This is a genomic window from Curtobacterium guangdongense, assembly GCF_049341845.1.
In the GTDB taxonomy this organism is placed as follows: Bacteria; Actinomycetota; Actinomycetes; order Actinomycetales; family Microbacteriaceae; genus Curtobacterium; species Curtobacterium guangdongense.
Window position 1 is genome coordinate 57,423 of sequence record NZ_JBMPIT010000008.1, and the last position, 57,671, is coordinate 115,093.

Here is a 57,671-nt window from a genome sequence, read left to right on the forward strand (position 1 = left end):
CCGGACTGACGTGACCACGAACCACAACTACCTCGCCGTCATCAAGGTCGTCGGTGTCGGCGGCGGCGGCGTCAACGCCGTCAACCGCATGATCGAGCTGGGCCTCCGTGGGGTCGAGTTCATCGCGATCAACACCGACGCCCAGGCCCTGCTGCTCAGCGACGCCGACGTCAAGCTCGACGTCGGTCGCGAGATCACCCGCGGCCTCGGCGCCGGCGCGGACCCCGAGGTCGGCCGTCGTGCCGCCGAGGACCACGCCGAGGAGATCGAAGAGGCCCTCGCGGGTGCCGACATGGTGTTCGTGACCGCCGGCGAGGGTGGTGGCACCGGGACCGGTGGCGCGCCCGTCGTCGCCCGCATCGCGAAGTCGATCGGTGCGCTCACCATCGGCGTCGTCACGAAGCCGTTCAGCTTCGAGGGCAAGCGCCGGCAGTCGCAGGCCGAGAACGGTGTGGCCGGGCTCAAGGACGAGGTCGACACGCTCATCGTCGTGCCGAACGACCGCCTGCTCGAGATCTCCGACCGTGGCATCTCCATGGTCGAGGCGTTCGCGACCGCCGACCAGGTGCTCCTCGCCGGTGTCCAGGGCATCACCGACCTGATCACGACCCCGGGTCTGATCAACCTCGACTTCGCCGACGTCAAGAGCGTCATGCAGGGTGCCGGTTCGGCGCTCATGGGCATCGGGTCCTCGCGGGGAGCCGACCGTGCCATCAAGGCCGCCGAGCTCGCCGTCGCGTCTCCGCTGCTCGAAGCCTCGATCGACGGTGCGCACGGCGTGCTGCTCTCGATCCAGGGCGGCTCGAACCTCGGCATCTTCGAGATCAACGACGCCGCGCGTCTCGTGCAGGAAGCCGTGCACCCCGAGGCGAACATCATCTTCGGTGCCGTCATCGACGACACGCTCGGCGACGAGGTCCGCGTCACGGTCATCGCGGCGGGCTTCGACGGTGGCGAGCCGACGCAGCAGCTCAAGGAGCGTCGCTCGAGCTGGGTCGACCCCGAGGGCGGCTCGACCGTGCCGGTCGCCACCGGCTCGACCGGTTCCATCGAGGACTCGACCACCTCGTCGCCGTCCTGGGCGTCGCAGGAGCACGAGCCGCCGGCGCAGCGCGCTGCCGACCCGGCCTTCGACGGCGACGACGACGAGCTCGACGTCCCCGACTTCCTGAAGTAGTCCTCTTGTCGGACGCTCCCACGAGCCTCCAGGACCGGTTGGCCCGCGTCCGCGACGGCATCGCCGACGCGGCGCGGGCCGCTGGCCGTGATCCCGGCGAGCTCACGCTCGTCGTGGTGACCAAGTACCACCCGGCGTCGCTCGTCCGCGAACTCGCCGCACTCGGCGTCACCGACGTGGGGGAGAACCGCCACCAGGAGGCACAGGCCAAGGCGGCGGAGCTCGCCGACCTCGACCTGACGTGGCATTTCGTCGGACAGCTGCAGTCGAAGAAGGCGCGCCAGGTCCGCCGGTACGCGCACGTGGTGCAGTCGCTCGACCGCGGTTCGGTCGTCGACGCGTTCGCCCCGACCGAGTCCGAGCCCGAGCCTCCCGTGATCGACGGCTTCGTGCAGGTCAACCTCACCGACGACCCCGGTCGTGGTGGGGTGGCGCCCGACGACGTCGAGGCGATGGTGGAGCGAATCGTGGGCACCGGCACGATCGCCCTGCGGGGCGTGATGGCCGTCGCACCGCTCGACGAGGAGCCCCGTCCGGCCTTCGCCCGGCTGCGGTCGATCTCCGAGCGCGTGCAGCGGATCGTGCCGACCGCGACGGACATCTCCGCCGGCATGAGCGGCGACTTCCCCGACGCCGTGCTCGAGGGCGCGACACACCTACGGATCGGCACGGCAATCACCGGAAACCGCCCGGTCTCGCCCTAGCCTCGTCGCAGGGCATCCACGAGCACGAACACCACTGGAGGAACCATGGCCGGTCCGTTGAAGAAGACGATGGTGTACCTCGGCCTCGCCGACGAGGAACTCGAGTACGAGGACGAGCAGCAGCAGGCGTCGCCGGCCCAGGCGCGCGCACAGCAGCAGCAGCCGGCACCTCCCGCGGTGCAGCACGAGGCAGCACCGGCAACGGCCCCCGCCGCCGCACCGGCAGCCACGGCGACCGCCCCCGCTCCGGCCGAGCCGAAGCACACCCACCAGCGCGGCGCCCAGGTCACCCCGCTCCGCCGCTCGCACACGACCGCACAGAAGGCGACCCCGGTCCAGGAAATGAACGAGATCCTCACCGTCCACCCGCGCGAGTACAAGGACGCCCAGTCCATCGCCGAGAGCTTCCGCGACGGGATCCCCGTCATCATCAACCTCTCGCAGATGACCGAGGCCGACGCCCGCCGCATGATCGACTTCGCGAGCGGCCTGTCCCTCGGCCTCTACGGCAAGATCGAGCGCGTCACCAACAAGGTGTTCCTGCTCTCCCCGGCGCACGTCGCAGTGAGCGGTGAGGCGCCCGAGGTAGAGTCCGACATCGAGGCGTCCTTCTTCGCCCAGTCCTGAGTCGTCGCGTCGCTCGGTCCTCGTGACCGTGTGGCGCCGCCCAGGCCCACCCGCCCCGTACGCGGTGCTCTCCGGACACCACGTACCCGAGACGAGCGAGCCGCACCGTGTCCGTGATCTTCACGATCCTGTACTTCCTCCTCCTGCTGTACTTCTTCGTGCTCTGGGGGCGGTTCGCGCTCGACATGGTGCAGGCGTTCAACCGGTCGTGGCGTCCCCGCGGCGGGATGCTCGTCGTCGCCGAGTTCGTCTACACGTTCACGGACCCGCCGATCCGAACGGTGCGCCGCGCCCTCCCGCCACTGCGGATGGGCGCCGTCGCACTCGACTTCGGCTGGTCCATCGTGATGCTCGTCACGATCATCCTGATGAGCATCGTGCGGGTCATCTCGGTCACGGTCTGACCCGCAGCACCCGGTCCACGTCGTCCGCGACGCGCCACGCCCAGGTCATGATCACGGATCGGGCCCCGCGTCGGTGTACGGTGGTCGGGATCGATGCCCGCTCCGGTGGGCATCCGCACCGGGAGTCTCGCCTGGTACATTCGCAGCGAGACGTTTCGGTTCCACACGTTCAGCAGTTCTATTGAGGTGACGGCAATGGCTTTGACGCCGGAAGACGTAGTCAACAAGCGGTTCCAGCCGACCAAGTTCCGCGAGGGCTACGACCAGGACGAGGTCGACGACTTCCTCGACGAGGTCGTGGTCGAGCTGCGTCGCCTGACCCAGGAGAACGACGAGCTCCGTCAGCGCCTGCAGGCAGCCGAGTCCGCGCCGAAGTCGGCCGAGACCGAGCAGCCCGCCCCCGCGGCCGAGCCCGAGCCGGAGCCGGCCCCCGTCGCCGCCGCTCCCGAGCCCGCACCGGTGGCCGCTGCTGCAGCCCCGGCCGCCACGGTCAGCGCGGACGAGGACACCGAGGGCACCACGAACCTCCTGACGCTCGCGCGTCGTCTCCACGAGGAGCACGTCCGCGAAGGCATCGAGAAGCGCGACGCGCTCATCGCCGAGGGCCAGGCCCAGGCCGCGCGCCTCGTCTCCGATGCCGAGGCCAAGCAGCGCCAGATCATCGCCGACACCGAGAACACCAACCGTCAGCGTGTCGCGGTGCTCGAGCAGGAGCGCACGCAGCTCGAGGGCAAGATCGACGAGCTCCGCACGTTCGAGCGTGACTACCGCGCCCAGCTGAAGAGCTACATCCAGAGCCAGCTCAGCGAACTCGACTCCTCGTCGGGCACCGAGCAGTCTGGTCTCACCCCGGCGCCGGCATCGGCGCAGGGCTTCGGCAACTGATTTGTCCCAGCAAGACCAACGAGCGAAGGTCAGTGTCCGCGCGATCGCGGCACTGGCCTTCGCCGCTGTCGTGGTAGTGGCGTTCGACCAGGTCGTGAAGGCCCTCGTCGTCGCGAACCTGCCGTACGGTCAGGTCGTCCCCGTGCTCGGGAACGCCCTGCAGTTCCTCTACGTCAGGAACCCCGGTGCCGCGTTCTCGTTCGCGGTCAACATGACCTGGGTGTTCTCGATCGTCTCCGCGGCCGTCGTGGTCGCGATCATCGTCTTCGCGCGGCGCATCCGCTCGATGTGGTGGGCGATCGTGCTCGGCATGCTGCTCGGAGGCGCGCTCGGCAACCTGAGCGACCGGCTCTTCCGTGAACCCGGGTTCGGGCAGGGGCACGTCGTCGACTTCATCTCGACGCCGTGGATGATGCCGGCGATCTACAACATCGCGGACTCGTTCATCTGCATCAGCATGGTGATCTTCGTGCTGTTGGTCGTCTTCGGGGTGAACCTCGACGGCACCAGGACGGTCTCGTCCAAGAAGGGCGGCCAGGAGGCCCGTGGCGACGCCGCCACGGACGCTGCGGTCGTTCCTCCGGTTGCGTCCACCGACGTGGCGGAGCCGACCCGAGCCTCCCGTCATCCTTCTTCCGACTCGCTGGGGCACGACGCGACGTGACCGAGTCGCGTTCCCTGCCCGTCCCGGACGGGCTCGCCGGTGAGCGTGTCGACGCAGCCATCGCCAAGCTCCTCGGCTTCAGCCGGTCCTTCGCGGCGGACGTCGTCGCGGCCGGGGGCGTGCGCGTCGACGGCGCCGTCGTCGACAAGTCCGACCGGCTCCACGCGGATTCCTGGCTCGAGGTCGAATGGACCCCGAAGGAAGCGCCGCGGATCGTCCCCGCGGTCGTGCCCGGCATGACGATCGTCCACGACGACGAGGACATCGTCGTCGTGGACAAGCCCGTCGGCGTGGCCGCGCACCCGTCTCCAGGCTGGGACGGTCCGACGGTCCCCGGTGGCCTCGCCGCCGCCGGGTTCACGATCGCGACGTCCGGCGCCGCCGAGCGTGCGGGCATCGTGCACCGCCTCGACGTCGGCACCTCGGGGCTGATGGTCGTCGCGAAGACCGAACTCGCGTACACGCACCTCAAGCGTGCGTTCAAGGAGCGCACGGTCGAGAAGGTGTACCACGCCCTCGCGCAGGGGCACCCGGACCCGACGTCCGGCACGGTCGACGCGCCCATCGGACGGCACCCCTCCAGCGACTGGAAGTTCGCGGTCACCTCCGACGGCAAGCCGAGCGTGACGCACTACGAGACGCTCGAGGCGTTCCGGTCGGCGACCCTGCTCGAGGTGCACCTCGAGACCGGGCGGACGCACCAGATCCGCGTGCACATGGCCGCGACCAGGCACCCGCTGGTCGGCGACACGATGTACGGCGCGGACCCGGTGCTCGCCGAGTCGCTCGGGCTGACGCGGCAGTGGCTCGACGCCGTCCGGCTCGGGTTCGCGCACCCGCGGACCGGCGACTGGGTCGAGTTCCAGGCCGCGTACCCCGACGACCTGGCGGCCGCACTCGAGAAGATCCGCAGCGCGTCGGTCTGATCGCGCTGACGCGTCTGGCGGTCGTTCGGGCTGCCCGTCGAGTGCGCAGTCGTGGCGGCCCGCCACTCGGTCGAGCCGCCACTGCTGCTCACTCGACGGTGCTGGGTGCGGGCTGTCGGGCGGGCGCGGACGCGGGTGTCGGCGTCTCGCCACCGGCTGCCTGACGGCCGGGCAGCACCAGCGCGACCACCGTCGCGACCCCGGTGATCCCGATCGCCCACCAGAACGCCTGCTGGAAGGCTGCAGCCGCGTCGCCCCCGGCTGCGACGCCCGAGAGCACGACGGCGAGCACGGCAGTCCCGAACGCGCCGCCGAGCTGCTGGGCGAGTCGGGTGATGGTGCTGGCGTGCGGCATCTCCGGTCGGTCGAGCCCGACGAAGCCGACGGCCATGATCGGGATCATCACGGCGCCGAGGCCGAGTCCGCGGACCACGAGGACGAGTGCGATCCACCACTCGTTCGTGGAGCCGTCCGCGAACGCGAAGGGGATCGTCGCCGCGAGGACCACGGCGAACCCGACGACCGCGACCAGCCGTGCGCCGATCCGGTCCGTGAGGCGTCCGGCGAGCGACCGGCTGAGCAGCGAGCCGACGCCCTGCGGGATGAGCAGCAGCCCCGCGCCGAGCGCGTCCGTCCCGCGCAGCTCCTGGAACGACAGCGGCAGCAGGAGCATCCCGCCGTACAACGCCGCGCCCATCAGGAACATCAGCGTGGCCGCGGCGGCGAGCGGGCGGTGTCGGAGCAGGGCGAGGTCCACCAGGGCGGCGCCCCGGCGGCGTGTGGCCCAGAGGACGAACGCGGCGAGCAGGACGACGCCGGCGCCGAGGGGTGCCCACACGTCGAACCGGGCGAAGCCGTCCGGCCGGCTGGCGTTGCTCAGTCCGTAGAGGACGCCGACGACGGCGGGGGAGAGCAGCACGAGGCCCACGGCGTCCAGCCGCGCCGTGCCGACCGGTCCGTCCGCCGGCATGAACCGCCACGCGAGGACGAGTCCGGCGACCGCGAACGGCACGTTCACCCAGAACAGCCACGGCCAGCTGCCGGCACCGAGGATGAGCCCGCCGATGACCGGGCCGAGGATCGGCCCGAGCGCGGTGGGCAGCGACGCGACCGCCATGAGCTTGCCGACGTTCCGTCCACCGGCCGCCTGCATCAGGAGCGTGGTCAGCAGCGGCATCATCGCGCCGGCGCCGACGCCCTGGACGACGCGGAACACGATGAGGCTCGGCGCGTCCCACGCGAAGGAGCACAGGATGCTGCCGACCAGGAAGACCACGAGCGACGCCATCCAGAGGCGCCGCCCGCCGACGCGGTTCTGCAGCCACCCGACGAGGGGCACCGTGACGCCCATCGCGAGGAGGTAGCCGGTGCTGACCCACTGGATGGTGTCGACGCTGGTGTGCAGGTCGCGGCTGAGGGTGTGCAGCGCCACGCTCACGATCGTCGAGTCGAACAACGGTGCCATCGCACCGACGACCAGCGCGATGGCCAGTCTGCTGAGGTTCTTGTCCATTGGAGATACGCTCCCGTTTCTTGTTGGCGCCAAGCTACTGCGGCGCGTTAAGATACGCAAGTGGATCTTGCAAGGACACGGCGCCGCGGTGCCGAGCTCGAGTCGGCGCTGCTCGACGCCGCCTGGCAGGAGCTCGAGCAGGTGGGCTACGCCGGGCTGACCTACGAGGGCGTCGCCGCGCGCGCCGAGACCTCGAAGCCCGTGCTCTACCGCAGGTGGCCGACGAAGGTGGACCTCGTGCTCGCGGCGCTGCAGCACGCCGGGCTGTTCGAGCGTCGTCCCGTCGTGGACACCGGATCGCTCCGTGGGGACATCCTCGCCGCTCTGCGGGACTTCAACGCGGCGCGGTCCGACTTCATCACCGTGATCAGCCTGTACATGTCGAACATCAACGCCGACACCGGACTGTCCCCGGCAGACCTCCGGTCGCGGTTGCTGGGCGGCCGGACGACCATCGGCAGGGTGTTCCTCGAGCGCGCGGCGGACCGTGGCGAGATCCCGGCCAGGGACTGGCCGGAGGGACTGGTGTCGCTGCCGTCCGACCTGATGCGGCACGACCTCGTGATGACGCTGAAACGGGTGCCCGACGCGCGGATCCTCGAGATCGTCGACGACATCTGGTTGCCGCTTATCCGCTGAGTTCCGCGCCGGGAGCGGCGCCGTCCGGGCTGGGATCGGTGCCGTCGGGGCCGCGGTTGTCGCCCGTCGCGGTTAGGCTGTTCCCACCCCGCAGCAGCGTCACCAACCGGAGGTTCCGTGTCGGATTCCGACTCCTTCGTCCACCTGCACGTGCACAGCGAGTACTCGATGCTCGACGGTGCCGCGCGACTCAACGACCTCGTCGCCGAGACCGCGGCGCAGGGCATGCCGGCCGTGGCGGTGACCGACCACGGCAACATGTTCGGGGCGTTCGAGTTCTGGAAGGCCGCGAAGGCCGGTGGCGTCAAACCCATCATCGGGACAGAGGCGTACATCACGCCCCGCACGCACCGCACCGACAAGACCCGTGTGCGCTGGGGCGACGGCGGCGGGGACGACGTCTCCGGTGCCGGTTCGTACACGCACATGACGATGTTCGCCGAGAACACGACCGGCATGCACAACCTGTTCCGGCTGTCGTCGAAGGCCTCGATCGAGGGCTACTACTTCAAGCCGCGCATGGACATCGAGCTCCTGCAGGAGTACCACGAGGGCATCATCGCCACGACGGGTTGCCCGTCCGGCGAGATCCAGACGCGCCTGCGCCTCGGGCAGTACGACGAAGCGATCAAGGCGGCTGCGGACTACCGCGACATCTTCGGCAAGGAGAACTACTTCGCCGAGGTGATGGACCACGGGCTCGAGATCGAGCGCCGGGTGATGAGCGACGTCATCAAGATCGCGAAGGACCTCGGCATCCCGCTGGTCGGCACGAACGACCTGCACTACACGCACTCCCACGACGCCAAGTCGCACGCGGCACTGCTCTGCGTGCAGTCCGGCTCGACCCTCAACGACCCGAACCGCTTCAAGTTCGACGCCGACGAGTTCTACCTGAAGACCCCGCAGCAGATGCGGCACGTGTTCCGCGACAACCTCGACGCGTGCGACAACACCCTGCTGATCGCCGAACGGTGCAACGTCGAGTTCGACACCTCGGCGAACTACATGCCGAAGTTCCCGGTGCCGGAGGGCGAGACCGAGCACTCCTGGTTCGAGAAAGAGGTGGCGAAGGGTCTGCAGTACCGGTACCCGGACGGCATCTCCGACGAGGTCCAGGCCCGCGCCGACTACGAGGTCGGGATCATCAACCAGATGAACTTCCCCGGCTACTTCCTCGTGGTCGCCGACTTCATCAACTGGTCGAAGGACCACGGCATCCGCGTCGGCCCCGGGCGTGGTTCCGGTGCCGGCTCGATGGTGGCGTACGCGATGCGCATCACCGACCTCGACCCGATCCGGCACGGGCTGATCTTCGAGCGCTTCCTCAATCCCGACCGCGTCTCGATGCCCGACTTCGACGTCGACTTCGACGACCGGCGCCGCGGTGAGGCGATCAAGTACGTCACCGAGAAGTACGGTTCCGAACGCGTCGCGCAGATCGTCACCTACGGCACGATCAAGGCGAAGCAGGCGCTCAAGGACTCCTCGCGCGTCCTCGGGTTCCCGTTCGGGATGGGCGAGAAGCTCACCAAGGCGATGCCGCCGCCCGTGATGGGCAAGGACATCCCGCTGACCGGGATCTTCGACAAGAACCACCCGCGCTACAAGGAAGCCGTCGACGTCCGCACCGTGGTCGAGACCGACCCGGAAGCCAAGACGGTGTTCGACACCGCTCTCGGGCTCGAGGGGCTGAAGCGCCAGTGGGGCGTGCACGCGGCCGGCGTCATCATGTCGAGCGACCCGCTGATCGACATCATCCCGATCATGAAGCGGGAGCAGGACGGCCAGATCGTCACGCAGTTCGACTACCCGGCATCGGAGTCGCTCGGCCTGATCAAGATGGACTTCCTGGGCCTCCGGAACCTCACGATCATCAGTGACGCCCTCGACAACATCAAGGCGAACCGCGGCATCGAACTCGACCTCGAGACCATGGGGCTCGAGGACCCCGAGGCGTACGCGCTCCTGCAGCGCGGCGACACCCTCGGCGTCTTCCAGCTCGACGGCGGCCCGATGCGTGGCCTGCTGCGGCTGATGAAGCCCGACAACTTCGAGGACATCTCCGCGCTCATCGCCCTGTACCGTCCGGGCCCCATGGGTGCGAACTCGCACACGAACTACGCGCTCCGCAAGAACGGCGAGCAGGCGATCACGCCGATCCACCCGGAGCTCGAAGAGCCGCTCAAGGACATCATCGGCACGACCTACGGCCTGATCATCTACCAGGAGCAGGTCATGGCCATCGCGCAGAAGGTCGCGGGGTTCTCCCTCGGCCAGGCGGACATCCTCCGTCGCGCGATGGGCAAGAAGAAGAAGTCCGAGCTGGACAAGCAGTACGCGGGCTTCGAGAAGGGGATGCAGGACAACGGCTACTCGGCCGCTGCGATCAAGACGCTGTGGGACATCCTGCTGCCGTTCTCCGACTACGCGTTCAACAAGGCGCACTCCGCGGCGTACGGCGTGGTGTCGTTCTGGACCGCGTACCTCAAGGCCCACTACCCGGCCGAGTACATGGCGGCACTGCTGACGAGTGTCGGCGACGCCCGCGACAAGCTCGCGCTGTACCTCAACGAGTGCCGTCGCATGGGCATCAAGGTCATGCCGCCGGACGTCAACGAGTCGATCGGCTTCTTCGCGGCCGTCGGCGACGACATCCGCTTCGGCATGGGCGCGATCCGGAACGTCGGGTTCAACGTCGTCGACGACATCGTGAAGGCCCGCACCGAGAAGGGCGCGTTCGACTCGTTCCACGACTTCCTCCGCAAGATCCCGATCTCGTCCGCGAACAAGCGGACCGTCGAGTCGCTGATCAAGGCCGGCGCGTTCGATGAGTTCGGCGACACCCGACGGGCCCTCGTGGAGATCCACGAAGGCGCGGTCGAGGCGGCGGTGAAGGTCAAGCGCGACGAGGTGCACGGCAACGTCGGGTTCGACTTCGACTCGCTCTTCGCCGAGGTCGCCGAGGAACAGCCCTCGATGACCGTGGTGTCGCAGGTGCCCGACCGCCCGGAGTGGTCGAAGCGCGACAAGCTGGCGTTCGAGCGCGACATGCTCGGGCTCTACGTCTCCGACCACCCGCTCGCCGGGCTGGAGATCGAGCTCGCGAAGCACCAGTCGGTCACCATCGCGGACCTGATCGGCATGGACGACTCGGTCGAAGGCGAGACGGTCACCGTGGCCGGCCTGCTGACGAGCGTGCAGCACCGTGTCGCGAAGACGAGCGGCAACCCGTACGGCATCGTCCAGATCGAGGACTTCGGCGGCGAGATCGGCGTGATGTTCCTCGGCAAGACCTACCAGGAGTTCGGTCCGTCGCTCGTGGCCGACTCGATCGTCGTGCTGCGTGGTCGTGTCAACGTCCGCGACGACGGCAAGGCACTGCACGCGGTGAGCATGTTCCAGCCGAACCTCGGCGACGTCATGGGCTCCGGCCCGCTGACGCTGAGCGTGCCGGAGCGCCAGGCGACGACCGAGATCGTCACCGAGCTCGCCGCCGTGCTCGGTCGGCACAGCGGCGACACCGAGGTCCGGCTGAAGCTGCTCAAGGACGACGTCGCCCGGACGTTCGAGCTGCCGTTCCCGGTGAACCTCACCCCGGACCTGTTCGGCGAGCTGAAGAGCCTGCTCGGTCCGCGCTGTCTGGTGTAGGGGAGTCGACGTGCGTCGTGTTCCGGACTCCGACACGCTCCGGGCGTTCGGGGTCACGGGCGCGACGCTCCAGCGACTGGCTGGCGGCCGGGGGCTGACGTGGCGTGCCGGAGCCGTGGTGCTCCGTCCGCACGACGGTCCCACCGAGACGGACTGGCGAGCCGGGGTCCTCGCGTCGCTGCCGGACGGCGACGGCTTCCGGACCCCTCGACCCGTCCCGACGACCACAGGCGAGTGGCGGCACGGTGATTGGGAAGCGTGGGAGTGGCTCCCCGGACAGGCCGACGAGACCCGGGTCGCTGACGTCATCCGTGCGGGCACCGCGTTCCACCGGGCGATCGTCGGGCTCGAGCGGCCGGGCTTCCTCGCTGTGAAGGACAACCCGTGGTCGCGTGCGGACCGGGCCGTGTGGGACGACGACGAGCTGCCGCGGGACCCGTCGCTCGACCGGCTGGTCGCGGCGTTCCGTCCCGTCGAGGCACCGTCGCAGCTGGTCCACGGCGACCTCCTCGGCAACGTGCTGTTCGCCGACGGGCATCCTCCCGCGGTCATCGACTGGCCGCCGTACTGGCGACCGGCGGGGCTCGGTGCCGCGATCGCCGCGGTGGACGCGGGCTGCTGGCACGGGTATCCGCTCGACGGGCTCGAGCGACTCGGAGACGGGATTCCGGAGTGGTCACAGTTGCTCGTCCGCGCGCTCGCGTTCCGGATCGCCACGCTGCACTTCGTCGGTTCGTGGGGCAGCGACGACGTCGAGCGGCACGCGCCCGTCATCGACGCCGTGCTCGGACGTGCATCCGACGTCGGTACGCTGGACGCCTCATGATGCAGCGAATCGACCTCCGTGGCGGACTGCCCGTCCGCGCCGAACTCCTCCGCCTCATGCCGCGCGCCGTCGGTGACGTCGGGCACGCCGTGGACGCGGCCCGGGCGCTCGTGGACGACGTCCGCGAGCGTGGAGCCGAGGCGCTGCAGGAGCAGGCCGAGCGGTTCGACGGGGGAGCGCCGGCGGCCGTCCGGGTACCTGCCGCCGACATCGCCGCCGCGGTCGCCGGGCTCACGCCGGAGCTCCGCACGGCGCTCGACGAGGCGATCCGCCGCGTCCGGGCAGCGAGTGCCGCCCAGGTCCCCGCCGCGTCCGTCACGACGCTGGCCGACGGCGCCGAGGTCCACCAGCGCTGGCAGCCGATGCGCCGCGTCGGACTGTACGTCCCCGGCGGTAAGGCCGTGTACCCGTCGAGCGTCGTCATGAACGTCGTCCCGGCGCAGGTCGCCGGCGTCGGTTCGATCGCGCTCGTGTCCCCGCCGCAGCGCGACCACGGCGGTGCCGTGCACCCGACGATCCTCGCCGCGGCCGGGCTCCTCGGCATCGACGAGGTCTATGCGATGGGCGGAGCCGGAGCGATCGGTGCGCTGGCGTACGGCGTGCCGTCGATCGGCCTCGAGCCGGTCGATCTCGTCACCGGGCCCGGCAACAACTACGTCGCCGCAGCCAAGCGCCTGGTCCGTGGCGTGGTCGGGATCGACGCCGAGGCCGGCGCCACCGAGATCCTGGTCATCGCCGACGAGTCCGCCGACCCCGCGTACGTCGCGGCCGACCTCATCAGCCAGGCCGAGCACGACGAGCAGGCCGGCAGCGTCCTGGTGACGACGTCGGCGACGTTCGCCGATGCGGTGGAAGCCGCCATCCCGGGACAGACGGCGGTGCTCGGGACGGCCACGCGCCTCCAGGCCGCGCTCGACGGCCCGCAGTCCGCCGTCGTCCTGGTGGACTCGCTCGCGGACGCGGCGACCGTGAGCAACGCGTACGGGCCGGAGCACCTCGAGATCCAGACCGTGGACGACGACGCGGTCCTGGCGGACATCGACGCGGCGGGCGCGGTGTTCGTCGGCCCGAGCACGCCCGTGAGTCTCGGGGACTACCTGGCCGGCTCGAACCACGTGCTGCCCACCGGCGGCCAGGCCCGGTTCGGCTCCGGGCTGTCGGCGTCGACGTTCCTGCGGCCCCAGCAGGTGATCCGCTACACGGCCGACGCGCTGGCCGAGGTCGCGCCGCACATCGTGGCGCTCTCGACGGAGGAGCAGCTTCCCGCCCACGGTGCCGCGGTGACGGCCCGCACGGGTTCGCCCGTCCGCCCGTAGTGGGCGTGCCGAACCGATAGCCTGGGGCACGACATGTTCTGCCCCTTCTGCCGCCACCCGGACTCCCGCGTCGTCGACTCCCGCACGAGCGACGACGGTACCTCGATCCGCCGCCGTCGCCAGTGCCCGAACTGCGGGCGCCGCTTCTCCACGACGGAGACCGCATCGCTCAACGTCGTCAAGCGCAACGGGGTGCTCGAACCGTTCAGCAGGGAGAAGATCATCTCCGGCGTGCGGAAGGCCTGCCAGGGGCGTCCGGTGACGGACTCCGACCTCGCGGTGCTCGCGCAGCGGGTGGAGGAGATCGTGCGGTCCTCCGGCGCCAGCCAGATCGAGGCGAACGACATCGGTCTCGCGATCCTCGACCCGCTCCGCGAACTCGACGAGGTCGCCTACCTCCGGTACGCCAGCGTGTACCAGGCGTTCGACTCGCTCGAGGACTTCGAGTCCGCGATCGGGCAGCTTCGCATCGACCACCACGGTGAGCCGCAGTCGACGACCGGGGCCGACGCGTGAGCGGCATCGCGGAACGCATCGTCCGCGCCGGGTACGGGGCCGTCTTCCGCGGCGTCTTCGCGAACATGGACCCCGAGCGTGCGCACCACCTGGCGTTCGGCGTCATCAAGGTGCTCCCGAAGGTCCCGATCGTGCGGGGGCTCGTCGAGCGGTACTCTCGTCCGTCGGCGGACGACGGCGTCACGACGATGGGCATCCACTTCCCGTCCCGGTTCGGCCTCGCCGCCGGGTTCGACAAGGACGCCAGGGGGATCGGCGGCCTCGGCCTGCTCGGGTTCGGGCACGTCGAGGTCGGGACGATCACGGCGAAGCCCCAGCCGGGCAACGAGAAGCCACGGCTGTTCCGACTCATCGCCGATCGCGCCCTGATCAACCGCATGGGCTTCAACAACCAGGGCGCAGCGGCCGCGGCACGCCGGCTCGAGCGAGCTCGCCGGAACCCGGGTCGGCCCGTCATCGGCGTGAACATCGGCAAGAGCCGCGTGGTCGACGTCGCGGACGCGGTCGACGACTACCTCGAGTCGACGCGGCTCCTCGCGCCGTTCGCGGACTACCTCGCGGTCAACGTGAGCTCGCCGAACACGCCGGGTCTCCGTGGGCTGCAGGAGCTCGACCAGCTCCGTCCGCTGCTCTCCGCCGTGAACGACGCCGCCGGGCGGGTCCCCGTTCTGGTGAAGATCGCGCCGGACCTCACCGACGAGCAGATCGACGCGATCGCCGGGCTCGCGGTCGAGCTCGGGCTCGCCGGGGTCATCGCGAACAACACGACGATCTCCCGCTCCGGGCTCGCGACCCCGGTCGCCGAGGTCGAGGCGATGGGGGCCGGCGGACTCTCCGGGGCGCCGCTGTCCGCCCGGTCGCTCGACGTCCTGCGCCGCGTGCGCGCCGCCGTTCCCACCGACTTCTGCGTGATCGCAGTCGGGGGCGTCACCTCCGAGGCGGACGTGCAGGCCCGCGTCGACGCCGGGGCGACGCTCGTGCAGGGCTACACGGCGTTCCTCTACGAGGGGCCGACCTGGGCGACGCGGATCAACCGGTTGCGGCGGCGTCGGCTGAAGCGCGAGGCGCGCGCCGCGCGCTGAGCGCGCCGGACGGGACGTCACGCGACGTGTCGTGAGCATTCGCCGGACGGGAGGCCCGCTGCGGCCCGGCACCGAGCCTCCCGTCCGGCCCGTCACCGGCCACGCACCCTGGTGAGATCGCAATCCGTGTCGCCTGCTCAGAGGCGGAACCGACACGGAGTGCGATCTCACCGTGCCCGGGGCGCCGGGGGCCCCGGGGGCCCAGGGCGCGGCCCCCACGCGCCGCAACGACGAAGCGCCGCCGGCCAAGGGCCGGCGGCGCTTCGGGACGAACGGGTCAGGCGGAGGGGTACTGGCCGCGCTTGACCTGCGGCTTCGGCAGGCGCAGGAAGCGCAGTTGCCACGCCCGCGTCAGGATGTAGAGGAACGTGCCCTTCTGGAACACGCCGAACTTCGCGGTGAGCTTCTTGCGCAGCACGACCCAGAGCACGAGGCAGTCGAGGATGAACAGCGCCACGAACGCCCACACGAGCAGCAGCGCGTACGAGGCGGCAGCGGTCTGGGACGCGACGAACCCGACGATCAGGAAGACCACGAGGATCGGCATCATCACCTCGCCGACGTTCCAGCGCGCGTCGATGTAGTCGCGCACGAACTTGCGCTGCTCGCCCTTGTCCTTCGCGGGCAGGTAGCGCTCCTCGCCGTTCGCCATGCCGACGCGGGCCTTCTCGCGCTCGTTGTTGAGCCGGGCGCGCGCTGCCTTCTTGTCGACGGGCGTGTTGCCGACGAGCGGGCGGCGGTTCGCTGCCTCGCGCTCGCGGCGGGACGGCGTCGGACGACCCTTGCCCTGCTCGAGCAGTTCCTCTTCCGAGGGGTTGACTGTCGTGTTGGTCCTGGGTGCTGCCTTCGCCACGGTGATTCCTGCTGGTCGGTGAGCGGTGCGCCGGGGAACGCCCCGGCACCGGTTGTCCTCTAGATTACCGGGCATGACCGACCACGCACAGTCCGCACCCGCGACCGACCCCGCCCTGCTCGACGCCCTCCGCGAACAGGTGCAGGGCGACCTGCCGACGACGATCGCCGACCTCTCCGGCCTGGTGCGGATCCCGTCGGTGTCCTGGTCGGCGTTCGATCCCGCGCACGTGCGGCGGAACGCGGAGGCCGTGGCCGACCTGGCGCGCAGCACCGGTGTGTTCGACGAGGTCCGGATCATCAGGAGCGCCGTCGAGGGCGACACGCCCGCCGGTGCCTCGGATGCGACCGGGACGGACCTCGACGGCGTCGAGCTCGGGCAGCCCGCGGTCCTCGCCGTCCGCCCCGCCCGCAACGGCAAGCCGACCGTGATGCTCTACGCGCACCACGACGTCCAGCCGCAGGGCGACGACGCGCTGTGGGAGACCCCGCCGTTCGAGCCGACGCTCCGCGGGGACCGCCTGTACGGCCGGGGTGCCTCGGATGACAAGGCGGGCGTGATGACCCACGTCGCCGCACTCCGTGCCCTGCACGCGCGGTTCGGCGACGACCTGGACCTCGGCATCGTCCTCTTCGTGGAGGGCGAGGAGGAGTTCGGCTCCCGCTCGTTCCGCACGTTCCTCCGCGAGCAGAAGGAGCACCTCGCCGCCGACGTCATCGTGGTGGCCGACAGCGACAACTGGTCGACCGAGGTCCCCGCGATCACGGTCTCCCTCCGCGGCAACGTCACGTTCAAGCTGACCCTGACGACGCTCGAGCACGCGAGCCACAGCGGCATGTTCGGGGGAGCGGCGCCGGACGCGATGCTGCCGATGGTCCGGCTGCTCGCGTCGCTGCACGACGACGCGGGCTCGGTGGCGGTCGAGGGGCTGACCTCGTACGACGCGCCGGTGCCGGCCCGCAGCGAGGACGAACTCGCCGCCGATGCCGCCCTGGTCCAGGGTGCGAAGCCGGTCGGCACCGGCGACGTCCTGTCGCGCATGTGGTTCCAGCCCTCGATCACCGTGACCGGCATGGACGTCCCGAGCGTCGCGAACGCGTCGAACACGCTGCTGCCGACGGTCTCGGCGCGGGTCTCGGTGCGTGTCGCGCCCGGGCAGTCCGCACGGGACGCCTACGCCGCCGTCGAACGCCACATCCACGCGCACACGCCGTTTGGTGCCCGCGTGGAGATCAGTGAGCCCGACGCCGGGGACGGCTTCCTCGTGGACACCAGCGGATGGGCCGTCCGTGAGGCACGCACCGCCATGGCCGAGGGTTGGGGCGCAGAGCCCGTGGAACAGGGCATCGGGGGATCGATCCCGTTCGTGTCCGACCTGGCCGCCGAGTTCCCCGAGGCGCAGATCCTGGTGACGGGCGTCGAGGACCCCGACACGCGAGCGCACAGCCCGAACGAGTCCCAGCACCTCGGCGTGCTGCACCGTGCGATCGCGGCCGAGACGATCCTGCTGGCCCGCCTCGCGACGCGGGCCTGAGCGGCCGTCGTCGCCGGGTCCAGCCTGGAGGCTCGGTGCGCGTTCTCCACAGGGGCTGCGGTCCGTCGGTGGGCGTGCTTAGAATCGACCAGGCAGCGGTGACCGGCACCGCAGCAGAGGGAGGCGCCAGTGAGCGACACCATCACCACAGGGACCGAAGCGACCACCGTGACAACGGCCGCGACGGCACCGTCGTCGCACGGGGTCCTGCTCAGCGACGCCGCGGCGGGGAAGGTGGCGAGCCTCCTCGAGCAGGAAGGCCGCGACGATCTCCGTCTGCGCCTCGCCGTCCAGCCGGGCGGCTGCTCCGGGCTGATCTACCAGCTCTACTTCGACGAGCGTCTGCTCGACGGTGACGCCACCGCCGAGTTCGACGGGGTCGAGGTCGTCGTCGACAAGATGAGCGTCCCGTACCTCGACGGCGCGACGATCGACTTCGAGGACACCATCCAGAAGCAGGGCTTCACCATCGACAACCCCAACGCGCAGGGCAGCTGTGCGTGCGGTGACAGCTTCCACTGACCTGGAGCCGTTCCGACGACGCGAGCGGGGAGCGACCGACACGGTTGCTCCCCGCTCGCGTTTTCCGTGTTCCGAGGGCCGCGATGACCAGGGAAAAACCGAGTCGGACACGGTCGGATCGGGCCCGAGGGTGTGTCGGGCGTGCACGAGGCGTCACCAGCTGCGAGTAAGCTAGGAGTGTTCCAACCAAGCTGGGAGCCAGCCAAGAGACGCCTTCGTGCGCCTCGCGTCGGTCTTCGACGAAACTGCGCTCCGGGTTCACGTCATTCCGAGAGGTAACAGTGCGTTCGAATCGCCGTATACGTTGGGCGGCCGTCCCGGTGGCCGTCGGTCTGGTCATCGCACTGGCGGGTTGCTCGCAGCAGCAGCTCAACGGTTGGCTGCCGGGCACCGATGAGACGAAGGACGTCACGAACCACACCAGCCGCATCGTCGGCCTGTGGACCACCAGCTGGATCGTGCTCCTCGCCGTCGGTCTCATCGTGTGGGGCCTGATCATCTGGGCGGCGATCGTCTACCGCCGTCGGAAGGGCCAGACCGGCCTCCCGGTGCAGATGCGCTACAACATGCCGCTCGAGATCTTCTACACGATCGTGCCGCTCATCCTCGTACTGGGCTTCTTCGCCTTCACCGCCAAGGACCAGGCCGCGATCGAGGAGCCGTTCGCGCAGCCGGACACCACGGTGCACGTCTACGGCAAGCGCTGGGCGTGGGACTTCAACTACATCGACCAGAACGACCCGTCGAAGAGCGTCTACTACCAGGGCATCCAGGCCCAGGAAGAAGAGAACAAGAACGGCGCGATCGACGAGTCGCAGCTCCCGACCCTCTACCTGCCCGTCGGCAAGAAGGTCAAGATCGAGCTCGACTCCCGCGACGTCGACCACTCCTTCTGGATCATCGACTTCCTGTACAAGAAGGACATGCTCCCCGGGAAGACGAACTACGAGTACTTCATCCCGCAGAAGGAAGGCACGTACCAGGGCAAGTGCGCCGAGCTCTGCGGCGAGTACCACTCCCTCATGCTCTTCCAGGTGAAGGTCGTGTCGCCCGCCAAGTACGAGGCGTACCTCGACACCCTCAAGGACCAGGGCAAGGTGGGCCTGCTCGGCGACGAGTACAACACCAACACGAACCAGCCTGACAACAAGGCGCCCGTCACGGCGTCGGACGACAAGTAGGGGCTCGCCAGATGACCACGTCATTCGTCGGCCAACCGACCAGCACCTCGACGCCGGACTTCCAGGCGTCGAAGGTCGGTCGGAAGGGCAACATCATCGTCCGGTGGATCACCTCCACGGACCACAAGACGATCGGGTACATGTACCTGATCACGTCGTTCCTGTACTTCCTGCTCGCCGGCGTGATGGCACTCGTCATCCGTGCGCAGCTCTTCGAGCCCGGGCTGCAGCTCGTGGCGACGAAGGAGCAGTACAACCAGCTCTTCACGATGCACGGCACGATCATGCTGCTGCTGTTCGCGACGCCGCTGTTCTCGGGCTTCGCGAACGCCATCATGCCGCTGCAGATCGGTGCGCCGGACGTCGCGTTCCCGCGTCTGAACGGCTTCGCGTTCTGGCTCTACTTCTTCGGTGGCCTCATCGCCGTCGGCGGCTTCCTCACCCCGCAGGGTGCGGCATCGTTCGGCTGGTTCGCCTACGCGCCACTCAGTGACACCACGTTCACACCAGGGCTCGGTGGCACGTTGTGGGTCTTCGGGCTCGGCCTGACCGGCTTCTCGACGATCCTCGGTGCGGTGAACTTCATCACGACGATCATCACGATGCGCGCCCCCGGCATGACCATGTTCCGCATGTCGATCTTCACGTGGAACACCCTCGTGACGTCGCTCCTCGTGCTCATGGCCTTCCCGGTCCTCGCCGCTGCGCTGTTCGGACTCGGTCTCGACCGGGTGTTCGACGCCCAGGTGTTCAACCCCGCGAACGGTGGAGCCCTGCTCTGGCAGCACCTCTTCTGGTTCTTCGGCCACCCAGAGGTGTACATCATCGCGCTGCCGTTCTTCGGCATCGTCTCCGAGGTCTTCCCGGTCTTCAGCCGCAAGCCGATCTTCGGGTACAAGACCCTCGTCTACGCGACCATCTCCATCGCGGCCCTGTCGGTCACGGTCTGGGCGCACCACATGTACGTCACCGGTTCGGTGCTGCTGCCGTGGTTCTCGCTCATGACGATGCTCATCGCGGTCCCGACCGGCGTGAAGATCTTCAACTGGGTCGGCACGATGTGGCGTGGCTCGGTGACCTTCGAGACCCCGATCCTCTGGGCGATCGGCTTCCTGATCACCTTCACGTTCGGTGGCCTGACGGGTGTCATCCTGGCTTCTCCGCCGCTCGACTTCCACGTGTCGGACTCGTACTTCGTCGTCGCGCACTTCCACTACGTGGTCTTCGGCACCGTCGTGTTCGCGATGTTCTCCGGCTTCTACTTCTGGTGGCCGAAGTGGACGGGTCGCATGCTCAACGAGCGCCTCGGCAAGATCCACTTCTGGCTGCTGTTCATCGGCTTCCACACGACGTTCCTCATCCAGCACTGGCTGGGCGTCATCGGCATGCCGCGTCGGTACGCGACGTACCTGCCGAACGACGGCTTCACCTGGATGAACCAGCTGTCGACCATCGGCGCGATGATCCTCGGCATCTCGTTCCTGCCGTTCATCTTCAACGTCTACGTCACCGCGCGGAACGCCCCGAAGGTGGCCGTGAACGACCCGTGGGGCTACGGCCGCTCGCTCGAGTGGGCGACCAGCTGCCCGCCGCCGCGGCACAACTTCACGTCGATCCCGCGGATCCGTTCGGAGTCCCCGGCGTTCGACCTGAACCACCCCGAAGCGGGTGTGCCGATCGGTGTGGGTCCCGCGAAGGACGCTCCCGATGCCCCGACCTACGACGCCGCGAAGGGCGAGGTGAAGTAAGGCGATGCGCGCCAACGTCAACCTGTTCTGGATCCTCTTCGGGTTCTTCATCCTCGCGGACGCCGCGTACACGATCTGGTTCGCCCTCGCCCACAACGGCGGCTGGGAACCGGTCGGCACGGTCGGTATCGGCCTGGTCGGGCTCATGTCCGCGTTCATCGCGTTCTACCTCGGCCGCGTGCTCTCCGCCCAGGGCGGGGACCTGCCGGAAGACCGCCAGGACGCCAACATCGAGGACGGCGACGCCGAGCTCGGGCACTTCAGCCCGTGGTCGTGGTGGCCCATCCTCCTCGCCGCGTCGACGTCGATCTGCTTCCTCGGTGTCGCAGCCGGCCTCTGGATCGTCCCGATCGGTCTGGCGCTCGTCGCCGTGACGCTGGTCGGCTGGGTCTTCGAGTACTACCGCGGCAACTTCGGGCACTGACCCACGACAGACGCGCTTCGGGCGGCACCAACTGCGGTGCCGCCCGAACTGCGTCCGGACGACCTCCATGAGAGCGCGCGCAGCCCGCCGCTCATCAGGGAATCAACCGGCCCGTGTACGGCTTGCAGCCATGCGGACCCATCCACCACGCGAAAGGAGTCACCACCGGTGACCGACAAGCGCACACTCATCATCTTCGGTGCGACGGGCGACCTCGCCTCCCGCCTGCTCCTGCCGGGCCTCGGCACGTTCCTGCAGAGCGGCCGTGCCGTCCCCGTCCAGCTGATCGGCACGGGCCGCAGTGAGCGCACCCCGGAGAAGTGGAAGGACATCGTCACGAAGTCCTTCGCCTCGCAGGACGTCAAGGGACCCGAGGTCGACGCGACCATCGAGTCGACGATCTTCATCCAGGGCGACCCGACCGACCCGAAGCACCTCAAGGCGCTGCTCGACGCCGCCGAGAACGAGCCGATCCTGTACTTCGCGCTCCCGCCGCAGATCGCGTCGGACATCTGCGAGGCCCTGCAGTCGGTCGACCTCCCCGAGGGCACGACCCTGGCGTTCGAGAAGCCATTCGGGACCGACGTCGCCAGCGCCAAGGCCCTCAACGAGACGGTCCTCAAGATCGTCCCCGAAGAGCGCGTGCACCGCACCGATCACTTCCTCGGTCGCACCACGGTCCTGAACATCATCGGTCTGCGATTCGCGAACCGCCTGTTCGAGCCGATCTGGAACGCGGAGAACATCGAGAAGGTCGACATCTTCTACGACGAGACCCTCGGCCTCGAGAACCGTGCGCAGTACTACGACGAGGCCGGCGCGATGGTGGACATGATCCAGTCGCACCTGCTGCAGATCCTCGGCCTGGTGACGATGGACGCCCCGGCGGCCATCGACGCCGTCGAATTCCGCTCGTCCCTCGCCCGCGCGCTGCGCTCGACCCGGCTGAAGGGCGACGACGCGAAGATCGCCTCGCGCCGTGCCGTCTACACGGCCGGCACGATCGACGGCAAGGAGCTCCCGTCCTACCAGGACGAGCAGGGCGTCGAGCCGGGCCGTCAGACCGAGACGCTGGCCGAGATCTCGGTCGAGGTCGACACCGCCCGCTGGAAGGGCGTCCCCTTCACGCTGCGTTCCGGCAAGGCGCTCGGAGCGAGCCGCAAGGAGGTGCTGATCACCTTCAAGCCGGTTCCGCGCCTGCCCTCCGGCCTGACCGGTCGCCCGAAGACGGACACGCTGCGCATCGTCCTGAACCCGGACGAGATCGAGCTGACCGTGTCGGCGAACGGCGGGGGCAACCCGTTCGAGATGGGCCAGGTCACGCTGTCGTCGTCCTTCAGCGACGGCGAGCTGACGCCGTACGGCGAGGTGCTGAACGGCATCTTCCACGACGACCCGCTGCTCTCGATCCGCGGCGACGTCGCGGAGCGGTGCTGGGAGATCGTGGAGCCGGTCGTCGCCGCCTGGAAGGCGAACGAGGTCCCGCTCGAGGAGTACCGCGCGGGTTCGCGCGGTCCGGCGGACTGGGAGTCGTCGTCCTGACGCCCTGATCCGGACCACACACGGACGGGAGGCGCGGTGCCAGCTGGCACCGTGCCTCCCGTCCGTCGTCTGCGTGCGTGACGCGGGTGGCCGAATCGCGCGTGGGAGGTCGATTCGCGCGTAGGAGGTCGGAAATTCCGACCTCCTACGCGCGAATCCGCTTCCTACGCGCGAAACGACCCACGGCACGGCCCGGGGCAGATCAGGCGGGAGTGCCCGCGCGCTCGCCCTCGCCGGTCCACGAACGCGTGCCGCCGTCGTGCTGGGGGATCCGGGTGCGGTGCCCCGTCGCCTTGCCGCGGGCACGTTCGATCGCGTCCGCCGCGGCAACCAGCGTGAGGTGCGACAGCGCCTGCGGCGTGTTGCCGATGTGGTGCCTCGTCGCGACGTCGATCTCCTCCGAGAGCATGCCGACGTCGTTGGCGTACCCGACGAGCACGTCCATGAGCCGTTCGGCGTCCTCGATGCGCCCCGATGCCGCGTACTGCTCGACCAGCCAGAACGAGCACGCCAAGAACGGGTGTTCACTGCCGCTCAGCCCGTCGAACCCCGCAGTGGTGCGGTAGCGCAGGACGAGTCCGTCCGAACCGACGCGGAGGTCCTCCTCGATCGCGGCGACGGTCCCGAGCATCCGCGGGTCGGTGGCCTTGCAGTAGCCGATCTGGGGCAGGACGAGCAGGCTCGCGTCCACCTCGTCGGTGTCGTAGTGCTGCCGGAAGGACCCGCGTTCGGCGTTCCACCCGTGCTCGTCGATCTCCGCACGGACGGCGTCGCGGAGCTGTCGCCAGCGGTCGACGGGCCCTTCGAGCCCGAACTCCTCGACCGCGGCGACCCCTCGGTCGAACGCCGCCCAGATCATCGCCCGCGAATGCGTGAAGCTCCGTCGGGGACCGCGCATCTCCCAGATGCCGTTGTCGGGCTCCTGCCAGTGCTGCTCGACGTAGCCGAGCAGGGCCCGCTGCAGCGCCCACGAGTCGGCGTTCTCCTCGACGCCGAGCTCGCGGGCGTCGTGGAGCGCCGCGAGCACCTCACCGAACACGTCGCCCTGGTACTGCGTGTACGCGCCGTTCCCGACCCGCACGGGCTTCGATCCCGCGTACCCGGCGAGGTGGTCGAGCTCGCGCTCCGGGAGCTCGCGTTCGCCGGCGATGCCGTACATGATCTGCACATCGGCTGGGTCGCCCGCGATCGCGCGGAGCAGCCAGCCGCGCCAGTGCTTCGCCTCGTCCTGGTACCCGTGGGCGATCAGCGACGCGAGCGCCAGTGAGGCGTCGCGGAGCCAGACGTATCGGTAGTCCCAGTTGCGTTCGCCGCCCGGGTCCTCCGGCAAGCTCGTGGTGGCCGCGGCGACGACGCCGCCGGTCTCGGCGTGGGTCATCGCACGGAGGAAGAGCAGCGACCGGCGGGTGGCGTCGGCGTACCGGCCTCCGACACGGGCGGTGCCGGTCCAGTCGTGCCACCACTGCTTGGTCCGCTGCAGTGCCTCGTCGACGTCGAGTTCCTCCGGCGGCTCGCGGTGCGATGGGTACCAGGTCAGCACGGTGTCGAGCACGTCGCCGTCGTGCACCGTGCGGGTCGCGACGTGGCGGTGGTCGTCGGCGTGGAACCGGACGCCGCGGACGATGACCGACCCCGGGCCGGCCGTCGCGACGAGCGCGGGGTCGTCGTCGTCGCCGACCTGGCGGACCCAGGGGAGCGCCCGGGCGTAGTCGAACCGGATGCGCAGGGCCTGTCGGACCTCGACCTCGCCCCTGAGCCCCCTGACCCGCCGGACGACCGATGCCCGGTGCGCGCCGATCGGCATGAAGTCGGTGACCTCGACGATCCCGGTGGACGTGGTCCAGATCGTCGTCAGGACGAGGGTGTCCTCGTCGTACCGGCGTTCGGCGGTGGCGTCGGGGTCGGTCGGTCGGAGCGTCCAGTGCCCGTCGTGCTCGTTGCCCAGCAGGGACGCGAACGTCGAGGGGCTGTCGAAGCGGGGGAGACATGCCCAGTCGATCGAGCCGGCACGGTCCACCAGCGCGGCCGTGTAGCAGTCCCCGATGATCGCGTGGTCCTCGATGCGTTGCGCCATGCCCCTGATCGAACCACTGACCGCCGATGTTCCACCGGCGTCATGCGCCCCCGACTGAGAGTGCGCGCAGGTCTAGTCGAGCTCGGTGATCCCGACGCGGGCGAGCTCGGTCCAGAGCCCGGCGCCGTCCGGGGCGTAGACCCACGGCGCGGCGGACTCCCGGGACCGTTCCTGGGCCCGGGATCGTCCACCGGCGAGGACGGCTTCGCTCGTGGACAGCTGCCGGATCGCGACCCCGGCGACGTTGTCCGGATGCTCGCGGGCGAAGTCGCCGTACAGGGTCTCGTCATGCTGCCCGTCGTCCCCGACGAGGAGCCATTTGATGTCCGGGAAGTCGCGGGCGAGCCGCCGGAGGTTCTCGTGCTTGTGCAGCTGCCCGCTCCGGAAGAAGCGGTCGTGGGTGGGACCCCAGTCGGTGAGGAGCAGGGTGCCGGACGGGTACATGTTCCTGGTCAGGAAGCGCTGCAGCGTCGGCCCGACGTTCCACGCACCGGTGGACAGGTACACCGTCGGCGATCCGGGGTGCTGCGCGAGCACGCGCTCGTAGAGGACGGACATGCCGGGGACCGGGCGGCGCGCGTGCTCGGTGAGGACGAAGGAGTTCCACGCGGCCAGCATCGGGCGGGGGAGCGAGGTCACCATCACGGTGTCGTCGATGTCCGACAGCAGTCCGAACCGCGTGTCCGGGTGCACGACGAAGACGTCCGCCTCGGCGTCGCGCTGCCCACCGGCGGACAGTCGGATGGTCTGCCAGCCCGGTTCGAGGTCGATCGGGACGATGGTGTCCACCACGCCGCCGCGGTCGGACTGCACGGTGTGGGTGACCCCGCCGGCGGTGATGGTCACCTCGGCGTGGTCGACCGCCACGCTCGTGAACGTCCGCCAGCCGCGGACACCCGTGTACGCCGCGTCCGAGGCGAGACCTCGACGGGTCAGCAGCACCCGGCAGAGCACTCGGATCCACCCGGGCGCGCCGTACCCGGTGTACGGGATGACGGTCGGCACGAGGCCGCGCCGGCGGGCGCGCTGTTCACGGAACTCCTGCACGGCGTCCTCGATCCGGGCGGCACGATGCAGGATCGGCTCGGCCAGCGACGGTTCGTGGGACGTCGGGTCGGGCATCGGCCCATCATCCCACGGAGGGGTGGAGGATGGGCACGACGCACTCGACACCCGGAGAATCGCAGCGGGATTCCAGCCGGGCTCTGCGAGAGTTGCCCCGTCACACAATCAGCCCGCGGTCGCCGCGAGAAGGAGAACACGTGCTCGTCACCGAGGTTTCGAACGCACTGCCGGGGGGATCATCACTGCTCAGGAACGAGCCGGTCCAAGCCCGCAGTTCGGCGCGCCTCGCCGGGCTCCTCGACGCCGCAGCCGCGGTGATCGACGAGATCGGCTTCGAGCGGCTCACCACTGCCATGGTCGCCGAGCGGGCGGGGGCGTCCATCGGCACCGTCTACCGGTACTTCCCGGACCGCATCGCCGTCGTCGAGGCGCTCGCCATCCGCTGCACGCAGCGCCTGGCGTCCCGGTTCGTCGAGGCCCTCGACACCAGCGGCGCGACGACCTGGCAGGACGCCTGCGACGCGCTCATCGACATGACGAGCGAGATGTACCGGACCGAGCCGGGCTTCCGCGCGATCCGCTTCGGTGACGCCGCAGACTCCGGGGTCGGCGACGAAGAGGACCGCATGGGCGCCCTCGGCGGGGCCGTCGGCGCGATCATGCGCGAGCGGTTCGGTCTGCCGGAGAACGACGCCGTCGCGCGAGCGTGGGTCGTCCTCGCCGAGTCCGGACACGCCGTGCTCGCCCGGGCGCACCAGGACCGCCAGCACCCGGACACCGCGCTCATCGAGGCGTACCGCGTCATGAACAAGACGTACCTGGAATCGGTGATCGCCGCCTCCTGACCACCGGTCACCAATCCGAACGGCGCCCGCCCTCCGAACTGGAGGCGCGGGCGCTGTCGTGTCCGCGGCCTCCGCCGTGCGCGGGGTCGGCTCCAGAGCCGTGGCGGCGTCCGCAGGCCGGCCGCCGGCCGGGTGGCGCTGTCCGGGACACGCCCGGTCACGTCACGGATCGTCACCTGGACGTACCGGTGTCGGTGCCGACGGGTACTCTCACTCGGAGTCGGGCTACCTCCTACCAGAAGGGCACCCATGATCGAGTTCCGCCAGGTGCGCAAGACGTACCCGGACGGCACGGCCGCCGTCGAGCGGTTCGACCTCGTCATCCCATCACGCACCACGACGGTCTTCGTCGGTTCGAGTGGCTGTGGGAAGACGACGCTGCTCCGCATGATCAACCGGATGGTCGACCCCACTGCGGGGTCCGTCTCCATCGACGGCGAGGACGTCGCAGGCGTCGACCCCGTCAAGCTCCGCCGCAGCATCGGCTACGTGATGCAGAACGCCGGACTGCTGCCGCACCGCAAGGTCGCCGACAACATCGCGACCGTTCCGCTCCTCACCGGCGTGTCCAAGCAGGAAGCAAGGGCGCGGGCGCTCGAGCTCATGGACACGGTCGGGCTCGACCGCGCCTTCGCCGACCGCTACCCGTCGCAGTTGTCGGGTGGCCAGCAGCAGCGCGTCGGTGTCGCCCGCGGGCTCGCCGTCGACCCGAACATCCTGCTGATGGACGAGCCGTTCGGCGCGGTGGACCCGCTGGTCCGCAACGACCTGCAGGACGAGCTCATCCGGCTCCAGCGCGAGCTCGGCAAGACGGTCGTGTTCGTGACCCACGACATCGACGAGGCGTTCAAGCTCGGCGACCAGGTCGTCATCCTGAAGAAGGGCGGCGAGATCGCGCAGCTCGGCACGCCGGCCGAGATCCTCGCGGAGCCCGCGGACGACTTCGTCGCGAACTTCATCGGCGCCGGGCGCGGTCGTCGAGCACTCCGTGTCGAGCAGACGCCCACCGGGCCCATCGTGGTCGACGGGGACGGACGCGCCGCCGGTGTGCTCACCGGTCCGGTGCAGGTCGTGGACGCGGCGTCCGCGGTGCCGCAGCCGGCCGCGCAGGACGCCGCGCACCGGGACAGCGTGTGAACTGGGTCACCGGCAACCTCGACACGATCACGTCGAACCTGATCGCGCACATCTGGCTGTCGATCCCGCCGATCGTCATCAGCTTCGTGCTCTCGGTGCCGATCGGTCTGCTCGTGAACCGTCTGCGCCAGGGCCGCCGAGGTGCACGTGCGACGGGTTCGACGATCATCGTCGTGGCGAGCCTGCTCTACGCCATCCCGTCCTTCCCGCTCTTCCTCGCGTTGCCGCCGTTGCTCGGGACGAACATCCTCGACCCGGCGAACGTCGTCATCGCGCTCACGATCTACGGGGTCGCGTTGATGGCGCGCTCCGCGGCCGACGCGCTCGACGCCGTCGACCCCGCGGTGCTGAACGCCGCGGCGGCCATGGGGTACTCGCCCGTGCAGCGGTTCTTCCGCGTCGAACTGCCCCTCGCCGGCCCCGTGCTCCTCGCCGGCATCCGGGTCGTCGCGGTGAGCACGGTCAGCCTCGTCACGGTCGGTGCGCTCCTCGGGATCCCGAACCTCGGGTTCCTGCTCACCGACGGTCTCAAGCGCGGCATCAGCGTCGAGATCCTGACCGGCATCGTGCTGACGATCGTCCTGGCGCTCGTCATCGACGGTCTCCTGGTGCTCATCGGACGCATCGTGATGCCCTGGACCCGCGGTGGCGGCCGTGACGCCAAGCGCATCCGGCGTCGTGCAGCGGCGGACGTCCGGACCGGGGAGGTGTCCGCGTGAACCTCTTCGCCGGCGCCATCGCCTGGATCTTCGACCCCGCCAACTCCGTCGGGGCGAACGGCATCCCCGTCCGCCTGTGGGAGCACGTGTGGATCACGCTGCTCACCATCGTCATCGCCTGCGCCATCGCGGTGCCCCTCGGCCTCGTGATCGGGCACACCGGGCGCGGCAAGAGCCTCGCCGTGGGGTTCTCCGGCGGGGTCAGGGCGCTCCCCACGCTCGGCCTGCTGACGATCCTCGCCCTGTGGATCGGGCTCGGCATCGAAGCCCCGCTCATCTCGCTCGTCATCCTCGCGATCCCGTCGATCCTTGCCGGCACCTACTCCGGCCTCGAGGCGATCGACCGCGTGACCATCGACGCGGCCAGGGCGCAGGGCATGACCACGTGGCAGCTGCTGACGAAGGTGGAGATCCCGCTCGGGCTCCCGCTCATCGTCGGCGGCATCCGTGCCGCGGTGCTCCAGGTCATCGCGACCGCGACGCTCGCCGCCTACATCAACGCGGGCGGTCTCGGCGGGTACGCGTTCTCCGGGCTCGCCAACCAGGACTACGAAGAGGTCCTCGGCGGTTCGCTCCTGGTGATCGCACTCGCCATCGTCTTCGAGATCGTGTTCGCCGTCCTGCAGCGGCTCGCGGTGCCGGCGGGTATCACCGCCGCCTCCGCGGGTGATGGACGGCGCGACGCTGACCGCTCGGAAAGTCGAGCATCAACCCCCTTGGAAGGAACCCTCCAGTGACCACTGCACGCACCAAGCGCCTCGGCGCGACCATCGCGGTCGCGACCGCCGCCGCGATCGCCCTCGCGGGCTGCTCGTCAGGCGACCCGCTCTCCTCCGGCGGCGGCTCCGGCTCCTCGGACACCATCACCGTCGGCTCGCAGGCCTACCCGTCGAACGAGATCATCGCGGAGCTCTACGCGCAGGAGCTCGAGAAGGCCGGCTTCACCGTCACCAAGAAGCTCAACATCGGACAGCGCAAGGCCTACTGGCCCGAGGTCGCCAAGGGCAACATCGACGTGTTCCCGGAGTACAACGGCAACCTGCTGAACTACCTCCTGCAGTCCGACAAGAAGGACACGACGACGGAGACCACGACGGACGGCATCAACGCCGCCCTGAAGGACGAACTGCCCTCCGGCGTCAAGGCCCTGCCGTCCGCGGACGCGTCCGACTCGGACACCTACACGGTCACGCAGGAGCTCGCCGACAAGTACGACCTCAAGTCGATCGGCGACCTCGCCAAGATCGGCGGCACCATCTCGATCGCGGCGAACCCCGAGTTCGCCACGGCCGCGTACGGTCCGACCGGCCTGAAGGCGAAGTACGGCATCACCGGTGAGGTCAACCAGCAGAACGACTCCGGTGGTCCGCTCACGGTCAAGGCGATCAAGGACGGCGACTCGCAGGTCGCCGACATCTACTCGGCCAGCGCGTCGATCGCCACCGAGAAGCTCGTCACGCTCGAGGACCCGAAGCACCTCGTGCCGGTGAACAACGTCACGCCCATCGTGTCGTCGAAGCTGGACTCGAAGGCGACCGCAGCGATCGAGAAGGTCAACAAGGTGCTCACCACGGACGCGCTCATCGAGCTCGACCGGCAGAACTCCGTGGAGCAGAAGTCCGCGGCCTCGGTGGCCAAGGCCTTCCTGCAGGACAAGGGTCTGCTCTAGTCCTCGGACGAACACAAAAACGACAGGTGTCGGGCAGTGTGCCCGGCACCTGTCGTCGTGTCCGGGGCACATCCGTTCGGCACGATCGTGCGCGTTCATGACCTGTGCACGTTCGTGCAAGCGAGGGTTCTACAAGTTGTCGAATCGCGTTGTCTGCCGGTACCGTGGAGGTGTCCCAACGGTTGTGACACCCAGAAGTACCCCTTCCACAGGAAGCAACTGACGTGCACGAACAGCGCGCGGCGTTCCCGATCGGTACAGCCGCATGAACGACATCCTCGATCCGCTCATCCTGTCCCGGTGGCAGTTCGGGCTGACCACCATCTACCACTTCCTCTTCGTCCCGTTGACGATCGGCATGGCCGTGGTCGTCGCGACGTTCCAGACGGCGTGGTACCGAACCGGTCGGGCGCACTACCTGCAGCTCACCCGGTTCTTCGGCCGGATCTTCCTCATCAACTTCGCGATGGGCGTCGTGACGGGCATCGTGCAGGAGTTCCAGTTCGGCATGAACTGGTCGAACTACTCCCGGTTCGTCGGTGATGTGTTCGGCGCCCCGCTCGCGCTCGAGGGGATCCTCGCCTTCTTCTTCGAGGCGGCGTTCATCGGGGTCTGGATCTTCGGGTGGGACCGGTTGCCCAAGGGCCTGCACCTCGCGAGCATGTGGTGCGTCAGCGCGGGGACGATCATGTCGGCGTACTTCATCATCGCCGCGAACGCGTTCATGCAGCACCCCGTCGGCTACGTCATCAACGAGGCCAAGGGCCGCGCGGAACTCACCGACATCTGGGCGGTGCTGACGAACAAGGTCGCACTGGCCGCGTTCCCGCACACGCTCTTCGCGTGCTTCATGGTCGCCGCCGGCGTGATCATCTCGGTCGCGTCGTACCACCTGGCGCGCAACCAGAACCTCGAGACGATGATGCCGGCGCTGAAGTTCGGCCTCTGGACGATGGTCGCGGCCGGTGCCCTCACCGTCCTCACCGGCGACCAGCTCGGGCTGACGATGGTCGACACGCAGCCGATGAAGATGGCCGCGGCCGAGGCGCTGTACAACACGGCGACCGGCAAGGACGCCTCGTTCTCGATCTTCACGCTCGGCACACCGGACGGCGTGCACGAGCTGTTCTCGATCCGTGTGCCGTACCTGCTGTCGTTCCTCTCGACGCACACCTTCAACGGCACGGTCGAGGGCATCAACGACCTGCAGGCGCAGTACACGCAGGTGTACGGCCCCGGCGACTACAAGCCGATCATCTGGGTGACCTACTGGTCGTTCCGCTGGATGATCGCCCTCGGTGTCGGCGCGGTCCTCGTCGCCCTCGCCGGGCTGTGGCTGACCCGCAAGGGCCGCTTCCCGACGCAGCGCTGGGTGTGGCGGATCGCCACCTGGGCGGTGCCGCTGCCGATGGCCGCGATGATCGTCGGCTGGATCTTCACCGAGATGGGTCGGCAACCCTGGCTCGTGTTCGGGTTGTTGAAGACCGCTGACGGGGTGTCCCCGAACGTGACCGGCGTCGAGGTCCTGATCTCGTTGGTCGTCTTCACGCTGATCTACGGCGCGTTGGCGGTGGTCGAGTTCCGGCTCATCAAGAAGGTGGCACAAGAAGGTCCCGCTGCCCCGGCAGCGGTGGACGAGGAGACCGGCGAGGTCAAGCACGAAGTGACGGTGTACTGACTCATGGACCTCCCCGTTCTCTGGTTCGCCATCGTCGGCGTGTTCTTCGTCGGCTACTTCGTGCTCGACGGCTTCGACTTCGGTGTCGGCATGGCCCTGCCGTTCCTCGGCAAGGACGACACCGACCGTCGCGTGATGATCAACACGATCGGTCCCGTCTGGGACCTCAACGAGACCTGGGTGATCGTGGCCGGCGCCTGCCTGTTCGCGGCGTTCCCGGAGTGGTACGCCACGATGTTCTCCGGGTTCTACCTGGCGCTGCTGCTGATCCTCGCGGCGCTCATCGCCCGTGGCGTCTCGTTCGAGTACCGCCACCAGAACAAGCAGCTGCAGTGGAAGCGCTCGTTCGACCTGATGATCATCGTCGGCAGCGCCGTGCCGTCGTTCCTCTGGGGCGTGGCGTTCGGCAACGTGGTCCGCGGGATCCCGATGGACTCCGGGCACAACTACACGGGCACGCTGTTCGACCTGCTCAACCCGTTCGCGCTGCTGACCGGTCTCGCGACGCTGCTGGTGTTCTTCACGCACGGCGTCGTCTTCATCGCGCTGAAGACCGAGGGCGACATCCGCGAGCGTGCGAAGCGACTCGCCACCAGGGCCGGCATCGTGACGATCATCGTCGCCGCGGCGTTCCTCGTGTCGATGGCGTTCGTCCGGGCAACCCCGGCATCGCTGGTGCTCTCCGTCGTCGCGGCGCTCGCACTGGTCCTGGCGGTGCTCTGCAACGCATGGGGCAAGGAAGGTCGGGCGTTCACGCTGATGGCGGTCACGATCGCCGCGGTGGTGCTCGCGATGTTCACCGCGATCTTCCCGAACGTGATGCCCGCTTCGAACGACGTGGCACGGAGCCTCACGGTCTACAACGCATCGAGCGGCACGTACACGCTGACCGTCATGAGCTGGGTCGCACTGGTCTTCGTCCCGCTCGTGTTCGCCTACCAGGCGTGGACGTACTGGGTGTTCCGCAAGCGCGTCTCGCGGGCGCAGGTCACCGCGGCCGCCCACTAGGTGCCCCGCCGATGAAGCCGCTCGACCCGCGTCTGCTCCGCCTGTCCCGCTCGGCGCGCGGCTTCATCGTCGCCGCGGCCGGGACGGGGGTCCTCCGCACGCTCGCGACCATCGCGATCGCGTGGGGGATCGCCGCAGCCGTCACCGAGGTGGTCGACGCCGTGCACCACGGCGGCGTCGTCCCCACGGTGTTCGTGCCGACGCTGGCGCTGCTCGGCGGTGCGTTCGTCGTGCGTGCCGTGGCGGCGTGGGCGACGGACGACCTCGCCGCGCGGGCCGCAGCGACCGTGAAGAGCGAGCTGCGCCGCACCGTGCTGGCGCGCGCGGCCGAACGCGGACCCGGATGGCTCGCGGAACGCTCGAGCGCCGGCTTCGCGACGACGCTCGGTCCGGGGCTCGACGCCCTCGACGCCTACTTCGGGCGCTACCTGCCCCAGCTCGCGCTCACGGCGATCGCGACCCCGGTGCTGCTCGTCGCGATCGGCCTCGGCGACCTGACGAGCGGGCTCGTCGTCCTCTGCGCGCTGCCGATCATCCCGGTCTTCATGGTCCTCATCGGTCTCGCCACGCAGTCGTTGCAGCGGAAGCAGTCCGACGCGCTGGCGCGACTCGGCGGTGCCTTCCTCGAGGCCGTCGAAGGCCTCGCCACGCTGAAGGTGTTCGGTCGTGCGCGTCGGCAGGTCGGCCGCATCGGCACGGTCACGGACGAGTACCGACGCGGGACCCTCGGCGTGCTGCGGTTGTCGTTCGTGAGCGGCTTCGCGCTCGAGCTCGCCGCCAGCCTCTCGGTCGCTCTCGTCGCCGTGTCGATCGGCATCCGGCTCGTGGACGGCTCCCTCGGCCTCGGCGCCGCGATGTTCGTCCTGGTGCTGGCACCAGAGGCCTTCGCGCCGATCCGGCAGGTCGGTGCCGACTTCCACGCCGCGCAGGACGGCGTCGAGGCGTCGGCAGCCGTGCTCGACGTGCTCGACGACGACCGCACGCCTGCTGCTGCTCCGTCGACGCTGCCCGCCGCCACCGACCTCGTGCTCCGCGGCGTGACCGTCCGACGCCAGGACGCCGTGATCGGACCTGTCGACCTCGAGGCCCGCCCGGGCACCGTCCTCGCGCTCGTCGGTCCGAGCGGTGCCGGCAAGTCGAGCCTCATCGCCGCGATCCGCGGCGCCGTGCCGCACGACGGCACGGTCGTCGTCCCCGGTCCGGCCGGTTCCACCGTGGCCGAACGGATCGCGTGGGCCGACCAACGCGCGCGACTCGTCCGCGGCACCGTCGCCGAGAACGTGGCCCTCGGCCAGCAGCCCGACGTCGACGACGTGCTGACCGCGCTCGGTGACGCGGGGCTGGGACTCGACCCGAGCCTCCAGGTCGGCGCAGGCGGAGCCGGACTGTCCGGCGGACAGGCGCAACGCGTCGCCGTCGCCAGGGCGCTCTACCGGCACCGTCGATCCGGTACCCGCCTCGTGCTCCTCGACGAACCGACGTCCGCGCTCGACGCCGACGCGGAGGCGCACTTGGTCACGACGATGCGGCGGCTCGCCGCCGACGGCGCGGTGGTCGTCGTCGCGAGCCACCGACCGGCGGTCGTCGCCGCCGCCGACGTCCGCGTCGACGTCGCCGCGAGTGGAGCCGTCGCGGTCCTCGGGGCGCACGCGTGACCGGCCGGGAGGCTCGTGGCGGCTCCGTCCTGCGGCTCGCGATGCCGCGCGGTGCCGGATGGGGCAAGGCGGTCGCCGCCGGCTCGCTCAGCGCGCTGTGCGCGGTCGCCCTGCTCGCGGCGAGCGGGTACCTGATCACCCGGGCAGCGGAACACCCGCCGATCCTCTACCTGACGCTCGTCATGGTCGGGGTGCGGGCGTTCGCGCTCGGTCGGGCGGCGCTCCGGTACGTGGACCGGCTCGCCGGGCACGACGCGTCCTTCCGGCAGCTCGCCGTCGTCCGCACCGAGATGTACCGCCGGCTCGCCTCGGTCGCGCCGGCTGGCCTCGGGACCACCGGACGCGGTGACCTGATGACCCGCCTGGTCACCGACACCGATCGGCTGCAGGACCTGCCGATCCGCGTCGTCGGCCCGCTCGTGTCCGCCGGTGTGACCGCGCTGCTCTCCGTCGTCGCCGTCGCACTGGTGTCCGTCCCCGCCGCCCTCGTGCTGCTCGTGGCCCTCGTGCTCGCCGCCGTCCTCGGTTCCGTCGTCACCGCGTCGATCGCGCGCCGCAGCGACGAGGAGACCGCTGCGGACCGTGGGCGCGTCGCCGACCTGGTCCTGGACACGGTGCGGACGCTCGACGTGTTCGCGGCCTACGGCACCCTCGACGAACGGCTCGCGCACATCGCCGCGCTCGACGCCCGCGTCACCCGTGCGGTCCGCCGTCGGGCCACGGTCGAGTCGCTCGTCGGGGCGTCGGTCGGACTCATCGGCGGTGCCGCGGTGATCGGCATCCTCGCCGCCGGTGCACCCGCGGTCGTCACCGGTGCGCTCGACGGACCACTCTGGGCGCTCGCGGTCTTCGTCCCGCTCGCGCTGTTCGAGGTCGTCGGGGCCGTCCCGCTCGCGGTGCTGACGTACCGGCGGGTGCGTGCAGCGGCCGACCGGGTCGAGCGGGTGGTCCCCGCCGTCACGCCGGACGGGATCGTCCAGGAGCCCGCTGCCGATGCGGAGCCGGCGTCGCTCGTGGTCGACGGTCCCGTCGCGCTGTCCGTGTCCGGGCTGACCGTCCGGTGGCCGGGAGCAATCGACGCCGCTGTGGACGACGTCTCGTTCGACCTGCGCCCCGGTGAGGTCGTCGTGGTCCAGGGGCCGAGCGGCGCGGGCAAGTCGACACTGGTCGACGCGCTCGTGCGGTTCGTCGAGTACCGCGGCAGCTACACGATCGACGGGGTCGAGGCGCGGACGATGCACCCGGACGCCGTGCGTGCTCGGGTCGGACTCATCGAGCAGGACCCGTTCGTGTTCGACCAGTCGATCCGGCAGAACCTGCTCTTCGCGCGGGAGACCGCGACGGACGACGACCTGCTCGGCGTGCTCGACCGGGTCGGCCTCCGGGTCTGGGTGGAGCGCCGTGGTGGTCTCGATGCGTCCGTGGGGGAGCGCGGCGCCCTGGTCTCCGGTGGGCAGGCGCACCGGCTCGCGCTCGCCCGGGCACTCCTGCACGCGTTCCCCGTGCTCGTGCTCGACGAGCCGACGGCCGACATCGACCCGGATCTCGGCGACGCCGTGCTGCGCGATCTCGTGACCACCGCCCGGGCAGCAGGGCGGACCGTCGTGGTCGTGTCGCACGTGCCGGTGGCGCCGGACCTCGTCGACCGGACCATCCGGATGCGCGACGGCCGCATCGCGGCCTGACCCTCCCCGGGACGTTCGCTCCGGGCCGTCCGCGAGTGGGGCTCGTGCCTTGTAATCTTGAGGACCGGGACATGTCCGACGGACGTTCCACGCGCCTCCAGACCGGCGCCTTCCGACCGATTGAGAGTTCCGTGACCATCGAGCAGCACGTCGAGGACCCGCACACCTACGACTTCCGGCGCATCCAGGACAAGTGGCAGGGGCGATGGGAAGAGCTCGGCCTCTTCACCGTCGACCCCGACGACCGTCGTCCCCGGAAGTACATCCTCGAGATGTTCCCGTACCCGTCCGGCGACCTGCACATGGGGCACGCCGAGAACTGGGCGCTCGGTGACTTCGTCGCGCGCTACTGGCGGCAGCAGGGCTTCAACGTGCTCCACCCGATCGGCTGGGACTCCTTCGGGCTGCCGGCCGAGAACGCGGCGATCAAGCGCGGGGTGGACCCGAAGGACTGGACCTACGCCAACATCGAGCAGCAGAAGGCGTCGTTCAAGCGGTACGCGCCGTCCTTCGACTGGACGACGGAGATCCACACCTCGGACCCCGAGTACTACAAGTGGAACCAGTGGCTGTTCCTGAAGATGTACGAGAAGGGCCTGGCCTACCGCAAGGACAGCTGGGTCAACTGGGACCCGGTGGACCAGACCGTGCTCGCGAACGAGCAGGTCCTGCCGGACGGCACCTCGGACCGCTCCGGCGCTGTCGTGGTCAAGAAGAAGCTCACGCAGTGGTACTTCAAGATCACCGACTACGCGGACCGGCTGCTCGACGACCTCAACCAGCTCGAGGGTCGTTGGCCCGCGAAGGTCCTGGCGATGCAGCGCAACTGGATCGGTCGCTCGGTCGGCGCCGACGTCGACTTCGTGATCGAGGGGCGCGACGAGCCCGTGACGGTGTTCACCACGCGTCCGGACACGATCAACGGTGTGACGTTCCTCGTCGTGGCGCCGGACTCCGACCTCGCAGCATCGCTGGTCGCTGCTCCGACCGTCTCCGACGACGTCCGTGCTGCGTTCGAGTCGTACCTGGTGGCGACGCAGAAGACCTCCGAGATCGACCGGCAGAACGCCGACCGCCCGAAGACCGGCGTCCCGCTCGACCGCTTCGCGATCCACCCGCTGACGGGTGAGCGCCTGCCGATCTGGGCGGCGGACTACGTGCTCGCCGACTACGGCCACGGCGCCGTCATGGCCGTCCCCGCGCATGACCAGCGCGACCTCGACTTCGCACGGGCGTTCGACCTGCCCGTGAAGGTCGTCGTCGACACGAACCAGCCGGTCACCGGCGCGATCCCGGTGATCCCCGAGGGCGCGACCCTCGAGGACTTCGACCTGCCCGTCCTCGACCCGGCCGCCACGGGTGAGGCGCTGACCGGGCAGGGCCGGATGATCAACTCCGGGCCGCTCGACGGCATGTCGAAGCAGCACGCGATCACCGCGGCGATCAAGCTCCTCGACGAGCGCGGCACCGGCCGTGCGGCCAAGACGTACCGCCTGCGCGACTGGCTCATCTCGCGCCAGCGCTTCTGGGGTACCCCGATCCCGATCATCCACGGCGAGGACGGCACCGAGTACCCGGTGCCGGAGGACCAGCTGCCCGTCGTGCTGCCGTCGACCGAGGGGCTCGACCTCAAGCCGAAGGGCACGTCGCCGCTGGGTGGCGCAACCGACTGGGTGAACGTCCCGAACCCCGTGGACGGTTCCCCGGCGAAGCGTGACGCCGACACCATGGACACGTTCGTGGACTCGTCGTGGTACTTCCTGCGGTTCCTGTCGGCGAACGACGACACGCAGGCGTTCGACCCCTCGCTCGTCAACAAATGGGCGCCGGTCGATCAGTACATCGGCGGTGTCGAGCACGCGATCCTGCACCTGCTCTACGCACGCTTCGTCACGAAGGTCCTGTTCGACCTGGGCTACCTCGACTTCACCGAGCCGTTCTCGGCGCTGCTGAACCAGGGCATGGTGCTGTCCGGCGGCTCGAAGATGTCGAAGTCCAAGGGCGGAGTCTCGCTCGGTGACGAACTCGACGCGCACGGTGTCGACGCCATCCGCATGGTGATGGGCTTCGCCGGTCCGCCGGAGGACGACATCAACTGGGAGGACGTCTCGCCGGCCGCGTCCGCCCGCTTCCTGGCCCGCGCCTACCGCCTCGCGACCGACGTCACCTCGACGCCGGACGCGGTCTGGGCGGACGGTGACCGTGCCCTGCGGCAGGTCACCCACCGGTTCCTCGCCGACTCCCCGGGGCTGATGGAGTCGTTCAAGTTCAACGTCGTGATCGCGCGACTGATGGACCTGGTCAACGTGACCCGCAAGGCGATCGACAACGGTCCGGGCGCCGGTGACCCTGCCGTGCGCGAGGCCGTCGAGACCATCGCGCTCGGGCTGAGCGTCTTCGCGCCGTACGCCGGTGAGGAGATGTGGGAGAAGCTCGGCTACGAGGGCTCCGTCGCGACCTACGGGTGGCGGAAGGCCGACCCGACGCTGCTCGTGCAGGAGTCGTTGACGGCCGTCGTGCAGGTCAACGGCAAGGTGCGCGACTCGTTCGAGGTGTCGAAGTCGATCGACCCGGCGGAGCTCGAGGCCCTCGCGCGCGCGTCCGCGAACGTGCAGCGGTACATCGGGGACCGCGAGATCGTGAAGGTCATCGTGCGGGCGCCGAAGCTCGTGAACATCGCGATCAAGGGGTAGTTCCTCCACAGCGGTGCGCCGGCCTCGTCGGTGCACCGTTCACGCCTCGAGAGCCCGGCCGGTCGGCCGGGCTCTCTAGCGTTCCGGCATGTCCCGTTTCTCGCTCTCGCCGCGCGCCGCGCTCGTGCTGGCCGGCGTCGTCGTGGTGGTCGCGCTGGTCGTCATCCTGCTCGGGGCGCGGGGGAGCGGCGCCGGGGGTGTCGCCACGGTGACGGGTGCCCCGGTGGTGTCCGATCGGTCTTCAGACGGTGCACGGACCCCGGGTCCGACGTCGTCGCCGGCTCCGTCGGTTGTGATCCACGTGCTGGGCGCGGTCCACCGGGCGGGGGTCGTGACGTTGCCGGGGGCGAGTCGGGTGACGGACGCGCTGGCGGCGGCGGGTGGCGCGGCTGATGATGCCGACCTCGGGCGGTTGAACCTCGCGCGGCCGGTCCAGGACGGCGAACGGTTGTACGTGCCGCGGGTCGGCGAGGTCGAGGTGCCGCAGGCGCTTGACGGCAGTGCGGGTGGCGGCGCGGGGGCCGCGAGTGGCACCGGTCCGGGCGGGAGCGGTGGCGGTGGTGCTGGTGTGGCTGGCGTCGGCGACGTGGTCGACCTGAACACCGCGGACCAGGCGGCACTCGAGACACTTCCCGGTATCGGACCGGCCCTCGCGGGGCGCATCCTGGCGTGGCGCGACGAGCACGGTCGGTTCGCGAGCGTCGACGACCTGCTCGACGTCAGCGGGATCGGGGACGCGCGGTTGGCCGAGCTGCGCGACCGGGTGCGGGTGTGAACCCCGCGGCCGACCGGACGGACCTCCGGGCCGCGGTCCCGGTGGCGATCGGCTGGGTAATCGCGGCGGTGCTCGTCGGCAGACCGGACCTGGCGTGGTCCGTCGTGCTGGGCTCGAGCGCGATCGTCGTCGCCAGGGTCGTCCTCCTGCGCTGGCCACGCGCGTCAGAGGTCGTCCGGGCCGTCGTGACGGTGGTCTTCACGTCTGCCGTCGTGGTCGGCCTGATCGGGGTGGCGGTAGCCGTGGGGGACGTCGTACGCACGCCTGCTGTCCTCGACGACGTGGGCCATGCACCCGTACGGGTCGACGTGGTCCTGGACCGTGACCTCGCCGCCGGTGACCGTTCGGTCGTCGGCACGCTGTCCGCGGTCGACGGGACCGCGGTCGACGTTCCGGTGCGGGTGGTGCCCGACCGGCTCGCCGGTGTCGACCGAGCGCTGCCGGCCGGGACGCGGCTGTCGGCGATGGCGGTGGTCGAACCGGACAAACCCGGAGCTGCGACGGTGTCCGTGCTGTTCGTCCGCGGTGCCGTCGACACCGAAGCACCGTCGGGCTTCCTCGCCGCGACCGACCGGGCCCGCAGCGCCTTCGCCGACGTGACCGCTGCGTTGCCCGAGCCCGGGGGCTCGCTGCTCCGAGGACTCGCGATCGGGGACCGCAGCGGGCTCGACCCCGCGACCGAGACCGCGATGGAGACGAGTGCGCTGACCCACCTGACGGCCGTGTCCGGGTCGAACTGCGCCGTCATCGTCGCGGTGGTCGTCCTGGTCGGCCGTGCGCTCGGACTCGGGCGTGAGGTCCGCGCCGCCGTGGCGATCACGCTCTTGGTCGGGTTCGTGGTGCTGGTCCGTCCTGATCCGTCGATCCTGCGCGCGACCGTGATGGCGATCGTCGTACTCGTCGTGCACCTGTCCGGGCGTCCGGTCCGAGGCGTTCCGCTCATCGCGCTCGCGGTCATCGGCATGCTGGTCGTCGATCCGTGGTTCGCCCGCTCCTTCGCGTTCGGGCTGTCCGTGCTCGCGACGAGCGGGATCGTGGTGCTCGGGCCACCGTTGACCGCGCTCCTCACGCGGTGGTGTTGGACGCCGGTTGCTGCAGCGATCGCGGTCCCCGTCTCGGCGCAGATGGCGTGCTGGCCGTTGACGATCCCGCTGTCCGCAGCGCTCCCGACGTACGCGGTGCCAGCGAACCTCCTCGCCGAGCCGTTCGCACCGGTCGTCACCGTCGTCGGGCTCCTCGCCTGCCTGATCGCTTCCGTCTGGCCCGCGGGGGCATCGGTCGTCGCGGCCGTCGCATGGCTGCCCGCATCGGCGATCGGCGCGATCGCGCACGGTGCCGCGGCGCTCCCCGCGGCGTCGGTGCCGTGGCCGGCCGGACTCGTCGGCGTGGGTGCGGCCGTGCTGGTGTCCGGAGCACTCGTCGGCGCGGTGCTCGGGCCCGCGGTGGCACGGCTGCGCTTCCTCGTGGCGGCGGCGACGGTCACGGTGATCGGCGCCGGTACCGTGATCGTCCCGCTCGTGGTCGTCCGCGTGGGGGTACCCGCCGACTGGGCGATCGCGATGTGCGACGTGGGGCAGGGGGACGCGGTGCTCCTCCGCAGCGGGGCGAGCACGGCGCTCGTCGACACCGGAGACGACCGGGAACGCCTCCGCGCGTGCCTCGACCTGCTCGGGGTCGGCCGGCTCGACCTCCTGGTGCTGACCCATTTCGACCGGGACCACGTCGGTGCGGTGGACGAGGTCGCTGCCGATGTCGACGTGGTGCTCACCGGTCCGATCGGTCGCCCGGCGGACGCAGCCGTCGTCCGGGCGCTCGCCGGTGCCGGAGCAGACGTCCGCCGAGCCGACGACCGGACCGCTGGGACCATCGGCGAGGTCACCTGGCGCGTGCTCTGGCCGCCAGCAGGTGATCGTGCCGTTGGCAACGACGCGAGCATCGTGCTCGCGGTGGACGCACCGGAGTCATGCGGGTCGTGCTTGTCCGCGGTGCTACTCGGGGATCTCGACCGGATCGCCCAGCGACGGCTCCGCGGCGGGGTACCGCTCGGGAAGGTCGACGCGGTGAAGGTGTCGCACCACGGCTCCTCGGACCAGGACCCGCTGCTCTACCGGCAACTTGCGGCACCGGTCGGACTGATCGGCGTCGGTGCGGACAACTCGTACGGACACCCGACCGCGCGGGCGCTCGAGATGCTCGCCGCATCCGGGACGACCGTGTTCCGGACGGATCGGCAGGGCACGGTGGTCGCACGTGGGGGAGCGGACGGGCCGGAGGTGTGGACGGAGCGGGCGTCCCCGGGGCAGACGCCCGCGGGACGGGCACCGGAAGGGTCGGCGGTGGCCCGTAGACTCGGACCCGCACCATCGGAAGGAACGCATGCCCGCCAAGAAGCCCGCGCGCGCCGCCGCGAAGATCGACCAGGTCCCGTGGTCCGGCATCCGTCCGGCGCCCGTCGTCCTCGTGACCGGGCCGGAGACGTTCCTCGCCGAGCGGGCGACCGGGATGTTGCGCGACCTCTTGGTCGGCGAAGACCCCGCGCTCGAGGTCCATGACCTCGAAGCCGACCAGTACGCACCCGGGCTGCTCGCGACGCTCGCCAGTCCGTCCCTCTTCGGTGAGCCGCGCCTGGTCCGGGTCACCAACGTCGAGAAGTGCACGGACGCCTTCATCACCGAGACCATCTCGTACCTCGGCGCGCCGGCGGACGACGTCACCCTCGTGCTGCGGCACGGCGGGGGAGTCCGCGGCAAGAAGCTCCTCGACGCGATCCGCGGCGGATCGGGCGGCGGGATCGAGGTCCAGTGCGACGAACTCAAGCGTGAGACCGACCGCATCGACTTCGTGAACGCCGAGTTCCGCGCCGCACGTCGGAAGATCGCACCGTCCGCGGTCCGTACCCTCGTGGCGGCGTTCGCGGACGACCTCGCCGAGCTCGCGGCCGCGTGCCGGCAGCTCCTCGCCGACGAAGCGCAGGAGATCACGGACAAGGTCGTCGACAAGTACTACGGCGGTCGCGTCGAGACCAATGCGTTCAAGGTCGCCGACATCGCGCTCGCGGGTCGATCGGCACCCGCCATCGTCGAGCTGCGGCACGCGCTGTCGACCGGCGAAGCACCCGTGCCGATCGTCGCCGCGTTCGCGAGCAAGATCCGCACGATGGCGAAGGTCAGCGCCTACCGGGGCTCGAGCGGCCAGGCGGCGTCCGCGCTCGGCATGGCGCCGTGGCAGGTCCAGCGCGCGCAGCGCGACGTCGCCGGGTGGAGCGAGGCCGGGCTCGCGAACGCGATCATCAGCATCGCCGAGGCAGACACCGCGGTGAAGGGTGGCTCTCGAGACGCTCACTACGCGCTCGAGGTCATGGTCCGCACCATCGCCCGTCGCGGCGAACCCCGCTGACCCGACCCGAGCCTCCCGTCCGTCCGCGCCGCCCGAGCCTCGCCCTGGTGTCTGCACAACCAAGAGCACGACGCGCCACGGCGATCACCGGTGCGACTTGCTTTCGGTTGTGCGAAAGCGAAGCGCGCCGCGCCCCGGACCACCAACCCCCGGACCCGTCCCCACAACGACGAAGGCCCCGCACCGGAACGGTGCGGGGCCTTCGAGGGGGTCAGACGCTCAGAGCGCAGCGACCTTCTTCGCGATGGCCGACTTGCGGTTCGCGGCCTGGTTCTTGTGGATGACGCCCTTGCTCACGGCCTTGTCGAGCTTCTTCGACGCGACGGCGAGAGCGGCGGTGGCCTTCTCCTTGTCGCCGGCGACGATCGCCTCGTTGGTGTGACGGATGAACGTCTTCAGCTCGGACTTGTAGGCCTTGTTGCGCTCGGTGGCCTTGAGGTTGGTCTTGATGCGCTTCATCTGCGACTTGATGTTCGCCATGCGTGGTGCTCCTGCTTCGTCTCGTACGGGTGAATGCGACCGCTGGGTAGAGGGGCCCTTGGTCGTCTCGCGTTCCACCCGTGGGCGGGGAACGCGCAAGCCAGCAAGCAACACTACCAGGACGGCGCATCCGGTTCAACGCGCACGACCCGTGTCACCGCGCGGAAACACGGCTCCGTTACCGTGACGGACATGCCGTCCCTCGCACCCCGGATCGACACCGTCCCGCCCTCCGGCATCCGCCGGGTCTTCGAGCAGGCCGCCCTGCTGCAGCAGAGTGGCGAGGACGTCACCATGCTCGTCGTGGGGGAGCCCGACGTCCCGGTCGCTGCACACATCGGGGACGCGGCGAAGCGGGCGTGGACCGAGGACCGGACGGACTACACCCCGAACGGCGGCATCCTGCCGCTGCGCCAGGCGATCCAGCAGAAGCTGCTGCGTGAGAACCGCATCGAGGTGGACCTCGAGCAGATCTGGATGACGATCGGCGCGACGCAGGCACTGTTCCAGGCGATGACCCTGGTGCTGAGCCCCGGCGACGAGCTCCTGGTGCCGGATCCCGGCTACACGACGTTCACGATGAACGCGCACATCCTCGGTGCGACCCCGGTGCCGTACCGGCTCGAGCCGCAGCACGGCTTCGAGCCCGACCTCGACGCACTCGAGGCGAGCATCACCGAGCGCACCAGGGCGATCGTGGTGAACTCACCGTCGAACCCGCTCGGGTCGGTGTTCGGCGAGGAGACCCTCCGGAGCATCCTGGCCCTGGCGAAGCGGCACGACCTCTGGGTGATCAGCGACGAGGTCTACGAGTACTTCACCTACGACACGCGGCACGTGAGCCTCGCGGCGCTCGACGAGGACGACCGGGTGTTCACCGCGTTCTCGCTGAGCAAGACCTACGCGATGACGGGCGTCCGCGTCGGGTACCTCGTGACGCCGAAGGGGCTCGGCGCGACCATGCGGACGACCCAGGAGGCGATGATCAGCTGCGTCGCGGAGCCCGACCAGTACGCGGCTCTCGCGGCGATCGTCGGGGACCACTCCGCGGTCCGTGACGCCCGCGAGCACTACCGCGCCAACCTCGAGGTCGCGACCGAGGTGCTCGACGCCGCCGGCATCAGGTACAACGACCCGAAGGGGGCGTTCTACCTGTGGATCGACATGTCGCACGCCGCCGACGGGGACGTCGCGGAGTGGGCGCTCGGACTCCTGCAGCGCGAGAAGATCGCCGTCGCACCCGGGAGCGCGTTCGGCCGCACGGGCGAGGGCTGGATCCGCGTGTGCCTCGCCGCGACGCCGGAGGACCTGCGCCACGGTCTCGGTGCCTTGCCCGCCCCGGACGCCGAGCACGCACAACCGTGGGACAATCGTTCGACCGTCCGACCCACCTGAGGAACCGTGAGCCCACAAGCATCCGCTCCGCTCGAGCCCGCCGCGACTCCGGCCGAGGCGATCCGCAACTTCTGCATCATCGCGCACATCGACCACGGCAAGTCCACGCTGGCCGACCGCATGCTGCAGATCACCGGCATCGTCGAGGACCGTGCGATGCGTGCGCAGTACCTCGACCGCATGGACATCGAGCGCGAGCGCGGCATCACGATCAAGTCGCAGGCGGTCCGCATGCCGTGGGAGCTCGACGGCACGACGTTCGCGCTGAACATGATCGACACGCCCGGCCACGTCGACTTCTCGTACGAGGTCTCCCGCTCCCTCGCCGCATGTGAAGGAGCGATCCTGCTCGTCGACGCGGCGCAGGGCATCGAGGCCCAGACGCTCGCGAACCTGTACCTGGCGCTCGAGAACGACCTCGAGATCATCCCGGTCCTCAACAAGATCGACCTCCCCGCTGCCGATCCGGACAAGTACGCGGCCGAGCTCGCGCAGCTCATCGGCGGCAAGCCGGAGGACGTCCTCCGCGTCTCCGGCAAGACGGGCGTCGGCGTCCCGGAGCTCCTCGACCGCGTCGTGCGCACCGTGCCGAACCCCGTCGGTGACGCCGAGGCCCCTGCTCGCGCGATGATCTTCGACTCGGTCTACGACAGCTACCGCGGCGTCGTGACCTACGTCCGCATGATCGACGGATCGATCGCCCCGCGCGAGAAGGTCCAGATGATGTCGACCAAGTCGACGCACGAGATCCTCGAGATCGGGGTGTCGAGCCCCGAGCCGAAGCCGACCAAGGGCCTGGGCGTCGGCGAGGTCGGCTACCTCATCACGGGCGTCAAGGACGTCCGGCAGTCCAAGGTCGGCGACACCGTCACGAGCGCGCAGCGGCCCGCCACGGACGCCCTGCCCGGCTACACCGACCCGAAGCCGATGGTGTTCTCGGGCCTCTACCCGATCGACGGCTCGGACTACCCGGACCTCCGCGACGCGCTCGACAAGCTCAAGCTGTCCGACGCGGCGCTGGTCTACGAGCCCGAGACGTCCGTGGCGCTCGGCTTCGGCTTCCGCTGCGGCTTCCTCGGCCTGCTGCACCTCGAGATCATCACCGAGCGACTCAGCCGTGAGTTCGGCCTCGACCTCATCACGACCGCGCCCAGCGTGATCTACGACGTGACGACCGAGGACAACACCACGGTCCAGGTGACGAACCCGTCGGAGTTCCCGACCGGCCGCATCGTCGAGGTCCGCGAGCCGATGGTCCGCGCCGCGATCCTCGCGCCGAAGGACTACGTCGGCGCGATCATGGAGCTCTGCCAGCAGCGCCGCGGCTCCCTGCTCGGCATGGAGTACCTCGGCGAGGACCGCGTCGAGATCCGCTACCAGATCCCGCTCGGCGAGATCGTCTTCGACTTCTTCGACCAGCTGAAGAGCAAGACGCAGGGCTACGCCAGCCTCGACTACGAGCCCACCGGCGACCAGGCGGCCGACCTCGTGAAGGTCGACATCCTGCTGCAGGGCGACCAGGTCGACGCGTTCAGCGCGATCGTGCACCGCGACAAGGCGTATGCCTACGGCACGCTCATGACAGAGCGGCTCCGCAAGCTCATCCCGCGCCAGCAGTTCGAGGTCCCGATCCAGGCCGCGATCGGCGCCCGCATCATCGCGCGCGAGAGCATCCGCGCGATGCGGAAGGACGTCCTCGCGAAGTGCTACGGCGGTGACATCAGCCGCAAGCGCAAGCTCCTCGAGAAGCAGAAGGAGGGCAAGAAGCGCATGAAGACGATCGGCCGGGTCGAGGTCCCGCAGGAAGCCTTCATCGCGGCGCTCTCCGGAGACGTCGAAGAGAAGAAGAAGTAGCGCGGACTCAGGGGCGGGCGCGTGTCCGCAACGCGGTCAGTACAACGGCCGGGAGGCTCGCAGCCGCCAGTCCCGCCAGCGCGGTCCGCACGATGGTCGCCTCCGACACCGTGGCGAAGTCGGTCGCGGACGTCGCCACCACCGCGGCCACGACGGCGCCGAGCGCCAACAGGACGGTGGTCCCGCCGAGCAGGAGCGGGAGCCGACGGTGGTGGTGGCGTCGCACCGCGGTGACGAGCGTCGCGCCGAACAGCAGCACGCCGGCGCCGGCCGCCGATGCCCCGATGCCGGCGACGACGTCGACGGTGTCGAACGTGGTCCAGCCGCTCGCCGCCTCGGTCGAGTAGCGCGACGGCACGCCGTACCCGGCGACGGCCTGGTCGACGGTGACCCGTGCGGCGGCTGCGATCGCGAACGCGACGAGCGTCGCGATGGCGAGGACGAGGACCCGGCGGTCGACGGACCGGCGGCGGGTGGGTTCGGGCGTGGGCACGCGCCAACGATAGGGGCGGGGCGGGGGCGACCACGGCCTCCAGTTCGGGGCGCGCGGAAAGCGGACGGCGACCCGCTCGAGGTGAGCCCCGGTCGGTTCGATCCGTGCTCCGCGCCCCAGTACGATGGCCGCATGAGCAGCCGCGGAGGGTACCTGACCGCCCTGACCTACGGAGCGGTCGGTGCGACGCAGGCGCCGGACCTCATGACCTACCCGCCGGAGGGATTCGTCCCGGCGGAGTCGCGCTCGCGGATCGGCCACGGCGAGCAGCGGTTCGAGACCGCGGTGACGCAGGCGCTGACGTGGCAGATCCAGGAGCGCAGCGGCATCCGCGTCCACGTGGAGGAAGCGCCGGACGACGACGAGGTCCGCTACAACCCGGTGACGTTCGACGAACAGGGGGTGCCGATCGCGCCCGCGTCGATCGGGACGCCGCGCGTCGAGAAGTTCGCGCCGGACGGCACGCCGCTCGTCACCGCGGGGACCTCCGCCGTGCTGACGATGCACGCGTTCGGGCGGACGGTGCAGGCGCCGGTGCGGGTCGTGTCCGTGATCGACGAGCCCGACCGCAAGGGGTTCGCCTACGGCACGCTCGAGGGGCACCCGCTCTCCGGTGAGGAGTCGTTCGTGGTGGAACGCACCGCCGACGGCTCGGTGTGGCTGCAGGTCCGCCAGTTCTCGCAGCCGGCGAGTCGCAAGTGGCAGTTCGTCGCGCCGCTCCTGCGACGGCAGCAGCGCGTGATGGCCGAGAAGTACCTCGAGGCGCTCCGCGGCGACTAGTCCTCGTCGACCGGCCGGAGCGGCGGCAGCGCCGCGATCGCGTCCTCGATCAGGGCGGCGTCCGTGACGCAGTCGCGTGCGATCGCGACGGCATTCGTGTGCCGCAGCTCGTCCACGTCGTAGACCCCGGTCGCGACGGCGAGGAACGGGATGCCGACCGCGTCGGCCGCCTCGCCGTCCCTGGGTGTGTCGCCGACGATGACCGCGCGGGTGCCGGCGAGCGCGGTGGCAGCGAGGGCGGTGACGCCAGCCCGCTCGACCTCCTCGTCGCCGAAGTACGAGTGCTCCCAGTCGAACGCGTCGACGTCGAACCCGGCGCCGAGCAGCTTCACGCGGGCCCGGTAGGCGGAGTTGCCGGTCAGCAGGCCGTTGCGCCAGCCGATCTCGGCAAAGCGCGCGACCAACGCGGTGGCACCGGGTGCTGGCGTCCGGTGGTCGCCGGCGCGGTGCCGTTCCTCGGACAGGTCGCGGAGGTGGCTGCTGACGGTCGGGATGACCCCGTCGTCGAGGTCGTGTGCGCGGACGTGCTCCGCGATGATGCCGGCGTCGGTGCGGCCGTGCTGGTGCCCGACGAGCTGGGGGAGGTCGCGTCCGATCGCACGCTCGAGGGCCAGGTGGTAGAGGTTGCCCGGCGACGTCGCGTTGCGGACGAGGGTGCCGTCGATGTCCCACAGCACCGTGGTCGGGACGGGGTGGTGCTCCATGACTCCATCATGACGGACAATGGACTCCATGCCGAGTGCTCTGCCGATCGCCGACCCGGCTCCCGTGGACGGCCTGATCACCCCCGGGCCCGGCGCGGGCGACGTGCCGTTCGGCGTCTACGTCCACGTGCCGTTCTGCCGCGTCCGCTGCGGGTACTGCGACTTCAACACGTACACGGCCTCCGAGCTCCGCGGCGTCCGTCGTGACGACTACGCCGGACACGCCGTCCGCGAGATCCAGTGGGCCGCGCAGGTGCTCGACCGTTCCGGCGTGCCGCGGCGGCCGGTCTCGACGGTCTTCTTCGGCGGTGGGACGCCGACGATGCTGCCGGCGAGCGACCTCGCGATGGTCCTCCGCGCGATCGACGACACGTGGGGGATCCTCCCCGGTGCCGAGGTCACCACCGAGGCGAACCCGGACTCGGTCGACGCGGATTCGCTCGAGACGCTCCGCGCCGGCGGGTTCAACCGGATGAGCTTCGGCATGCAGTCCGCGGTGCCGCACGTGCTCGCCACGCTCGACCGCACCCACGACCCGGAACGCGTGCCGCTCGTCGTCGACCTCGCGAAGCAGCTGGGACTCGACGTCTCGCTCGACCTCATCTACTCGACGCCAGGGGAGTCCCTCGACGACTGGCGCACCTCGCTCGACGCGGCGATCGCGTGCGAGCCCGACCACGTGTCGGCGTACTCGCTCATCGTCGAGGACGGCACCGCCATGGGCCGCGCGGTCAAGCGCGGCGAGCTGCCGGCACCGGACGACGACGTCGCCGCGGACATGTACGAGCTCGCGGACCAGGTCCTCGGCGATGCCGGGTACGGCTGGTACGAGGTCTCGAACTGGGCGAAGGGCGACGAGCACGCCAGCCGGCACAACCTGTCGTACTGGAAGGGCCACGACTGGTGGGGTGTCGGCCCGGGCGCGCACTCGAGCGTCGCCGGCACGCGCTGGTGGAACGTCAAGCACCCGGCCGCGTACGCGAACCGGGTGCTCGCCGACGAGTCGCCGGCCGCCGGGCGCGAGACCCTGGACGACGAGACGAGGTACGTCGAGCGCGTGCTGCTCGCCACGCGCGTCCGTGGCGAGCTCCGGACGTCCGAGCTCCGCCAGGAGGCTCGTGGCCGGGTCGCGGGGCTCATCGCACGGGGCCTCGTGGACGGCCGCAGTGCCCTGGGGCAGACAGGCGGCGAGGGCATGGCCGGCACGCCGGGTCACCTCGACCTGACGCTGCGGGGCCGCCTGCTCGCGGACGCCGTGGTCCGGGAGCTGCTCGACTAGCCCTGGCGCGTCACCAGCCCTGGCGCGTCACTGCTTGAGGAACTCGATCGACAGTGGGTAGCGGTAGAAGCGGCCCTGGTTTGCGGCGACTGCGGCCATGATGCCGAACACGATCGTCAGGACGCGGACCGCGAGGATGATCAGGATGCCGATGCCGAGCCAGCTGGTGATCACGCCGACCACGTCCGCGATCGCCATGGTGATCGAGAAGTTCAGCGCGACGCGGGTGTGCTCGCGGACGAACTGACCCCGGTCGCGCAGCACGAAGTACGCCACGAGCGGTGCGATGAAGCTGAAGAAGATCTGGCCGACGTGCGTGAGTGTGGCCCAGAGACGCTGGTCCTCCGGCGTCATCGGCTGCGGCGGCTGGTAGTAGGGGCCGGGGCCCTGCGGTCCGCCGGGCTGCTGGCCCCAGGGTCCGCCCGGCTGTCCGTTGCCCGGCTGCTGTCCGTAGGTCATGCCGGAAGCGTAGCGATCCGATGTGGAGAAGTGTCGGGACGTCGGTGCGCGGGCGTAGGATCAGCACTCGACACGTCCGAGTGCCAGCACGAACGGAAGGGATCTGGGTTGGTCAGCGAACGCTCCCTCGAGGTCCTCAAGGCCATCGTGCGCGACTACGTCGCCTCACGCGAGCCCGTCGGGTCGAAGACGATCGTGGAGCGCCACGCCTTCGGGGTCAGTGCCGCGACGATCCGCAACGACATGGCCCTGCTCGAGGACGAGCAGCTGATCATCGCGCCGCACACGTCGTCCGGCCGGGTGCCCACGGACAAGGGGTACCGCGTGTTCGTGGACCACCTCGCCGCCGCCCGTCCACTCTCCAGTGCGCAGCGGCACGCCATCGAGACCTTCCTCGGGGCGTCCAACGACCTCGACGACGTCCTCGGCCGCACCGTCCGGCTGCTCAGTCAGCTGACGAACCAGGTCGCGCTCGTCCAGTACCCCTCGATGGTGCGGGCACGGGTGCAGCACATCGAACTCGTCCGGCTGGGGGACTCCCGGCTGATGGTCGTGCTCATCACCGACACCGCCAGGGTCGAGCAGCGCGTCGTCGAGACCGACGTCGCGCTCGACGAGTCCGCGCTCGTCGAACTCCGCACGGTGCTCAACGCGGCGACCGTCGGACTCATGCTCCACGACGTCCCGACGGCGCTGCGGGAGATCCCCGCGCAGATCCGGCCGGAGTCGCAGACCCTCGCCGGCGTCGTCGTCGCGACGGTGATCGAGCAGGTCGCGGCCAACCGTCAGGACCGCCTGGTGATGGCGGGCGCCGCGAACCTCGCGAAGAGCGAGCAGGACTTCTCCGGCGGACTCTTCCCGGTGCTCGAAGCGATCGAGGAACAAGTGACCCTCCTCCGGTTGTTCGGAGAGATGCAGCTCGACGACGTGTCCGTCACCGCACGGATCGGCGTCGAGAACGCGGAGTACGGCCTCGACGCGACGAGCATCGTCGCCGGCGGGTACGTCGCCGCGGGCGGGGAGGTCGCCCGACTGGGCGTCCTCGGACCGACCCGCATGGACTACGGCTCCAACATGGCCGCGGTCCGCGCGGTCGCGCGGTACCTGTCCAGACTGCTCGGAGAGAATTGACGACCGCCGCAGTGCACACCGACCGTGCCAGCCCGACGGCAGCAGCGACGCGGGCCGACCGCGTGACGTGACCACGGCCTCCAGGCCGAACCGACCAGACGACCGACGAAACCAACTGAGGGATACGTGGCAGACCACTACGACGTCCTCGGTGTCCCGCGCGACGCGGCCGACGCCGACATCAAGAAGGCGTACCGACGCCTCGCGCGCGAGCTCCACCCGGACGTGAACCCGAGCCCGGACGCCGCCGAGCGCTTCAAGGACGTGACGCACGCGTACGACGTGCTGAGCGACCCCGAGCAGCGACGGCGGTACGACGCCGGCCCGCAGGCCGACAGCCCGTTCGGCGGCGGGGCCGGCGGCTTCAGCGACATCTTCGACGCCTTCTTCGGTGGCGGCGGGGGCGGCGGCCGGGGTTCCGGTCCCCGGAGCCGTGCCGAACGCGGACAGGACGCCCTGCTCCGCATCGACGTCGACCTGGACGAGGTCGTCTTCGGCACGCACAAGGACGTCGAGGTGGACACGGCGGTGCTCTGCGAGACGTGCGGCGGTTCCTGCTGCGCTCCTGGTACGAGCCCGCGCACCTGCGACATCTGCGGTGGCTCCGGTCACATCCAGCGCCAGGTCCGGTCGCTCCTCGGCAACGTCGTGACGAGCGCACCGTGCGGCACCTGCCGTGGCTACGGCACCGTCATCCCGAACCCGTGCCCGACCTGCCAGGGCCAGGGCCGCGTCCGCGCCCGTCGCACCATCCCGGTCGACGTGCCCGCCGGTGTCGACTCCGGTCTGCGCCTGCAGATGCCCGGCCAGGGCGAGGTCGGCCCCGCCGGCGGCCCGTCGGGTGACCTCTACCTCGAGATCCGCGTGCGGCACCACGACGTCTACAGCCGTGACGGGGACGACCTCCTCGCCACGCTCGAGGTCTCGATGACCGACGCGGTACTCGGCACCACGGCGACGATCGACGGCCTCGACGGCCCGGTCGAGCTCGAGATCCGTCCCGGCGTGCAGAGCGCCGACGTGCTCGTGCTCAAGGACCGCGGCGTCACGAAGCTGCGCGGGAACGGCCGCGGCGACCTCCGGGTCGGCGTGCAGGTCGTCACCCCGACGAAGCTGTCGCACAAGGAGCGTCAGCTCGTCGAGCAGCTCGCGAAGTCGCACAAGGCGTCGCCGCCGCAGCTCGCCCGGTTCCAGCAGGGGATGTTCGGCAAGCTCCGCGATCGCTTCTTCAACTTCTGATGGCATCGCTCTACCTGGTGGAGTCGCTCGACGGTGTGGCCGTCGGCGCCTCGGTGACACTCGACGGGGCCGAGGGCCGGCACGCCGTGACGGTGTCGCGGGTGCGGGTCGGGGAGACGCTGCGGCTCTCGGACGGGCAGGGCACGGTCGTCGTCGGCGCGGTCGCGTCGCTCGGCCGCGACTCGTTGTCGCTGACGGTCTCGGACGTCCTGGTGTCGTCGCGCCCGGTGCCGTCGCTCACGCTCGTGCAGGCCCTCGCGAAGGGTGGCCGGGACGAGATGGCGGTGCAGGCGGCGACCGAGATCGGCGTCGACCACGTCGTGCCGTGGTCCGCGGCACGCAGTGTCTCCCGCTGGGAGGGCGCGAAGGTCGCGAAGGGCCGTGCCCGCTGGCAGGCGATCGCGCACGAAGCGGCGAAGCAGGCGATCCGGTCGTGGGTGCCGTCGGTGTCCGACCCGGTGACGACCGCGGCGCTCGCGGCGTCCGCGTCGTCGGCCGGTGTCGTGCTCCTCGTGCTCGACCCGACCGCCACCGAGCGGCTCGCGACGTGGGAGCCGCCAGCCGACGCCACGTCGATCTCGCTGGTCGTCGGCCCCGAAGGCGGCATCGACGGGTCGGAACTCGACCGCTTGTCGGCTGCCGGTGCCGTCCGGGTCCGGCTCGGTGACACCGTGCTCCGGACGTCCACCGCTGGGCCCGCCGCGCTGGCCGTGCTGCAGTCCCGGCTCGGCCGCTGGTGACCGGTGCGTTCTACGATGGACCAATGAGCAGCGTCTTCACCAAGATCATCGACCGCGAGATCCCCGCGACCGTCGTCGCCGAGGACGACCGCGTCATCGCGATCGAGGACATCGCCCCGAAGGCGCCCGTCCACGTGCTCGTGATCCCCAAGACCGAGGAGTACGCGAACGTGGCCGAACTCGCCGCGGGGGACCCCGATCTCCTCGCACACGTGGTCGCCACCGCCCAGCGCATCGCCGACGAGCGCGCCGGCGGCCAGTTCCGACTCGTCTTCAACACCGGCGAAGCCGCCGGACAGACCGTGTTCCACGTGCACGCGCACGTACTCGCAGGCGACCTGCAGGAAGGCAACATTGCCAGCTGACGAAACCGCATCCGCCGAGACCGAAGCCGTCTCGGAACTCAGTGTCGACGGCATCGCCATGGTGCAGCTGCTCGGCCCGCAGGACCGGCTCCTCAAGACCGTGGAACGCCAGTACCCGGGTGTCCGGGTCCTGGTCCGCGGCAACGAGGTGACCCTGACCGGGCCGGAGCGCGACGTCGCTCGTGCCCGAGCGCTCGTCGACGAGCTCGTGGGCATGGTCAAGCGTGGTCAGGACCTCGGGCAGGCCGACATCCCGACCTCGGCCCGCATCATCGACGAGCAGCGCAGCCCGTCCGACGTGTTCGGCACGCCGATCGTGTCGAGCCGCGGCAAGTCCGTGCGGCCGAAGACGGACGGCCAGCGTGCCTACGTCGACGCCATCGACGAGAACACGATCACGTTCGGCATCGGCCCTGCCGGCACCGGCAAGACGTACCTGGCGATGGCGAAGGCCGTGCAGGCCCTGCAGCGGCGCGAGGTCACCAGGATCATCCTCACGCGCCCCGCGGTCGAAGCGGGCGAGCGGCTCGGGTTCCTCCCCGGCACGCTGACGGACAAGATCGACCCGTACCTGCGGCCGCTCTACGACGCGCTCAACGAGATGATGGACCCCGAGCTCGTCCCGAAGCTGCTCGCGGCCGGCACGGTCGAGGTCGCTCCGCTGGCGTACATGCGCGGGCGGACGCTCAACGACTCGTTCGTCGTGCTCGACGAGGCGCAGAACACCACGCCGGAGCAGATGAAGATGTTCCTGACGCGTCTGGGCTTCGGCTCGAAGATGGTCGTCACCGGCGACATCACCCAGGTTGACCTGCCGGGCAACGTGTCGGGGCTCCGGCTCGTCACGCAGATCCTCTCCGAGGTGCAGGACATCCACTTCGCCCGGCTCGGCAGTGAGGACGTGGTCCGGCACACGCTCGTCGGCCGCATCGTGGATGCCTACACCGTCTACGACGAGCAGCGGCTCGCTGAGCAGGCCGGGCACCGACCGGGAGGCCGTGGCACGGCTCCGGCAGGGAACCCGGCCGGTGCGAACCGCGCCGAGCGCCGTGGCCGGGTCCCGCAGGACCGCCAGACCAGCCCCTACCCCCAGAACGATCCTCGAGGAGGAACCCGGTGAGCATCGAGCTCAACAACGAGTCCGGTGTGCAGATCGACGACGACGCGGTCCAGCGTCTCGCGGCCTTCGCGCTCGACGCGCTGCACGTCCACGCCGACGCGGAGCTCGCCATCGTGCTCGTCGACGAGGGGGCGATGGAGCAGCTGCACGTCCGGTGGATGGACGAACCGGGGCCGACCGACGTGCTGAGCTTCCCGATGGACGAGCTCCGCCCCGGCACCGAGGACGACCCGACACCCGCAGGACTGCTCGGCGACATCGTGCTCTGCCCGCAGGTCGCCGAGTCGCAGGCGAAGACCGCCGGGCACTCCACGACCGACGAGCTCCTGCTCCTGACGTGTCACGGGATCCTGCACCTGCTCGGCTTCGACCACGCGGAGCCGGAGGAGAAGGCCGAGATGTTCGGGCTGCAGGGGGAGATCCTGACCGCCTTCGCCGCGCAGCGCCGGGGGCGGTGACCGCAGTGCTGCTCGTCGCCGTCCTGCTCGCGGTGGCGTTCGTGCTCGTCGTCCTCGGCGGCCTGCTCGCCGCGTCCGACGCCGCGCTCGGGGTGCTCTCCCGTGCTGATCTGGACGACATCGCCAGGAACAGCAAGCGCCGCCGTGCCATCGAGGCGATCGGGGACGACGTCGGCGCCCACGTCAACGCGCTGAACTTCTTCCGGGTGCTCGCCGAGACGGCAGCCGCCGTGCTCGTCACCATCGCGCTGTTCTCGGTCCTCGACACGTGGTGGCTCGCGCTGATCGTCTCCGCGGCGATCATGACCGCCGTGTCCTTCGTCCTCGTGGGGTCGAGCCCCCGCAGCGTCGGCCGAGCCCACGCGGACCGGCTCATCGGGGTCACCGGTGGGCTCGTGCACGCGGTGCGCATCGTCCTCGGCCCCCTCGCCGGGCTGCTCGTGCTCATCGGCGACCGTGTCACACCCGGCCGGAACGGCAGCACGTCGAGCGTCTCGAGCGAGGAGCAGCTCCTGTCGCTCGTGGACGAGGCCACCGAGAGCAACGTGCTCGAAGCGGACGACCGCGAGCTGATCCACTCGGTGTTCGAGTTCAGCGACACGCTCGTGCGCGAGGTCATGGTGCCGAGGACCGACATGGTGACGGCGGACGCGGCGGACACCGTGTCGACGGTGATGGAGGAGTTCCTCGCCGCCGGGGTGTCCCGCATGCCCGTGACCGGCCGGGACAGCGACGACGTCCTCGGCGTCGTCTACCTCCGCGACCTGGCGCGCGCCCTGTACGAGAACGAGAGCGCCGGCGGCCGGGTCGTGACGTCGTTGCTCCGGGCAGCCGAGTTCGTCCCTGAGTCGAAGCACGCCGACGAGACACTGCGGCACATGCAGGCCGCGAAGAACCACCTGGTCCTCGTCGTCGACGAGTACGGCGGCGTCGCCGGGCTCGTGACGATGGAGGACCTCATCGAGGAGCTCGTCGGTGACATCTCCGACGAGTACGACCGCACCGTGATCGACCGCGTCGAGGTCTCCGACGGCGTCTGGCGGATCTCGGCGCGGATGCCGATCGACGACCTCGGCGACCTGTTCGGCGTCGACCTCGACGACGACGACGTCGACACCGCCGGCGGCCTGCTCACCAAGGAGCTCGGTCACCTGGCGACCGCCGGCGAGTCCGTGACCGTGTCCGGCGTCGTGCTGACGGCGGATCGCGTCGAGGGCAAGCGCCGCCACCTCATCTCCGTGCTCGCCGAACGCACCGACGCCCTCGCCGGCGCGGAGCAGGCGTTCGACGGCACCGCACCGACCACGACGGGATCCACCTCAGCATGAGCGACACCGACAGCACCCCCACCTTCCGAGCCGGTTTCGTCTCGTTCGTCGGACGACCGAACGTCGGCAAGTCGACGCTGACCAACGCCCTCGTCGGGCAGAAGGTCGCGATCACCTCGTCCAAGCCCCAGACGACGCGGCGGGCGATCCGCGGCATCGTGCACCGACCCGACGGGCAGGTCATCATCGTCGACACGCCGGGTGTGCACCGCCCCCGGACGCTGCTCGGCGAACGACTGAACGACCTGGTGCAGTCCACGCTCGCCGACGTCGACGTCATCGGGTTCTGCGTGCCGGCGAACGAGCCGATCGGGCCCGGCGACAAGTTCATCAACGAGACGCTCGACCACTTCCCCCGTGCGAAGAAGATCGCGATCGTGACGAAGGTTGACCGTGCGGGCAAGGAGAAGATCGCCGAGCAGCTCATCGCGGTCTCGCAGCTCCGCGAGTGGGACGCGATCGTCCCGACGTCGGGGACCGAGGGCACCCAGCTGGAGGCCCTGCTCGGCGAGATCACCAAGCTGCTGCCCGAGTCGCCGGCGCTCTACGACGCCGAGGCCGTCACCGAGGAGACGAGCGAGGACCGCATCGCGGAGCTCATCCGCGAGGCCGCGCTCGAGGGCGTCCGTGACGAGCTCCCGCACTCGCTCGCGGTGTTGATCGAGGACATGGTCGAGCCGGACCCCGACGACGACCCGAACGGACCGCTGCGC

Annotated in this window: 52 protein-coding genes (1 of these 52 only partly in view); 44 read left to right on the top strand and 8 right to left on the bottom strand. The window is 70.0% G+C overall.

Annotated elements, in window-relative coordinates:
- Nucleotides 1-10 precede the first annotated feature (10 nt).
- From ftsZ to ACO0E1_RS14030, 7 genes are all read left to right on the top strand, one after another.
- On the top strand, nt 11-1,177 hold the full coding sequence (ftsZ, locus tag ACO0E1_RS14000) for a cell division protein FtsZ (RefSeq protein WP_422874759.1): 1,167 nt from the start codon (nt 11-13) through the stop codon (nt 1,175-1,177).
- Between the two features lie 5 nt (nt 1,178-1,182).
- On the top strand, nt 1,183-1,881 hold the full coding sequence (locus ACO0E1_RS14005) for a YggS family pyridoxal phosphate-dependent enzyme (protein WP_422874760.1): 699 nt from the start codon (nt 1,183-1,185) through the stop codon (nt 1,879-1,881).
- Nucleotides 1,882-1,926: 45 nt separating this feature from the next.
- Complete coding sequence (locus tag ACO0E1_RS14010; protein ID WP_422874761.1) at nt 1,927-2,508, top strand: cell division protein SepF; 582 nt, start codon at nt 1,927-1,929, stop codon at nt 2,506-2,508.
- Between the two features lie 107 nt (nt 2,509-2,615).
- Entirely contained in the window at nt 2,616-2,912 is a 297-nt protein-coding gene (locus ACO0E1_RS14015; RefSeq protein WP_281264191.1) for a YggT family protein, read from the top strand.
- 195 nt (nt 2,913-3,107) lie between these two features.
- A complete protein-coding gene (locus ACO0E1_RS14020) occupies nt 3,108-3,797 on the top strand; it encodes a DivIVA domain-containing protein (RefSeq protein ID WP_422874762.1) in 690 nt (229 codons plus the stop codon).
- Between the two features lies 1 nt (nt 3,798).
- Nucleotides 3,799-4,461 carry a signal peptidase II gene (gene lspA / locus ACO0E1_RS14025; protein ID WP_422874763.1) on the top strand — a complete coding sequence of 221 codons (663 nt, stop codon included), beginning with the start codon at nt 3,799-3,801 and terminating at the stop codon, nt 4,459-4,461.
- Nucleotides 4,458-5,387 (top strand): RluA family pseudouridine synthase, encoded by a 930-nt coding sequence (locus ACO0E1_RS14030; RefSeq protein WP_422874764.1) that lies wholly within the window; start codon nt 4,458-4,460, stop codon nt 5,385-5,387. The genes lspA and ACO0E1_RS14030 overlap by 4 nt, the downstream gene beginning before the upstream one ends.
- A gap of 88 nt (nt 5,388-5,475) precedes the next feature.
- Here ACO0E1_RS14030 and ACO0E1_RS14035 read toward each other — a convergent pair whose 3' ends face one another.
- Complete coding sequence (locus tag ACO0E1_RS14035) at nt 5,476-6,900, bottom strand: MDR family MFS transporter (RefSeq protein ID WP_422874765.1); 1,425 nt, start codon at nt 6,898-6,900, stop codon at nt 5,476-5,478.
- Between the two features lie 60 nt (nt 6,901-6,960).
- Between ACO0E1_RS14035 and ACO0E1_RS14040 the strand changes: the two genes are divergently transcribed.
- The 6 genes from ACO0E1_RS14040 (at nt 6,961) to ACO0E1_RS14065 (ending at nt 14,930) form a co-directional block, all read left to right on the top strand.
- Nucleotides 6,961-7,539 (top strand): TetR/AcrR family transcriptional regulator, encoded by a 579-nt coding sequence (locus ACO0E1_RS14040; protein ID WP_422874766.1) that lies wholly within the window; start codon nt 6,961-6,963, stop codon nt 7,537-7,539.
- A gap of 168 nt (nt 7,540-7,707) precedes the next feature.
- Nucleotides 7,708-11,190, top strand: a complete 3,483-nt coding sequence (dnaE, locus tag ACO0E1_RS14045) for a DNA polymerase III subunit alpha (protein ID WP_422874875.1) — start codon at nt 7,708-7,710, stop codon at nt 11,188-11,190.
- A 10-nt stretch (nt 11,191-11,200) separates the two neighbouring features.
- Nucleotides 11,201-12,016, top strand: a complete 816-nt coding sequence (locus ACO0E1_RS14050; protein ID WP_422874767.1) for a hypothetical protein — start codon at nt 11,201-11,203, stop codon at nt 12,014-12,016.
- Nucleotides 12,013-13,332: a histidinol dehydrogenase gene (gene hisD / locus ACO0E1_RS14055; RefSeq protein ID WP_422874768.1), complete on the top strand. Its 1,320-nt coding sequence runs from the start codon at nt 12,013-12,015 to the stop codon at nt 13,330-13,332. Before ACO0E1_RS14050 ends, hisD begins: the two co-directional genes overlap by 4 nt.
- 33 nt (nt 13,333-13,365) lie before the next feature.
- The gene (gene nrdR / locus ACO0E1_RS14060; protein ID WP_402728452.1) at nt 13,366-13,848 is read left to right on the top strand and encodes a transcriptional regulator NrdR; all 483 of its coding nucleotides are present in this window, start codon (nt 13,366-13,368) and stop codon (nt 13,846-13,848) included.
- Nucleotides 13,845-14,930, top strand: a complete 1,086-nt coding sequence (locus tag ACO0E1_RS14065; protein ID WP_422874769.1) for a quinone-dependent dihydroorotate dehydrogenase — start codon at nt 13,845-13,847, stop codon at nt 14,928-14,930. Before nrdR ends, ACO0E1_RS14065 begins: the two co-directional genes overlap by 4 nt.
- A 277-nt stretch (nt 14,931-15,207) precedes the next feature.
- Here the strand turns inward: ACO0E1_RS14065 and ACO0E1_RS14070 are convergent, their stop codons facing one another.
- The gene (locus ACO0E1_RS14070; protein WP_422874770.1) at nt 15,208-15,783 is read right to left on the bottom strand and encodes a DUF3043 domain-containing protein; all 576 of its coding nucleotides are present in this window, start codon (nt 15,781-15,783) and stop codon (nt 15,208-15,210) included.
- 73 nt (nt 15,784-15,856) lie between these two features.
- On the opposite strand from ACO0E1_RS14070, the gene ACO0E1_RS14075 reads away from it, so the two are divergent.
- The 6 genes from ACO0E1_RS14075 to ACO0E1_RS14100 all read left to right on the top strand — a co-directional run bounded on the left by ACO0E1_RS14075 (nt 15,857) and on the right by ACO0E1_RS14100 (nt 22,734).
- Nucleotides 15,857-17,317 carry a dipeptidase gene (locus tag ACO0E1_RS14075; RefSeq protein WP_422874771.1) on the top strand — a complete coding sequence of 487 codons (1,461 nt, stop codon included), beginning with the start codon at nt 15,857-15,859 and terminating at the stop codon, nt 17,315-17,317.
- Nucleotides 17,318-17,458: 141 nt separating this feature from the next.
- Entirely contained in the window at nt 17,459-17,839 is a 381-nt protein-coding gene (locus tag ACO0E1_RS14080) for a HesB/IscA family protein (RefSeq protein ID WP_422874876.1), read from the top strand.
- A gap of 281 nt (nt 17,840-18,120) precedes the next feature.
- Nucleotides 18,121-19,020, top strand: a complete 900-nt coding sequence (gene ctaC / locus ACO0E1_RS14085; RefSeq protein WP_422874772.1) for an aa3-type cytochrome oxidase subunit II — start codon at nt 18,121-18,123, stop codon at nt 19,018-19,020.
- An 11-nt stretch (nt 19,021-19,031) separates the two neighbouring features.
- Nucleotides 19,032-20,768, top strand: coding sequence for an aa3-type cytochrome oxidase subunit I (gene ctaD / locus ACO0E1_RS14090; RefSeq protein ID WP_413602180.1), 1,737 nt, complete (start codon nt 19,032-19,034; stop codon nt 20,766-20,768).
- A gap of 4 nt (nt 20,769-20,772) precedes the next feature.
- Nucleotides 20,773-21,192: a cytochrome c oxidase subunit 4 gene (locus tag ACO0E1_RS14095; RefSeq protein ID WP_281264204.1), complete on the top strand. Its 420-nt coding sequence runs from the start codon at nt 20,773-20,775 to the stop codon at nt 21,190-21,192.
- Between the two features lie 168 nt (nt 21,193-21,360).
- Nucleotides 21,361-22,734 carry a glucose-6-phosphate dehydrogenase gene (locus tag ACO0E1_RS14100; protein WP_402728457.1) on the top strand — a complete coding sequence of 458 codons (1,374 nt, stop codon included), beginning with the start codon at nt 21,361-21,363 and terminating at the stop codon, nt 22,732-22,734.
- A 202-nt stretch (nt 22,735-22,936) separates the two neighbouring features.
- On the opposite strand, the gene ACO0E1_RS14105 is transcribed toward ACO0E1_RS14100, so the two are convergent.
- Nucleotides 22,937-24,808, bottom strand: coding sequence for a glycoside hydrolase family 15 protein (locus tag ACO0E1_RS14105; protein WP_422874773.1), 1,872 nt, complete (start codon nt 24,806-24,808; stop codon nt 22,937-22,939).
- A 72-nt stretch (nt 24,809-24,880) separates the two neighbouring features.
- Nucleotides 24,881-25,930 carry an App1 family protein gene (locus ACO0E1_RS14110; protein ID WP_281264207.1) on the bottom strand — a complete coding sequence of 350 codons (1,050 nt, stop codon included), beginning with the start codon at nt 25,928-25,930 and terminating at the stop codon, nt 24,881-24,883.
- Between the two features lie 140 nt (nt 25,931-26,070).
- Between ACO0E1_RS14110 and ACO0E1_RS14115 the strand changes: the two genes are divergently transcribed.
- The 13 genes from ACO0E1_RS14115 (at nt 26,071) to holA (ending at nt 43,133) form a co-directional block, all read left to right on the top strand.
- Complete coding sequence (locus tag ACO0E1_RS14115) at nt 26,071-26,718, top strand: TetR/AcrR family transcriptional regulator (RefSeq protein ID WP_422874774.1); 648 nt, start codon at nt 26,071-26,073, stop codon at nt 26,716-26,718.
- 249 nt (nt 26,719-26,967) lie between these two features.
- The gene (locus ACO0E1_RS14120; RefSeq protein WP_422874775.1) at nt 26,968-27,855 is read left to right on the top strand and encodes an ABC transporter ATP-binding protein; all 888 of its coding nucleotides are present in this window, start codon (nt 26,968-26,970) and stop codon (nt 27,853-27,855) included.
- On the top strand, nt 27,852-28,574 hold the full coding sequence (locus tag ACO0E1_RS14125; RefSeq protein WP_422874776.1) for an ABC transporter permease: 723 nt from the start codon (nt 27,852-27,854) through the stop codon (nt 28,572-28,574). The genes ACO0E1_RS14120 and ACO0E1_RS14125 overlap by 4 nt, the downstream gene beginning before the upstream one ends.
- Nucleotides 28,571-29,311, top strand: coding sequence for an ABC transporter permease (locus ACO0E1_RS14130; RefSeq protein ID WP_422874777.1), 741 nt, complete (start codon nt 28,571-28,573; stop codon nt 29,309-29,311). The genes ACO0E1_RS14125 and ACO0E1_RS14130 overlap by 4 nt, the downstream gene beginning before the upstream one ends.
- On the top strand, nt 29,308-30,243 hold the full coding sequence (locus tag ACO0E1_RS14135) for an ABC transporter substrate-binding protein (RefSeq protein WP_422874778.1): 936 nt from the start codon (nt 29,308-29,310) through the stop codon (nt 30,241-30,243). Before ACO0E1_RS14130 ends, ACO0E1_RS14135 begins: the two co-directional genes overlap by 4 nt.
- Nucleotides 30,244-30,508: 265 nt before the next feature.
- Nucleotides 30,509-31,921 carry a cytochrome ubiquinol oxidase subunit I gene (locus ACO0E1_RS14140; RefSeq protein WP_422874779.1) on the top strand — a complete coding sequence of 471 codons (1,413 nt, stop codon included), beginning with the start codon at nt 30,509-30,511 and terminating at the stop codon, nt 31,919-31,921.
- A 3-nt stretch (nt 31,922-31,924) separates the two neighbouring features.
- Complete coding sequence (gene cydB, locus ACO0E1_RS14145) at nt 31,925-32,929, top strand: cytochrome d ubiquinol oxidase subunit II (RefSeq protein WP_422874780.1); 1,005 nt, start codon at nt 31,925-31,927, stop codon at nt 32,927-32,929.
- Between the two features lie 11 nt (nt 32,930-32,940).
- Nucleotides 32,941-34,584, top strand: coding sequence for a thiol reductant ABC exporter subunit CydD (gene cydD, locus ACO0E1_RS14150; RefSeq protein ID WP_422874781.1), 1,644 nt, complete (start codon nt 32,941-32,943; stop codon nt 34,582-34,584).
- Complete coding sequence (cydC, locus tag ACO0E1_RS14155) at nt 34,581-36,269, top strand: thiol reductant ABC exporter subunit CydC (protein ID WP_422874782.1); 1,689 nt, start codon at nt 34,581-34,583, stop codon at nt 36,267-36,269. The genes cydD and cydC overlap by 4 nt, the downstream gene beginning before the upstream one ends.
- A gap of 131 nt (nt 36,270-36,400) precedes the next feature.
- On the top strand, nt 36,401-38,962 hold the full coding sequence (leuS, locus tag ACO0E1_RS14160; RefSeq protein ID WP_422874783.1) for a leucine--tRNA ligase: 2,562 nt from the start codon (nt 36,401-36,403) through the stop codon (nt 38,960-38,962).
- An 88-nt stretch (nt 38,963-39,050) separates the two neighbouring features.
- Nucleotides 39,051-39,737, top strand: a complete 687-nt coding sequence (locus tag ACO0E1_RS14165) for a ComEA family DNA-binding protein (protein ID WP_422874784.1) — start codon at nt 39,051-39,053, stop codon at nt 39,735-39,737.
- The gene (locus tag ACO0E1_RS14170) at nt 39,734-42,289 is read left to right on the top strand and encodes a ComEC/Rec2 family competence protein (RefSeq protein ID WP_422874785.1); all 2,556 of its coding nucleotides are present in this window, start codon (nt 39,734-39,736) and stop codon (nt 42,287-42,289) included. The genes ACO0E1_RS14165 and ACO0E1_RS14170 overlap by 4 nt, the downstream gene beginning before the upstream one ends.
- Nucleotides 42,174-43,133 carry a DNA polymerase III subunit delta gene (holA, locus tag ACO0E1_RS14175; protein WP_402728978.1) on the top strand — a complete coding sequence of 320 codons (960 nt, stop codon included), beginning with the start codon at nt 42,174-42,176 and terminating at the stop codon, nt 43,131-43,133. Before ACO0E1_RS14170 ends, holA begins: the two co-directional genes overlap by 116 nt.
- A 219-nt stretch (nt 43,134-43,352) precedes the next feature.
- On the opposite strand, the gene rpsT is transcribed toward holA, so the two are convergent.
- Complete coding sequence (rpsT, locus tag ACO0E1_RS14180; RefSeq protein ID WP_071299347.1) at nt 43,353-43,613, bottom strand: 30S ribosomal protein S20; 261 nt, start codon at nt 43,611-43,613, stop codon at nt 43,353-43,355.
- 192 nt (nt 43,614-43,805) lie between these two features.
- On the opposite strand from rpsT, the gene ACO0E1_RS14185 reads away from it, so the two are divergent.
- Nucleotides 43,806-45,008, top strand: a complete 1,203-nt coding sequence (locus ACO0E1_RS14185; protein ID WP_422874786.1) for a pyridoxal phosphate-dependent aminotransferase — start codon at nt 43,806-43,808, stop codon at nt 45,006-45,008.
- 6 nt (nt 45,009-45,014) lie between these two features.
- Entirely contained in the window at nt 45,015-46,862 is a 1,848-nt protein-coding gene (gene lepA / locus ACO0E1_RS14190) for a translation elongation factor 4 (RefSeq protein WP_281264226.1), read from the top strand.
- 7 nt (nt 46,863-46,869) lie between these two features.
- Here the strand turns inward: lepA and ACO0E1_RS14195 are convergent, their stop codons facing one another.
- The gene (locus tag ACO0E1_RS14195) at nt 46,870-47,355 is read right to left on the bottom strand and encodes a hypothetical protein (protein ID WP_422874787.1); all 486 of its coding nucleotides are present in this window, start codon (nt 47,353-47,355) and stop codon (nt 46,870-46,872) included.
- Between the two features lie 132 nt (nt 47,356-47,487).
- Here ACO0E1_RS14195 and ACO0E1_RS14200 point away from each other — a divergent pair, with 132 nt between their 5' ends.
- A complete protein-coding gene (locus tag ACO0E1_RS14200) occupies nt 47,488-48,135 on the top strand; it encodes a DUF1990 family protein (protein ID WP_422874788.1) in 648 nt (215 codons plus the stop codon).
- Here the strand turns inward: ACO0E1_RS14200 and ACO0E1_RS14205 are convergent.
- A complete protein-coding gene (locus ACO0E1_RS14205) occupies nt 48,132-48,839 on the bottom strand; it encodes an HAD family hydrolase (protein WP_422874789.1) in 708 nt (235 codons plus the stop codon). The two genes, ACO0E1_RS14200 and ACO0E1_RS14205, sit on opposite strands and share 4 nt — an antisense overlap.
- A gap of 28 nt (nt 48,840-48,867) precedes the next feature.
- Here ACO0E1_RS14205 and hemW point away from each other — a divergent pair, with 28 nt between their 5' ends.
- Entirely contained in the window at nt 48,868-50,118 is a 1,251-nt protein-coding gene (hemW, locus tag ACO0E1_RS14210; protein WP_422874790.1) for a radical SAM family heme chaperone HemW, read from the top strand.
- Between the two features lie 27 nt (nt 50,119-50,145).
- Here hemW and ACO0E1_RS14215 read toward each other — a convergent pair whose 3' ends face one another.
- Nucleotides 50,146-50,577: a DUF4870 domain-containing protein gene (locus tag ACO0E1_RS14215; RefSeq protein WP_422874791.1), complete on the bottom strand. Its 432-nt coding sequence runs from the start codon at nt 50,575-50,577 to the stop codon at nt 50,146-50,148.
- 108 nt (nt 50,578-50,685) lie between these two features.
- Here ACO0E1_RS14215 and hrcA point away from each other — a divergent pair, with 108 nt between their 5' ends.
- From hrcA to era, 8 genes are all read left to right on the top strand, one after another.
- Nucleotides 50,686-51,708: a heat-inducible transcriptional repressor HrcA gene (gene hrcA, locus ACO0E1_RS14220; RefSeq protein WP_422874792.1), complete on the top strand. Its 1,023-nt coding sequence runs from the start codon at nt 50,686-50,688 to the stop codon at nt 51,706-51,708.
- A gap of 126 nt (nt 51,709-51,834) precedes the next feature.
- Nucleotides 51,835-52,947, top strand: coding sequence for a molecular chaperone DnaJ (gene dnaJ / locus ACO0E1_RS14225; protein ID WP_422874793.1), 1,113 nt, complete (start codon nt 51,835-51,837; stop codon nt 52,945-52,947).
- Nucleotides 52,947-53,687 carry a 16S rRNA (uracil(1498)-N(3))-methyltransferase gene (locus tag ACO0E1_RS14230; RefSeq protein ID WP_422874794.1) on the top strand — a complete coding sequence of 247 codons (741 nt, stop codon included), beginning with the start codon at nt 52,947-52,949 and terminating at the stop codon, nt 53,685-53,687. The genes dnaJ and ACO0E1_RS14230 overlap by 1 nt, the downstream gene beginning before the upstream one ends.
- A 23-nt stretch (nt 53,688-53,710) precedes the next feature.
- On the top strand, nt 53,711-54,052 hold the full coding sequence (locus tag ACO0E1_RS14235) for a histidine triad nucleotide-binding protein (protein WP_281264236.1): 342 nt from the start codon (nt 53,711-53,713) through the stop codon (nt 54,050-54,052).
- Nucleotides 54,042-55,172 carry a PhoH family protein gene (locus ACO0E1_RS14240; RefSeq protein WP_422874795.1) on the top strand — a complete coding sequence of 377 codons (1,131 nt, stop codon included), beginning with the start codon at nt 54,042-54,044 and terminating at the stop codon, nt 55,170-55,172. The genes ACO0E1_RS14235 and ACO0E1_RS14240 overlap by 11 nt, the downstream gene beginning before the upstream one ends.
- Nucleotides 55,169-55,630 carry an rRNA maturation RNase YbeY gene (gene ybeY, locus ACO0E1_RS14245; RefSeq protein WP_402728478.1) on the top strand — a complete coding sequence of 154 codons (462 nt, stop codon included), beginning with the start codon at nt 55,169-55,171 and terminating at the stop codon, nt 55,628-55,630. Before ACO0E1_RS14240 ends, ybeY begins: the two co-directional genes overlap by 4 nt.
- On the top strand, nt 55,627-56,958 hold the full coding sequence (locus tag ACO0E1_RS14250; RefSeq protein WP_422874796.1) for a hemolysin family protein: 1,332 nt from the start codon (nt 55,627-55,629) through the stop codon (nt 56,956-56,958). Before ybeY ends, ACO0E1_RS14250 begins: the two co-directional genes overlap by 4 nt.
- Nucleotides 56,955-57,671, top strand: the 5' portion of a protein-coding gene (gene era / locus ACO0E1_RS14255) for a GTPase Era (protein WP_281264239.1). The gene runs 207 nt beyond the window's last position; the window shows 717 of its 924 coding nt (coding positions 1-717); its start codon is at nt 56,955-56,957; its stop codon lies beyond the right edge, outside the window. The genes ACO0E1_RS14250 and era overlap by 4 nt, the downstream gene beginning before the upstream one ends.

Coding starts and splice junctions, on each gene's coding strand:
- rpsT (WP_071299347.1), bottom strand. CDS start 43,613: ATGGCGAACATCAAGTCGCAGATGAAGCGCATCAAGACCAACCTCAAG.
- dnaE (WP_422874875.1), top strand. CDS start 7,708: ATGCTCGACGGTGCCGCGCGACTCAACGACCTCGTCGCCGAGACCGCG.
- hisD (WP_422874768.1), top strand. CDS start 12,013: ATGATGCAGCGAATCGACCTCCGTGGCGGACTGCCCGTCCGCGCCGAA.
- cydD (WP_422874781.1), top strand. CDS start 32,941: ATGAAGCCGCTCGACCCGCGTCTGCTCCGCCTGTCCCGCTCGGCGCGC.
- ACO0E1_RS14075 (WP_422874771.1), top strand. CDS start 15,857: ATGACCGACCACGCACAGTCCGCACCCGCGACCGACCCCGCCCTGCTC.
- ACO0E1_RS14020 (WP_422874762.1), top strand. CDS start 3,108: ATGGCTTTGACGCCGGAAGACGTAGTCAACAAGCGGTTCCAGCCGACC.
- ACO0E1_RS14165 (WP_422874784.1), top strand. CDS start 39,051: ATGTCCCGTTTCTCGCTCTCGCCGCGCGCCGCGCTCGTGCTGGCCGGC.
- ACO0E1_RS14120 (WP_422874775.1), top strand. CDS start 26,968: ATGATCGAGTTCCGCCAGGTGCGCAAGACGTACCCGGACGGCACGGCC.
- ACO0E1_RS14105 (WP_422874773.1), bottom strand. CDS start 24,808: ATGGCGCAACGCATCGAGGACCACGCGATCATCGGGGACTGCTACACG.
- ACO0E1_RS14215 (WP_422874791.1), bottom strand. CDS start 50,577: ATGACCTACGGACAGCAGCCGGGCAACGGACAGCCGGGCGGACCCTGG.
- ACO0E1_RS14140 (WP_422874779.1), top strand. CDS start 30,509: ATGAACGACATCCTCGATCCGCTCATCCTGTCCCGGTGGCAGTTCGGG.
- ACO0E1_RS14035 (WP_422874765.1), bottom strand. CDS start 6,900: ATGGACAAGAACCTCAGCAGACTGGCCATCGCGCTGGTCGTCGGTGCG.
- hemW (WP_422874790.1), top strand. CDS start 48,868: ATGCCGAGTGCTCTGCCGATCGCCGACCCGGCTCCCGTGGACGGCCTG.
- ACO0E1_RS14235 (WP_281264236.1), top strand. CDS start 53,711: ATGAGCAGCGTCTTCACCAAGATCATCGACCGCGAGATCCCCGCGACC.
- ACO0E1_RS14205 (WP_422874789.1), bottom strand. CDS start 48,839: ATGGAGCACCACCCCGTCCCGACCACGGTGCTGTGGGACATCGACGGC.
- ACO0E1_RS14010 (WP_422874761.1), top strand. CDS start 1,927: ATGGCCGGTCCGTTGAAGAAGACGATGGTGTACCTCGGCCTCGCCGAC.
- ctaD (WP_413602180.1), top strand. CDS start 19,032: ATGACCACGTCATTCGTCGGCCAACCGACCAGCACCTCGACGCCGGAC.
- ACO0E1_RS14110 (WP_281264207.1), bottom strand. CDS start 25,930: ATGCCCGACCCGACGTCCCACGAACCGTCGCTGGCCGAGCCGATCCTG.
- ACO0E1_RS14200 (WP_422874788.1), top strand. CDS start 47,488: ATGAGCAGCCGCGGAGGGTACCTGACCGCCCTGACCTACGGAGCGGTC.
- ACO0E1_RS14185 (WP_422874786.1), top strand. CDS start 43,806: ATGCCGTCCCTCGCACCCCGGATCGACACCGTCCCGCCCTCCGGCATC.
- ACO0E1_RS14230 (WP_422874794.1), top strand. CDS start 52,947: ATGGCATCGCTCTACCTGGTGGAGTCGCTCGACGGTGTGGCCGTCGGC.
- cydB (WP_422874780.1), top strand. CDS start 31,925: ATGGACCTCCCCGTTCTCTGGTTCGCCATCGTCGGCGTGTTCTTCGTC.
- ACO0E1_RS14095 (WP_281264204.1), top strand. CDS start 20,773: ATGCGCGCCAACGTCAACCTGTTCTGGATCCTCTTCGGGTTCTTCATC.
- nrdR (WP_402728452.1), top strand. CDS start 13,366: ATGTTCTGCCCCTTCTGCCGCCACCCGGACTCCCGCGTCGTCGACTCC.